The following is a 41,282-nucleotide window of genomic DNA, read 5'->3' on the forward strand; positions in this document are numbered from 1 at the left end:
AGGGGGGAGGGGGGAGGGGGGAGGGGTGCGGCGAGCAATGCCCGGTCTGCTGGTGCGAACACCGCCCGTTTCGGACCGAGTTGCTGTTGCAGGACGGTGATCTGGTGGCGCAGGGCGAGGATCTCGATGTTCTTGATGCGTCGCTTGCCGGGAGCAGCCGCAGCATGGCGAAGGCGTTAGTCACGGTCAGACAGGTCAATCGAAGCAGTACGGTCGTTCATCATGTCGGGCTGCCACGGTGCGATGACGGCTTGAGTGCCTGGGCGGATGAGGTTCTCGACACGCACAACGTCCTGGTTGAGGTGAGCTCCGCGGATGTAATTTCCGGCACGCACACTGTTCGGCGGGCGACTGTCGGCTGCCGCCGTGCTCTGGCTTCTGGTCACTGCGGCGTTGTGGGGACTGCGGGGCTACCTGCGGCGCCTGGCCGGCGGCCGCCCCCGACGGGCGCTTACCTGACACCTCCCGGCGCGCGAGCGGTCAGGCCGACGACTGCTGTACCTGCTGGAGGCGGCCATTGCCGTGAGGTCGATGGCGTCGGACTGAACCGTCACGGCACCGCGTCCGGGAGAACCCTCTGCCCGTCGTGCGCTGGGCCGGCCGGTCGACAGGCATCGACGCCGCCCCTTCGGCTGTCTCACGGCGTCCCGGCCCAAATACGCCAGCAGGGCCTTACCCGGATCAGTACAGATGTCCTGTATCTCGTGAAACTCTCATCTTAAAGATGCTCTGCGGTTCATACTGTCTGTGGCACCACATAGTTCACGATTTCCTCACTTCTTTCGAGGTGTCGTCCTGCAAGCCGCCACCGACCGGAACCCATGACCTCCTTATACGGCTTCGGCCATCAGATGCCCCTGGTCAACTACATGACAGACGAGCGGGCCGTCTTCTACCGACTGACACTGGACGTACTGCTCGAAGAGGAAGCCCGCCTGGGGGTACACCTGCCCACGGCCGAGATCCAAGCGGAGGTGGCCAAGCGTCTCGACCCGGCCCCGGATCTCCTGGCCGGCTTGCCGCCCGTCGATGGACTGCTGGACAGACTCCGAACCTGGGGCAACGTCGACCGCATCTACAACCTGCGGCGCAGCAGCACACCCCAGGAATTCATCCGCAAAGACTTCCTCTACCAGCTCACCCCCGCAGGCGCCCAGGTCCACCGCACCCTGATCGCGATCGACCAAGAGCTCGGTGCGGCCGGAGCACTGCAGTCCACCATGCTGCCGGAAGTCCTCGAAGCGCTGTCCGTCCTGGTGACCGCCGTGGAGAGCACGCCGCCCGACCTGGCCGGCGCCAGCCGCGCCTTCGGCCGACTGGCCGGCGGATTCGCCCAACTCACCGAGAACGCGAAGCTGTTCGTGCAGGGGCTCAACCACTCGCTCGCCGCCGACGACCAACTCGACGTGGAAGCCTTCCTCGCCTACAAGGACGTCGTCGTCGAGTACCTGCAGACCTTCATCCTCGCGCTGAGCCGCAACGGGCCACTGATCTCCAAGTACATTGACCGAGCAGAAGCCGCCGGAATCACCGGCCACCTGCCGTCCATCGCCGCCCTTGACGCCGCCCCGCAGCTCGGCATCGCCAAAGAGGACGTCATCGCCCGCGACGCCCACCACCTCCAGCAGCAATGGGCGGGCGTACGCGGCTGGTTCTTCGAGGGCCCGGACCGCCAACCGATCGCCCGAACCCTGCAGGACCGTGCCTCGGACGCGGTCAACCAGATCCTGCTGACCATCCGCCAGCTCAACGAGCAGCGCTTCAGGCGCGTCGACCGCACCGCCGACCTCGTCGCGCTCGCCGCCTGGTTCGACGACATTGACAACGACGACAGCGGCAGCGACGCGAGCGTGGCGAGCCTGTGGCGCACCGCGTTCGGCATGTACAGCACACGCCACCTTGGCCACGCCCGCCTCCTCGACGCCGACAGCGATGCACAGCCCGAGACCAGCTGGTGGGACAGCCCGCCCGCACCCATCTCCGCCAGCTACCGCGCCGCGGGACCCCGGACCCGGCCCGGCCCCGTACCTCGCATCCGACCCACCCGCCACACCAAGATGCTGCTGGCCGCCGAACTCGGCAAACAGCAGAACCTGGAAGCCACCGCCGAACAAGCACTCGCCGCCCGCGGCCCCATTCTTCTGTCCAAGCTCGGGGAGCTCGACGACGCCGAAGCGGACGTCCTGCTGCGGTGCCTGGACTGCGCGCTGTCCACGCCACCCGACAACGCGGGCGGGCGACGGGCCACCACCAGCGACGGCCGGCTGACCGTCGTCCTGCGCCCCGCCCCGCACGTGCCGACGGCGTCGGTTGCGATGCGCGGAGGGCGCATCCGGATCGCCGACATGGAACTGACCGTCCGCCTGCACGGGGGAGCGGCATGAACCGACTCAGCGGACAGGCCGCCCACGAGCAGAGCACCGTCGTCCGGGCCCTGCTGCAGCAACCCTTGCTGCTGCGTCGCGGCCGCCACACCCACACCCTGGACTTGGCCCGTCGCCACCAGGCCGAACTGCGCGCCTGGTTTGACCACCACCTGGGATGGCGACTGCACATCGAGCGTGACCGCCTGCGCCTGTTCAAAACGCCCGCCTCGACCGATCCCCAAGGCCACCTCGCACCCACAGCTCGCCAATGCGCTCTGTACTGCCTGATCCTGGCCGTGCTGGGGGAGTGCGGCAAACAGACCGTGCTCAGCGAACTCGCCGAGAAGATCACCGCTCTCACCGGGGCGCACGGCCGACTGCGCCGCTTCGACGCCACCCATCATCGCGAGCGCGTCGACCTGGTCGCCATGGTGCGGCTGCTGACCGAACAAGGCGTGCTCGCCACGGTGGGCGGTGAGAGCACCACTACCCGCAGCCAGGAGAAGGAATACATCTCCGGAACCGGCGACGCGCTGTACGACGTGGACCACCGCACCGCCGCCCTGCTGCTGGCCAGTCCCGTACCGCCGGCCCAGGCCGACGGCCCCCAAGCCCTGGCCGACGCCCTCGAGCCCGCGCGCGCCGACACGCTCGACGAAGGGCTACGGCACGCCCTGACGCGCCGCCTGGTCGACGACCCCGCCGTCCACTGGGACGACCTGCCCGCGCAGCAGCGCGACTTCGCCCGGGCCCGCGCCGACGCCCTGATCACCGCCGTGCGGCTGGGCCTGGACACCCGGGTGGAGGTGCGCACCGAAGGCGCCGCCGTGATCGACGACGAACTCTCCGACATCGAGTTCCCCAAGGCCAGCGCAGCCTCATTCGCCACCCTGGCTCTGGCCGACCTGCTGTGCACCCGCATCGACAGCAGCCACCCGCGCCGCCCCTATGTCTCCCACACTCAACTCCACGACCTGGCCGCGCAGCTCAGCGAACAACTCGGCCAGTTGATCCCGAACATCAACGGCCAGCCCATCAGCGCCACACGCGTACTTGATGCCTGCCTGCCCCTTCTCCTCCAGCTGGGTCTTGTCGCACACGCCCCGGGCGGCATCCAGTGCCGCCCGGTACTGGCCCGCTTCCGCGCCCCCGCGGGCCAGGGCCTGCGCCCCGAGGGCGAGGAACTGATGCTCTTTGGCGCACACGACCTGCCGCAGCCGACTACCAGCGAAGAGTCATGACCTCACCCACCGACGGCCCCGAGGCCGACTCCGCCCTTCAGCAGCTCCTCGACAACGAACTCCCCATTCCCGAGCGGCACCGCTTCCAGCCGCTACGCATGGGGCTGATCGGCATCTGGGAGTACGAGGAGCAGGTCTTCTACTTCTACGGCGGACGGCTGATCCTGCGCGGCCACAACGGCAGCGGCAAGACCAAGGCCCTCGAGGTCACCAGCCCCCTGCTGCTCGACGGCATCCTCCACGCCCGCCGCCTGGACCCCTTTGGCAACGCGGCACGCCCCATGCGCGACAACCTGCTCTACGGCGGGCACACCCAGCGCATCAGTTACGTGTGGACCGAGTACGGACGGGTCACCGAGTCCGGCGCGCACGAGTATCTGACCATCGGCATCGGCATGCAGGCGCTGGAGACCAAGAAGACCGGCCTGCGAGACAAGTGGTTCTTCACCACCCCGCAGCGCGTCGGTGTGGACTTCACCGTCTACGGCGCCGACCGCCGCCCCCACAACCAGGCCGAACTCACGACACTCCTGGGCGAAGCACACGTCCACCAATCCGCCAAGGACTACCGCAAGGCGCTGGCCAAGCAACTGTTCGGATTCTCCGCCAGCCGCCTCGCCTCCCTGATCGAGCTCCTGCTGACACTGCGCAGGCCCAAGCTGAGCGAGGACCTGACCACCGCCAAGCTGAGCAAGCTCCTCAAGGACGGGCTGCCGCCAGTCAGCGGACTGCTTCTGGAAGACCTCGCCGGAAAATTCGACGAGCTCGCCCGCGAACGCGAAGACCTACAAGCGCACATCCAGGACAAGCAGCATGTGGATGCGTTCCTGTCCGCCTACGGCCGACTGGCCCGCCGCGTCGTACACCATCAGGCCCACCACCTGGTGACCATCGGCACGGAACGCGCCGCCGCAGCCCATCACCAGCGCACCAAGGAGGACGACCTCACCGGCCTCCGCAAGCGGGGGGCCCAGCACGAGAGGCAGGGACAACAGCTGGGCCTGCGTCTGAAGACCCTCGAGGCGAAAATCATTGAGCTCAACGGCCGCCCCGAGATGGAACAGCACGGACTGATCGGAGCCCTCCAGGACCACAAGGCCCAGACCGAACTGCACCTCGAGCAGGCCACGTCACGGCACACCCGGGCCGCGGACGACCACGCCACCGCCACCGCCGAACACGAGTCGGAACAGAACGCCCTGAAGACCGCCGCCCGTCTGCTGGACGCGGCCGAACAGGACACCGACGCACACGCAGCGGACACCCCACTCGACCCCGTGCACCAAACCCACCGCGGCGACATGCGCACTCGGCCCCAGCACACTCGCCGTACCCTCATGGGCCACGTGCAGGCACGCCAACATCTCCTCGCCCAGGCCACTGACCTCGCCGCCGACGTGACCCAGACCCACGGGCGAGCCGAAGCGGCCCAAGCCGTCTGCACACGGCTGCTCACCCGCCTCGGCGAGGCCAAAGCCGCCTACGACACCCGCGAAGAAGCCCTCCAGCAGCAGATCCGGCAACTGCGCGCCTTCCTCGTGGAGTGGTCCGAACGGTGCCAACAACTGCTCCTGAGCGAAAAACAGTTCGCCGATCTCGTCGGCGCCGTCCCCACCTTCGGTGACGACTCCACGCCAGCCCTGAGCGAACTCGTCGCCGCTCATGCCCAGCACGTCGACACCGCGCTGGCCGACCTGCTCGGCAGGCAAAACGCCCTGCGCTCCGACCTGCAGCGCCGACGCGACGAGGTCAGCGACGAACGTGACCACGTTGCCGCGCAAGAAGACGCCCCACCACCCGACCCGATCACCCCGCGCCGGCCGCGCACACCGGACCTCGACGACGGCGCTCCGCTCTACCGGCTCCTGGAGTTCGCCCCGGGACTGTCGCACCAGCAGCAGGCCGACCTGGAAGCAGCCCTGCTCGCATCGGGCATCCTCGATGCCTGGCTCACCGGCGACGGCCGCGCCCTGGCCGCCGACACACTCGAAACCCTCCTGCCGATCCCGGACCCCGGCCGCCGCCCCCACCGGTCACTGGCCGACGTCCTGTGCCCCGTCGACCACCCCACGGTCCCGGCCCCGGTGACCCAGCACATCCTTGCCTCCATTGCCCTGGACACCCCCGAGAACGCTCACCCAACCAACATCGGCACCGACGGAACCTGGCACATCGGTGCAGTGCGCGGGCGAACCCGGGGAACGACTGCCGTCTACATCGGTGCCACCGCCCGTGCCACAGAACGCCAACGCCGCCTGACAGCCCTCGACCACGAACTCGCCCAACTCGACACCCAACTCGACTCTGCGGACGCCGACATCGCTGACACGCGCCGTCGCCGCGACGACCTGGAAGCCGAACGCACCGACACCCTCCACAAGGACCGCGGCGTCCGCGAGGCCCGGCACGCCCGAGACCGGGAACGCTCCGCACTCGAGCAACTCGACCTGGACATGCGCCAGGCCAACGAAGAGCAGCAGGCCCGACATCACGAGTGGCAACGCGCCCGGCGCACCCTGGACGACTTCGCCCGCCCGCGCGGCATCGAGCCCGACGCGGAGGGCATCCAGCGCGAACAGCAAACCTTGAACCACTACACCGCGAGTCTGACCGAGCTGGCCTACACGGCACAGGAACACCTGCAGCGCACCACGGCCGTCAGCCGCGCCACGAAGCGCCTGGCCACGGCCGAAGGCCAACTCCGCGAACGCGCCGACGAAAAGACCCAAGCGCACACCAACCGCGACAACGCCCAGGAGCGACTCGACGTTCGCCAGCGGCTCGTCGGCGCCGACGTGGACAAGGTTCTGGCCGAACTCAAGGACGCCACCCATCAACGCGACACCACAACCGCCGAACTGGACCGTAACCATGCACAGGGAAAGGACATCTCCAAGAAGATCGGCGCCCTGGAACAGGCCGTCGACGGCGCCCGCCGCGAACACGGCAAGATCGACTCACGTTTCCGGGAGACCGTCGAGGACTACCGCCGCCTGGCAGAACACGGATACCTCGCCCTGGCGGGAGCCAACAGTGTCACCGGGCAGGACGTTGACGCCGTTCACGCGCAGGCCCGCGCCACCCTCGACCAACTGGCGGACGAACCCGGCAGTGAGGCCGCCCGCAACGAAGCCCGCAACGAGGCCGACAAGGAGTTCAGACTCCTGCAGACCGGGCTCGCAGGACCGGACTGGCGGCCACGCGCCCAGTACGACGGCGCTCTCTTCCTGGTCACCCTGCTGCACAACGGACAAAGCCATACCGTGCCTCAGGCACAGGACATCATGGCCAACGAGATCCACAGCAGGCAGGGGTTCCTCGGCGACGAAGAACGTGAGCTGTTCACCGAGGTCCTGCTGGGGCGCCTCGGCGACCACCTGCGCCGCCGCCGCGCGGAGGCGGCCAGCCTCGTCGACCGGATGAACACCCTGCTGCAACAGGTGCCCACCTCCTCCGGACACCTCCTCAAGCTGATCTGGGAGCCGGACCCGAAACAAGACCAAGGGGTCCTGGACGCCCTCAAGGCTCTTGACGGCCAGTCGACCGAGCACCTGGCCGACGGCGCCCGCGAGCAGCTCATCCGCTTCCTCGTCGACCGAGTCGAGGCCGCACGACAGAACGAGTCCAGCGCAGACTGGCGTACCCACCTCAAAGAGGCCCTGGACTACCGCGCCTGGAGCCGCATCCGAATCCGCCACAAGGCCGGGCCCGGCCAAAAGTGGACCGACCAAAGCGACCACAAGCACCACCGAGGGTCCGGCGGCGAGCAGGCTGTCGCGCTGCAACTGCCGCTCTTCGTCGCCGCGGCCGCCCACTACGCAGGCGCCGCCCCCACTGCACCCCGCCCGATCTACCTCGACGAAGCCTTCGCCGGCATCGACGCACCGATGCGTGGCCGCTGCATGGCTCTGCTGACCCAACTCGACCTTGACTTCGTCCTCGCCAGCCACGACGAGTGGGGCTTCCACAAGGAAGTCCCCAAGGTGGCCACCTACCAGCTCTTCCGGCACCAAGGACTCCCCGGTGTCCTCACCACCCCCATCCTGTGGGACGGAGCCAAGCGCCACCCTCTGCCCGATCCCGCCCTGCGCCAAGACGCCGCCGAAGCCGGAATCGACTGGGAAGACGACGAGGACCTACTCGACGAAGAGTACGCAGACCCTGTCGACGAGTCCGCCGACGAGGAAGACATCGATGACGAAGAGACCTGAACTGCCCCAGGCACTGGCGAGCTGGGCCGACAGCCCCGGCGGCAGCGCCTTTTGCGAAGCGGCCCGCCGCCGCATTGCCAACGGCGGCCGCCTCGACCGCAAGATGCCCCTCACTATGACCCCACGACAACGCGCCGACCTCGTCGACCTCTTCGGCTCCAACAGCGTCAGCGCCTCCGCCGTCCACCTCGACCGGGCCAACACCGCCCTGCTCAACGGCGCCCATGCCATGCCCCTGCGACAACTGCTCATCGCGGTGAGCGGCCCTCTGCTCACCAACCGGGGCCAAGCCCGCTACCGCCGCATCGTCAAAAAGGCCAACATCCACCACGCCCGCACCATCCTGGCCGCGCGGATCCGCCCCGTTCCCGAACTGGCCCAGGAGCTGAAACTCCTCACCGGCCTGCCCGACTCCGCCTCATGGCTCCCGCCCCAGGACTCACGCGCCCAGACGCGCACCTGGGCCACCTACGCCATGGCCCTGACAGCCGCAGCCGTATGGTTCCAAGGACGCGCCCGAGTATGGAAGTTCGGCGAGCGCGAACTGTCCGTTCGCGCCCTGGGCGGCAGCAAGCGCTGGACCGAGCCCACCAAGGCGGCTTTCAGCAGCCTCGTCGGCCTACCGTTCTCCGAGGCCGTCTACACCGCCGACACCGGCATCCGCATGCTCGGCCCGGCCAGCTGGAAGCTGCAGAGACTCGTAGCCGACGCCTCCGCCGCCCGCCCCTTCATCGACCTGCCGGGCAGGACGGCTGCCACCGAGGGAACCCTCGACATCCAGGCCGACGGCGTTCTGCTCATCGAGAACCACGAGACCTTTCAGGCTCTGAGCCGCACCAGCGTTCCCGAACAATGGCTATGCATCTGGATGGAAGGCTATGCCTCCGATGCCCTGGCTCTGTTCCTTTCCTTCCTGCCCGACCTTCCGCTGACCGCATGGGGCGACCTCGATCCGCCCGGCATCGACATCATCGTCAACCTCAGCGCCAAGAGCGGCCGTACGATCACTCCCGTCGCGATGAACGAACAGCTATACCAGGCGGGGTACATGCTTGAAGAGGGTGCCGATGCTCTCGATGACTGGCGCCAGCAGGCCGAAAAACAGGCCCGTACGGCGCCTGAGGCGTTCCGCCCCCTGGCCCGAGCCATCGCCCGCAACAACGGTTACCGCTGCGAACAAGAGGGACTGCACGAACAGGTGCTGCCGTACTTGCACAGCTGGTTGAACCAGTACATCGACACACCGCCCTTGGCGCCTTCGGCTTCCGCCACCGGTTCCTGACGGCATGAGTGCGCAGCCCGCGCGGCTCCACCTCGCCGCGGGCGGGCCGGGGATCAGCTGGCCTCCGGCCTGGCCGCGCACTGCCGGGACGTAACCGTGCTCGCCGACGGCGCCTACCTCAACTGCGGCATGGTCACCCCGCACCGCAAACGCCCCCCGACGTGAGCTGCTGCCCGGCGAGGAAGCCGACAACGCCGCGTACCGCACGGTCCGCGCCCGGGTGGAGCACGTGATCGGCCGGATGAAGAACTCCAAGCTCCTCCGCGACTGCCGACAACACGGCGACGGCCTCCACCACGCCGTCCAGGCCGTTGCCCACATGCACACTGGAAGCTGACGCCACGTGAAGCAGTCAAGCAAGGCGATCACCCCACCCGCCACGCTCTGCTGCAGGTTGGAAAAGGCTCAATGTCGACTTGGCTGGAACTGGGTTCACCTCGCGTAGATCCACTCTGGGCAACATGATCGGCTCGCAGGCGGTCCCGAAAGTGCCGCGGTGCGGCCCGACTGCCAAGCACCTGCCTCGCGGCAGGCAGGGATCGTCCTTCGTGCATGTTGCGATCGTGGCAGGGCGAGGCTCTTTACAGCGCTGATGTCGACGTGGTGCCTGCGGCAGGTGAAGAGGCGGCACTTGGCAGTGGCACGTCGCGATCGTAGGCGAGTAAAGCGAAATGCTCTGGCTCCGTAGCCAAGGACATTGTGCACACCAGCAGAGACCTGTTCGTTGAAAGTGCGCCGCATCTGCGCCGTGTGTGCTTCCGACGCGCCCCTGCGTGTCCCAATTTTGCCTGTGGCATGACCTCTTCCGCTCGTATGTTGATCTGTTCGTCTCGGCCCGAGAGCGGACAACGACCCATGCACGGTCGGAGCTAGCAACCCAGTTCAGCCAAGGGGGAGACGTGGACGAACACGTGGGACCTACACGCCGTCGGGCGGTGGAGGTCTGCGCACAACAGTGGTCCGATGAGCTGATCGACTTCGGCCCCTACAACACGCTGCTGCACTTCAAAGACACGAAGCGGGCGACCCTGGACGTCACCTATGCGGCGTCACAGGCGCTGACCTCGCTACTGAGCGGCCGCACGACCCGACTGGCCAGCCTTTTTCCGGCCTCTGATGATCACAAAACAGCGTGGGCGCGAGCGCGTGGTCTCCGCCGCAAGATGGTCGAACTGGCGGAGGAACAAGGCATCGACGCTGGGCGCCTGGCGCTTGGCCTGGTGCGTGTCGAGCCCCCAACAACGCGTGGCAGTCGTCCGCTCGCAGCCCTGCGTGCTCCCCTTCTCCTGCAGCCGCTGACCATTGAACCGCGCACCGCGACGGAGAGCGACTTCGTCCTCGAAGGAGTGAGCGAAGCTGAGATCAACCCGGTTCTGCTCTACGCCCTGAGCCGCCAGTACGGCCTGGATGGTGATCTCGAGGAGCTCTCTGACAAGATCGCGAACGCGGTCGAGGAGTGCGCGGATCCTGGTGACCGTACCCGTTGCGCCTATGCGGTGCTGCAGGCGGCTTGCACCCGTAGCCATCTCAGTGTGGAACTGGAAGAACGTGTGGTGGCCGGCGTCTTCAGCTTCGACCGGCTTCCCATGGTCAACGACCTGGCCCGATCAGTCGACTTGCTGGCGAGCCACCCGGTTGTAGCGGCCCTTGCCAAGGACAAGGAGGCCGAACGTGCTCTGCGTGTGGAGGCAGCCTCTCACGTGCCCTCCAGCGCGGACTCCACCGCACCTCGGTCGGAGTATCTGGTACGGGACGCCAATGGCTCTCAACAGAAGGCTATCAGCGCCGCATTGGCCGGCGCTCACCTCGTCATTGAGGGACCCCCCGGCACGGGGAAGAGTCAGACCATCGCCAACCTGATCGCCGCCGTCGCGGCATTGGGTAAACGGACGCTCTTCGTCGCCGAGAAGCGTGCCGCCATCGAAGCGGTGACCGACAGTCTTGCCGAGGTCGACCTCGATGGACTGGTCTTCGACCTGCATGGCAACAAGCTCAGCCGCCGCCAGACCGCCCAGCAGCTGTACGAGGCCGTGGAGCGCGCCGGAAATGAGCCCCCGCCCCGCCCTGACGGTCTCCACCGAAGTCTTGATGGCCATCGGGAGCAGGCGCTGCGGCACGTCCAGGAGTTTCACCAGCTCCTGGCGCCTTGGGAGATCAGCCCTTACCAACTCATCACGCACCTCATGGTCAGCCCTCGTGACCAGCACACTCGACTGCGGCTACGCGGCGGCGACCTGTACCGCCTCCACGGAGAGCAGCTCCTCCAAACCGAAAGCGACCTGCGCGCCCTTGTGGCCAAGAACGGCCTTCTGGTGCGACGCGGATCCTCCCCCTGGTCTCACCTGCCGGTCCGCTCCGACAACGAACTGCATGCCGTCGTAGCCAGCCTCGACCAACTCACCGGCCGCGCTCTGACAGATGCCCGACGCACCGTCGAGAAGCTCGTGAACGCAGCGGGATTGCGACCGGCCGACGACGTCCATGGATGGCAATCCCTCCTGGCTTTGCTGCACGACGTCACCACCACCCTCAACCGCTTCGAGGCAGCCGCCTTCGACTCCGGCCTGAACGACATGATCGCCGCGACAGCCGACCGCACCTGGCGCAAAGAGCACTCAGTCAAGGTCGGTTGGTGGCAACGTCGAAAGCTGACTGCCAGAGCGCGGGGACTGGCCAAGGACGGCTCTCGTACCCGCCCCTTGTTGCACGCGGCACTCACGGAAGCTGCCGATCAGAAGGCCCGGTGGCAGGAACATGCTGCGACTGACGACAGCAGCCCGTGGGCCGTCCCCGGGCTGTCCTCCGCTGTCGCCTCTTTCACGCAGGTGCGTGATCAGCTGGCTGCGATAGCCCTGTGCGTGCGCTGGGACGGATGGGAGAACACGTCCACCGACGAGGTGGACCGGTTCATCCAGAGACTTGACCAGGACCGCGTGACGCTGTTGCGGATGCCCGAGCTCAACCAGCTCACCGACCGCCTGGAGTCGGCCGGGCTCCGCCACCTTCTGGACGAGCTCGCCGAAGCCGGAACGGCGCCCGACGTCGCTGTCGGAACTCTGAACCACCTCTGGTGGGCCTCTGTCCTGGACGAGGCCCACATGCAACACCCCTACTTGCGCTCCTTCGTCGGAACCGAGCACGATCACACGATCGAGCAGTTCCAACGTCTCGACCGCACCCACCGAGACCTCAACCCGGCTCGCGTCCGATACGAGGTCGCCACCCGCCTGCGAAAAGCCCGCGATAAGTACCCCGACCAGAACACCCTCGTACGCACCCAGGCCCACCGAAAATCCCGACACCTGGCCCTGCGCAGACTGGTTGAAAAGGCGCCGGACGTCCTCATGGCCGCCAAGCCGTGCTGGGCCATGTCCCCACTCGTTGTCAGCCGCGTCCTTCCCGCCACCCGCCTCTTCGACGTCGTCATCTTCGATGAAGCCAGCCAGGTCCTTCCGCACGACGCCATCACGTCCATCATGCGCGCCCGTCAGGTCATCGTCGCCGGCGACCCGCACCAACTCCCCCCGACGACCTTCTTCCAGAAGCTTCTCAGCGGCGCAGACGAAGACTCCGATGACGACGACTCCGGCGACGCCGCACCAGGTGCCTTCGAATCCCTCCTCGACATGCTGTGCAGCCGCCTCCCCGTACACACCCTCAAATGGCACTATCGCAGCCGCGACGAACGACTCATCGCCTTCGCCAACCACACCATCTACAACGACACACTCGTCACCTTTCCGGGCACCACCCAGGCGAGTCCACTACGCCTGGACATCGTCGACGCCCAGGTCCGCCCCGGCCAATCCGGCTCCTCCGACGAAGAAGTACAACGGGTCGTCGACCTCGCTCTGGCACACGCCACCCACACACCGAGCCAGAGCCTCGGAGTCATCACCATGGGACAGCGGCACGCAGACCGGATCGAACTGGGCCTGACTCAAGCTCTGAAAGACCACCCGGACCTGCAGGACTACTTCAGCTCCGGCGTAGGCCCGCGCCGACGCTTCTTCGTCAAGACCATCGAGCAAGTCCAAGGCGATGAACGAGACGCCATCATCCTCAGCATCGGCTACGGGAAAGCCGCCAACGGACGCCTGGCCATGAACTTCGGCCCGCTCAACAACGAGGGCGGAGAGCGCCGCCTCAACGTGGCGATCACCCGCGCCCGCCAGTCGATGACCGTCGTCACCTCCTTCACCCACCACGATTTCGACCCATCCAAACTCCTGGCTACCCGCCACCGCGGGCCCGAAATGCTGCGCGCGTTCCTGGAGTACGCCTCTCACGGAGGAGACCTCCAGCGCACCGGCAGCGCACGCACTGACTGGAACCTCAACGGTTTCGAGCAACAGGTCCTCGCCGCCCTCGAAGCAGCTGACGTCCCGGTCACACCGCAATGGGGCGTGTCCGGGTACCGCATCGACTTCGCGCTCGGCCACCCCACACGGCCCGGACAGATGGTCCTCGCCGTCGAAACCGACGGCGACCGCTACCACCGATCTCCCAGCGCCCGCGACCGCGACCGACTGCGCCAAGAACACCTGCAACGCCTGGGATGGCGCTTCCACCGCATCTGGGCCTCCAGTTGGTTCGCCAACCCAAGCGTCGAACTCGAACGGCTCCTCGACACCTGGCGTGATGCCACAGAGCGGGCCGACTGCGCGCCAACCCCCGATCCGGTCCACAGCGCGCCAGCTCCGCCTCCGGCGGTCGGCCGCGGTGCACGCCCCACCGTGCCGCAAGGGGGACGTACTGGCGACTACAGCGACGCCGACCTGCTCGCCCTGGCCAACTGGCTCCTGAGCGACGGGTACCAGCTCGATCGCGACACCCGAGTCGGTCAGGCCCTCTCCGAACTCGGCTTCAAACGACGCGGTCGTGTGATCACCGAACGTCTCATCCGCGCCTTCGAACAGGCCCAGCATCCGGCAGACAAGGAAGCGTACTGATGAAGAAGCTCGACATCCTGACCCTTGAGCGCGTCGCACGTCTCATCGCCGACATTGACGGCCCCTTCGAGCGACGCGGCTACCAGCTGGAACAACTCCTGCGACGCGCAGCCTGGCCATCACCCCCCGACTACGACGGCTCACCGCGCATCGCGTGGCTCACGGACGTCATGGCCGGTACCGATGACCACGCCGCTGTCAGTCGACTGCTCTGCCGGATCTGTGACCCGCTCGAGTACGACGACGGTGAGTCGTCCGCCGACCTCATCCGCCAAGAGCTGAACCGCCTTCTCGCAGCAGAGCGGGTGGCCGTCACCTACGTCGCCGGGCGCCCTGTCCTAGGAGAGGTCGGCACCGACGGTCACAGCACGCTGTTCTCCGCTCCCGAGGACCTGGAAGAGCGAATCCGTCCCCTTGTCAGCAGCGAGGAGTTCCTGCAACAACTCATGGAGAGGGTCACCGAAACGCAGATCTGCGAGCAGCACGGTGCGTACGGTATGGCGCTCATTGGCATCGGCAGTTTTACGGAAGCTCTACTCCTCGACGTCCTCACGCACAGAGATCCGAGCCTGCAACGGGGCTTTCCTCTAGGGGAGAGGCGCGTTGCCCCTGAACGGGCAAGTTTTGCCCTGCTGCTCGACACGGCTCGTACCCGAGGGTGGATTCAGATGGACGCCCATGACTTCATGGCGATTGTCCGTGAGTACCGAAACTTCGTCCACCTCCGCAAGCAACGAGAACGTGGCGTCATTCCGGACCGAGACACCGTCGGCATGTGCTGGGGGCCAGTGCTCGCGGTGCTCAACGACCTCGAGACCACCCGAGAGCCCACTGCCGTGTGACCACGTCCGTCACACGACGTCGTCAGCTGGTGGTACAGCATCTGCACCCATGTTGACCAGTTAGAACGGTAGTTGGCGCAGCCTTCGGTCGAGGGCTGGTCCGGATCTTGGTCTGGCGGCGCTGGTTCGGATCATGCTGCGGCTGCAGCGCGTGCGAGTGGGACGGGACGGGATAGATGGCTGGCTGCCGGACGCAGGCATCTGGGATCGCAGGTGTGGTGGTGGACCCGCGAGATGGAGCAAGATCGTGCGGGGTCGGAAGTCGTGTCAGGCTGTTGACTCCACGGTGACGGACGAGGGCCTGGGGTGAATCTATCCCGACAGGCTCGTGGCCGGAGCTGTAGTGGGCTGGCCGAGGTCCATCGAGTGCGGGTTGGCTCCGCGCGCAGTGACCGACAGCCGGATCCACGGACCGCGCGTCCCGTGGCGGCCGCCAGGACAAGACGGTAGGAAATGCTCGTGCTTCGGCTGGACCATCCGACCGCCTACACCATCCGGCGGCTGCGCATCGGCGCATCTTTCCCGAGGAGTGCCGCCCGGCTCTCCGCTTTGCAGCCGACGACGATCCCGACGGACTGGTCGAGATGATCGCCTGGGGACGCTCAGCTGTTGGCGCGAGCAGTCGTAATCTCTGTGTCCATGCCACCGCGTCGCAGAGAGATAGTCAGTCCCGGCACTCGGATGAAATTCCGCTCGCTGGCGACGAACTTGACTGTTCGTACGATTGCCGAGGCGTGGCAGAGCGAGTCAGCGGCTCAGGGTGATTTCACGCTTCATGCGGGCGCGCTTGCGTTCAGGTGGGTTCCGGTCGCGGAGCTTCTTGAGCACCACGCTGGCGCCCGTCGGTTTGTGTATCGCGCGAAATGCGTCTGCTTGACCGCCGTCAGCGAACGGTAGTCGTTCGCAGGAATAGTCGTTCCGCTCTCCGCGGGCCAGACGTCGCACCCTGTAGACAACAGTGGACTCGCAGCCCAACGCGAGCTACGAGGGACTCGTCGTGGTGCGGTCAATGGCGCGACACTCCGTCGAGATACTCCTGGACAGGCCCGTACGGTCCGCCTCGGATCCGGTCGTGCAGGCCCTAGAGCGGCACCCACGCCGCCTCCTGGACCTCTCGCGGTGACGCTGCCCGCGGGGCGCCCGACAGCGACCGGCAGGCGACGTACACGATCCGTCGTCTCGTCACCGGATGCAGCCGCTCACCGATGACAGCGACCGGCTTGACCATGACACCGGTCTCTTCCAACGACTCACGCACCGCGGCCTGCTGCGGCGACTCACCTGCGTCGACCTTGCCCGCCGGGAACTGCCAGACGAGATCGCCCTCGGGGACGGCGCGGCGGATCAGTAACACCCGGCCCTGATGCGGGACTACCGCGCCCGCGATCAGCCCATCCATCCGAACCTCAACTCTCCCTCTGAACAATCACAATCACCGCATGCCACGGACCGCGGACGGACATCATGCCGGGCATGAGCGACGAGCAAACCGCACCCACGAAGCGGCCCTGGTGGTTCTGGCCCACGGCCGCAGCCGGAACAGCCGCCTACATCGTGCTCCTCATTTGGGGGCCCTGGTGGATCGAAGGCCACCATCTCCGCGACAAGAACGGTGATTTGGTGACCAGTGCCGGGATCATCATCACCGGGTTCCGCACCATGCTCGTCGCCATCGCAGCCGGCGGACTCACCGCAGCCGGGCTCTACTACACCCGACGGAAGCACCAACTCGAGCGCGAGCAGCTCCAGCACACCCAGCAGCAGTTCGCAGAGAGTCAGCAGCAGTTCGAGACCACCCTCCGAGAGACTCAGAAGCGTGACGCTGAGCAAGCTGAACTCACCCGCGAGGGCCAAGTCTCCGATCGCTACGTAGAGGCGATCAAGCTCCTGGGTTCGGTTAACCTCGCTGAACGGCTCGGCGGGATCTACTCCCTAAAGCGCATCTTGCACGACAGCGCGAAGGATCACGACACGGTAGTGGAAGTGCTGGCCGCATACGTGCGACAACATGCACCAAGCGCTGCAGTCGAGCCCGGCGATAATCCATCGGGCAGGCCAACGACGGACGTGCAGGCCGCACTGACCGCCATCGCCCTCCGGCCGAATCGGGACGAGAATCCCACGATCGATCTATCTGGGGTCGACCTGTCCGGTGCGGTACTTAAGGAAGCCGTACTCGATCTTGTCGACTTCCGAAAAGCTCGTCTCACCAGGGCGGATCTTGAGGATGCGGTAATGCAAGAAGCAGTCCTCGATGGAGCCCACCTGGAACACGCCAACCTATACGGTGCCGTCTTGTGCGGTGCGCGCCTGGCTGACGCCAAGGTGGACTGCGCCAACTTGATGCACGCGGACCTCGGCTATGTAGTCGCCACCAGGGCATCTTTCCGTGGGGCTAGCCTGAACCTGGCGAAACTCGGCGAAGCCGACTTCGGCGCGGTGGACCTAAGGGGGGCAAGCTTCCAGGAAACAGACGTGAAAATGACAAATCTGGGGGGCGCCGACCTCGCTGGCGTGTATGCCATGGCTAAGGGCCAGTTCTACGAAGCGTTCCTGGACGACGAAACCAAGTTCGACCCAGCGATCGCCGAGGATCCAGAAATCGTCGCACGCATTGAGGAATGCCGAGACATGTTCTAAGCGCAATGCCGTGACCCTGTTGGCGATCTTGTGTGGTTAGACGGCCGTGACGCTGCTGGTGTCGCACGGTGTCTGGAAGGGGCTCGTCCGACGCGTGCGCCTCGCAGTGCTTCGTTAGGTTGGGCGTACATGTCTGTTGCGGAGCCCTTTATAGGTATGAGGTTTGGGCAGTTGGAGCGGTTCCGCAGAGTGTTGGCGAAGTTCGTGGCCGATGTGTTCGCATCAGCGCTGCGCAGGGATCAGCGGGGCTGGGGAGAGTGCTATCTGCGCGGATTGATGCTGGACGGGCGGGGCAAGTCGATCCAGCCGATTGCACAGCGGCTGCCGGACGGGACCATGCAGGTCCTGCAGCAGTTCGTGCACCAGTCGCCGTGGGATTGGCTGACCGTGCGATGCCGGATCGCCGAGTTGCCGTGCGTGGAGATCTAGCCCGAGGTGTATTCAGCGGCTCCGCGTACTCTCGGTCGATCCGGTCCCGTACCCAGCGCAGTCGTGCTAGGTCGCTCGGCCTTGCCCCCACCGCTACTCGGGCGGGCCGTACGTCATCCCCAGCGAATGCTCCTCCAGGCTGCGGAACGTCAGTTGGTCGTCCCGGACCTCATTGAGCAGGAAGAGCTCCCGGGTCCGACACTCCTCGCACAGGCTGACGACAGCGAACGGCCAGAGGTCCACCGGAGCCCCGTACGGGGCACTGTCCACGTAGATACGGTCGGGCCGCAGCGGCTGGGTACTCGACCGCTCGAACGGCTCCCAGCTCGGATGGCTGCCCCTCAGCCGGAGCCCGACTATCCGGTACGAGCCCTCGTCGAGGTACTCGCACCGTTCCACCCAGTCCCAGTGCGTCCCAGAGAGCCAGCTGACCGCACTGATCGCCCGCACGACATGCGGTTCCAACCGCTCGACGTCTTCCGCCAATTGGTGGCTGGCGCGGACGCCGTGAGCGTGGTGCGAGGTGTTCCTGAAGTCCTTGATGTGGCCCAGGAGAGCGCGCGCGTTGCCCCGGTCGCGCACGGTGGCGAGCTGCTGGATGCGGGGCGCGATTCCCTCCGCCTCCAGCCGATCGAGGATCCAGAGCCAGGTGCCGAAGGTGGCGCCGGTCCGGAACTGCTTGCGCAGGTTCCGGGAGAAGCCGTTCGAGGCGGCCAGCTCGGTGAGCGCCAGCACGCCCAGCACCCGGGCCAGACCCTCGCCCAGCTTGAGTAGTCCGTCCTTCCGCTCCGCCGGATGCGTGCTGACCCGGTACCGACGGGACAGCGCGGCGACGTGGTATGGAAAGCTCCACTCGGCGCGCGAGATCGGGTCGTCCAGCGGCCGCACGAGTTCGCCGATCAGGCCAGCCTCGTGGGCAGCGGCCCTGATCTCGTTCCGAACCCCCTGGACGTCCCGTTCGCCGCTGCCGAAGACGTTGGGCAGGATTCCCGACATCGTGGTCCGCAGTGCGCGCCGTCCCTCCTGCACGGTCTCCAGGAGACTCTCCACCTCGCTGTCGGTCACCAGGTCGACGGGGACGTGCGTGTCCAGCAGATCGCGAGCGCTGGGGTAGAGACCGTTGTCCTTGCGGGAGTTCAACCACTCGCAGAGCGCCTGGCCGCTGCCACGGAGCGGCTGCAGCACGAAAAGCGAGGTCGCCGCCTCGCCGAACCCCTGCGGTAGCAGGCGCCAGTTCCCCGGCCGTCCGACGAGCATGCCGCCCGAGCACAGGGTCAGCGTCAGCCCATCCTCCGGCGCGTCAGGGAGCTCAACGGCCGAGTCCGCCTCGTGGAGATCTTGGGCGCGCAGGTGCTTGGGCCGGTCGGTGCCGTCCTCCTGCTCCTCGCGGCGCTGCGGCGGGTGAACCCGGGTGGTCTCCAACTGAGCAAGGTTACGCAGCAATTCGAATTCGCCATCGAGTTCCGGCCGGTAGAAGAGCGCGGGTGGGATCTCGCAACCCACCCGCGTTCTGCTGTCGTCGATCCAGGCGTCCGGAGCGGTCGGGTGTACTTCGCGTCGGAGGTGGTCGCTCGGATCCACCTGCAGCGGCAGGTGGACGAACTCGCGCAGCTCGGGATCTGGCTCGTACGCCTCGCCGATCCGCTGCGGCTCTCCGTCGCGATCGCGCACGCCGACGGCCTTGCGGACCGCCGCCTCGAAGACCTTCCCGCGCGGCCAGCTCACGCCGGCCGAGGCGACCGCCCGGCGCAGCGCCGTGACGGCCTCCTGGCCCCTCGTCCACATTGAGCCGACCAGCGGACGCAGGGCGGCCACCAGGGCAGCGGGATCCCGGGTCTTCTGGATCACGCGCGATTCGGCGAGCCGAGTCAGGACCTCCTCGGACAGCTCGTACCGGAGCCGCAGCGGTTGATCGATCGTGACGCGCTGGTACATCAGTTCGTGGGTAGAGACCACGCGGACCCGGTCGTCCGGCTGTTGGGCGGGGTCGGCGGACAAGGCGGCCAGGTAGAGCCCGGTGATCTCGGCGATCTGATCCGACGTAATGTATTTGCGCTTCGAGCCGATGGAGCGACGCATCCGTTGCCACTGGTCCTGAGCGTTCAGCAGCAGCACCTGCCCCCTGCGCTGTGCCGGCTTGCGGTTGCTGAGGATCCACAGGTAGGTGCTGATGCCGGTATTGGGGAAGAGGAAATCGGGCAGCGCGACCACGGCCTCGAGCCAGTCGTTCTCCACGATCCACCGCCGGATGTCCGATTCGCCGGACCCCGCACCCCCGACGTACATCGGGGAGCCGTTGAAGATGACCGCGATTCGGCTGCCGCCCTCGCCCGAGGCGCTCACCGGCTTCATCTTTGCCAGCATGTGCTGCAGGAAGAGCAGTGAGCCGTCGTTAATCCGGGGAAGACCGGCCCCGAAGCGGCCCGCGAAACCGAGCTCCTCATGCTCCGACCGGACCGCGTACTCGCTCTTCTTCCAATTGACGCCGAACGGCGGATTGGCGAGGAGGTAGTCGAAGACGGTTCCCTGGTGCCCGTCCTCGGCGAAGACGTTCCCGAAGGTGATCGTCGAGGCCCAGCGGCCGCTGGTCATCATGGTGGCACGGGAGATTGCCCATGACTCCCGGTTGATCTCCTGGCCGTACAGCGTGACATTCGCCCGCGGGTTCATCGACGCGATGTACGAGGCCGCCTCGGCCAACAGGCCGGCCGTCCCGCAGGCCGGATCCAGGATGGTGCGGAAGGCATGCGGCGTCGTCAGGACGTCCGAGTCGGAGGAGATGAGGAAGCCGGCCATCAAATGGGCGACATCCCGGGGGGTGTAATGCTCACCGCTCACCTCATTGCCGCTCTCCGCGAACCGCCGGACGAGCTCCTCGAAGAGGCTCTCCATGTGGTCGTCGGTGATCGTCTGCCCCAGGTCGATCGAGACGAACTGCGCGACGACGCGGTAGAGGAGTCCGGCCTGGGACAGGCGGGTGACGGTCCGCTCGAACTCGAAGCCGTCCAGCAGCTCCCTGACGTTCTGGGAGTACCCGTCGACATAGGCTAGGAGCAACCGGTCGGCGTTCTCCGGATCGCTGAGCAAGCTTTCCATGGAGAACTGGCTGGAGTTGTAGACGGGCCAACCCGAGGCGGCCGCCAGGCGCTGCTCCCGCTCCTCCTCGCCGACAGTGCGCTCGGCCTCATCGAGCACCGCCTGCCGGCTCGGGGCCAGAAGGCAGTCCAGCCGGCGCAGCACCGTGAACGGCAGGATCACCCGCCCGTACTCGGAAGACTTGAAGTCGCCGCGCAGCAAGTCGGCCACCGACCAGACGAGCTTGGACAGATGCCCGGTGCCGTCACTCATGCTGTCCTCCGCAGGCCGACGCCCTCCATGGGACTGATCATCCTATAGCGGTGGTCAGGCCGGCCCACGAGGAACACGGGACGCCGACATGCCGGTGACGGTACCTGGGGACCTGGGCGTCGCCACCGTCGCCGGTCGGCCCTCGTCAACTGCCGATCAGCCGACCGACATCAGCCGTTGTTCTCTTTCAGCGAAGCCGCTCCACTTGCCCAAACTTCATATCTGCAATGTGCTCCGCACCAGACATGAATGCCAGAAGTGACGAAGTACTGCTCGGTTCACTCCAGTCAGTTCTTCACGTCCGTCGCAGCTGGACGTCGTCGGTTCGGACGTGGGCGGCCCGTCGCGAAGCGAGACGATGAATTGTCTGGCGTGACGCTCGTTTGACGCTTCGAGTTCCCGTACGCGGGACAACGGGCGGACAGACTGCCTCTGACCTGGGCTTTTTGGTGACCCGTCCAGGCCGACACCTTTCAGATGACGCATCGTGTGGAGCGTGTTGCGATACCGGGGTCTGCCATGCAGACGGCCTGATGTGCTGGGCCGCAGTTCACCTGCGAGTGACGCATGAGGCCGCACGCCCGCCGTGTTCATCCTGGTGCGGCGCGAAGGAAGCTGCTCATGGACTGATGTCTTGCGGCGGTGTTTGGTCCGCGACTGGTCCGGGAGATGCCCCTGGAGGTGCCAGACGGGATGGCGTCCCCCCGAATGGTGTAGCGGTGATCTCTGCATAGCCCCTGGTCATGGGACGGCCATCGCGCAACTCTCCGAGTAGCGAAGCTCGTTGAGAGAGGTGACACGATGGCCTTGTCCCAGCATGACTTACTCCGGCTCATGGAGTCACTGCGTACGGCGGACGGAATCGAGTTGGTGCGGGTTCTGGCCCAGCGGATCCTGCAAGAACTCATCGAGGCGGAGGCCACTGCCCAGATCGGGGCCGAGCCGGGAGAGCATGCCGAGACCCGTACCACCTGGCGCAACGGGCACCGCGAGAAGCTGCTGACCACGCAGGCCGGTGATATCGACCTGGCGATCCCCAAGGTGCGGACCGGCACCTTCTTCCCCAGCCTGCTTGAGCGCCGGCGCCGCATCGACCAGGCGCTCTACGCGGTCATCATGGAGGCATATGTGCACGGGGTGTCCACCCGCTCGGTGGACGACCTGGTCAAGGCCCTGGGCGGCGACACCGGGATCTCCAAAAGCGAGGTGTCCAGGATCTGCGCCGACCTGGACGAACAGCTCACCGCCTTCCGCGAACGAACGCTGGACCACGTCCGGTTCCCCTACGTCTATCTGGACGCGACGTACTGCAAGGTGCGGGTCAACCACCAGATCGTCTCCCAGGCCGTGGTCATCGCCACCGGCATCACCAAGGACGGCAACCGCGAGGTGCTGGGCGTCATGGTCGGCGACAACGAGACCGAGGCATTCTGGAGCGAGTTCCTGCGCTCGCTGAGGGCCCGCGGCCTGTCCGGAGTGCGGCTGGTCATCGCCGACCACCACTCCGGCCTGGTCGCCGCGATCCGCAAGATCATGCTTGGCGCTGCCTACCAGCGGTGCAGGGTGCACTTCCTGCGCAACACCTTCGGCGTGATCACGAAGGGCTCCGGGGAAATGGTCGCGGCGACGATCCGCACGATCTTCGCCCAGCCCGACTCCCCAGCCGTCCGCCGGCAGTTGGACGAGGTCGCCGACATGCTCGGCCGCCAGTTTCCCAAGGTCAAAGAGATGCTCCTGGAAGCGAAGGACGACCTCACAGCATTCGCTGTCTTCCCGGCCCAGCACTGGAAGAAGATCCAGTCGACGAACCCGCTGGAACGGATCAACCGCGAGCTCAAGCGCCGCACCGACGTGGTGCAGGTCTTCCCGAACCCGGACTCCCTGCTACGACTGACGACCGCCGTGCTCAACGAGATGCACGACGAATGGATCGCCTTCGGCCGCCGCTACCTCTCCGAGGACAGCATGGACAAGATCTACAACGACGACGAACTACCCGCCGCTACACCATCACAAGGGACATGACCCCGCCGCAACCCCCGCGACCGCTGTCAGGTCCGCTGCATGCCCTTCCTCCAGGGCTGCCTGCACGACACTTGCGGCCGCAAGTGCTCCACGGGCTGCCACCACCGCGACGCCGATCAGCCCACAGACAAGGCCAACTAGGAGCCAGCCGAGGGCTACCGCGGCTGCCGACCAGACGATGAGGGCGGCGCCCAGCAGCACCACAAGAAGCAGCAGGGGCAGCGCCACGGCACGACGGACACAGCGCACCGTGAATGCGTCGGTCCGCGGAGGCTGCCGTCTACGGCGGCCGGTCGCGGCCGGCTGTGTCGGGAACACGCTGTCAGGCATGGGAAACCTCGTCAGTGGGGGAGGAGGCCAAGAGTGCTGAGACGTCAGGTCGCATCAACTCGCCCCCGAGTCGCACACGCCCCATGTCGCAGACGCCATCGGCTTCTCCAACCCTTCCGGTGGCGTGGGATCGAGGGCCGTTGCCGGGCCTCTCTCCACTTCTGGGGGAGCGGGGACGACCGCATACGTGGTCCGGCCGTCGTGCGTGGTGCCCCATCGCTGCGACAAGCACGCGACCAGGAACAGTCCGCGTCCGCTCACGTCGTTGGTGCCGGCGCGTCGGCGGCGGGCCGGGGCCCGACTTCCGTCGGTGACCTCGATGCGGACCTGATGGCTGCCGTACTGCACCCGCAACTTCACAGCCCCAGAGCCGTGCTTGATGGCGTTCGTCACCAGCTCGGAGACGATCAGCCGGGCCTCTTCGACTGTCGGGTCCGGCAGAGCCCACCGCCTCAGCAGCGCCGCCGACGTATCGCGCGCCGCGGCGACGTGAACATCCACCGGCGACATGGCCATCTCGAATGTCCGCGACATCGGCTGTGGCACGTTGCTAACGGCTGTAGGTTCGCCGTCAGCCGTGCCCGGGTGGTGAGGCGTTGCTGCGCGGTACGTGGTCATACCCACATCGCACCGTGGCTTCGCAATGCAGACCAGGGGAAACATCAGGGGGGAAAAGTTTGTCAAGGGGGGAAAGCGAAGGGGGAGTTGGGGCCAAGATTGGAATCCCCCACCGACTGAGGTCACACTCATGCCAGTAGATCCGTTTGCCGAGCTACTCCGTCAGCTGCGCCGTGAGGCGGAGCGATCGCAGGACGAACAGGCAGACGCGATCAACACGGTCTCGGGCAGGGCGACGGTGACCCGCCGAGAGGTCAGTCGGTACGAGAACGGTGAAAACGTCCCTACGAACCACACGCTTGGACACATCGCTGTGGCCTGCGGCGTCCCGGTGGAGTCGATCCTGCGGGAGGCGAAAGCCGCCCGTGCCAGGCGGAGAAGGAGGGGCGATCGTGAAGGGGAGGATCCGGACGACATGAAGCGTCGAACGCTCCTTGGGGGCGCCATCGTCGGGGCGACTGCCGCGGCCGAACCGTGGGGTCGGCTCGCCTATGCGCTCAACAAGGGAGCCAGGATCGACCCCGAGTCCGCGTCCGTGCTCATTGACCACGCAGCTGGATTGCATCTGGACGAACTGAGCGAAAGTGCGCGCAGTCTGCAGAACCGCGTCGAGTCACACCTTGATGCGATCACAGCAGCTCTTCCCCGAGCCGGTGAACACGAGCGAGCGCTGACCATCGCAGCGGGCGAAACCGCGGCTCTCGCCGGATGGGTCGCCTGGGACCTCGGAGAACACGACAAGGCCGCCGCCTACTACCGCGTGACCTCGGAGTGCGCGAAGGAGGCCGGGCACCCGCCTCTGCGCGCCCTTGCGCTTGGATACGCAAGCTATGGCGCGACTTCCCCGGCTGGGGCGCTGGAGATGTTGTCACAGGCGGCACAAGACGTACGCGGGCATGGCAACGCGACTGCTGCGGCTTGGGCTTTGGGACGGTATGCCGAGGAGGCGGCTCAGGCAGGGGATGGTGCCGGCGCTCACCGTGCCTTGGAGAAGGCGAGGTTCGCGTATGACTTCGCGAATCACACGAGCGAGCAGGCGTGGGTTCGCTTCGTGACGCCGTACCGGATGGACTCACTGGCGCTTTCGGTATACGGCGAACTCAAGAGCCAGGAACTAACGGTCACAGCCGACTCTGCGGTCGATCGTCTCGGTGGGGAACTGCCTGACTCTGGAGTGGTGGTTCTCGGGGACCTGGCGTCGGCGCTGCTCCGAGGCGGCGACGTAGACCGCGGGGTCTACGTCGCGCGCCAATTCGCCGCGGCCACGGCGTCAAAGCCCAACACCATGGGGCGTCAGCGAGCGCAGGGCATCGCTGGCTGGCTGCCCGACACGGAGCGCGAACTGGCGGACCACTTGCGGGCGTTCGCCTCGTGAGCCGTCCCGGCGAGCAGGCTCTGTGACGGTGAGGGCGCCGGGTGGCGTGCCCTACTGCGGGTGAGTTTCCTCGACCACCCAGGACAGGTACGCCTCCGATCCTCCGGTCACGGGCAGCGTGATCCACTGGGGGACGTCATACGGATGCTTCTCATGCAGCCACGCCTCCAGCGCCGGCAGTCGGTCCGTTGAAGTCATGTACGAGATGCGCCACTCCTGAGCCGTCTCGACCTTCTCCTTCCACCAGTAGAAGGCGGTGATGGGCGCATCGATATGAACGCCTGCTGCCAACTTGCTCTCGACTGCGCCTCGGGCCAGCGCTTTCGCTTCGTCCTCGTTGGCACTGGTCGTCTGCGCGATCACGATCTCGTGGGGCATGCATCTACCTCTTCGGCTCGGGTACCGCGACCCTACCCAGCCGTCCAGCGCACGCTGAAAGCTGGTCGCTACCGAGATCGGTCAGTATGCAGCGCGCCGTTCAAGGTGGCGCTTCGCTTCGACATCATGGTGAAGGCCCTCTTGTCGTGGAGGCCGTGGTAACAGATTCGTGAGCAGACCCTGGCGGGAGTCTTGGGCTTCAACGGATCCGTGGCAGAACGGCTCCACCCGGCTATCGGCAGACATTCGCCCAGGGCAGACAACAAGTAGCGCCGAAAGACTGGAAGTCTGCGCCCAGACGATGCCAATGTACAACTTACCGAAAACGCCAGGCCAGGTGGTGCTACTGCTAGGCGCGACAAAATTCCCGAACTCGGGCGGCCAAGGGGGCCCGCTAACCGAGAAGTACGTATCGGATATCTCGCTGTTGCAGCGAGGGCGGTCGCGTACTGCCGCAGGGGTCCATCCAAAGTCTTTGAGGGAAGTGCTGAGGGGGCTTCTGGTCTGGAGCGGCAGGGGGAGATCGCGGGTGGATTTTAGGTGACGATCGCCGGTTAGCCAAACCGGCGGAAGCCAGGACCATTGATGAGTGCCCACCTGTCAACGCACGCCCCGCGAACGGTGGGTGCAACCCACTTGTGCCTCGCGGTGAGTTGAACTGCGTGGCGCTGTGGGCGTTCGACGCTCTATCAGTGAATTGGGGAATCGTCATGGCCCGCCCTCCCGCACTCAAACTTGTTGAAGTTCTAGCTGAAATTCGGATGAGCCCGTCAGCCTTCTACCGCATGAGGGCTCGCGGCGACGCGCCCCGAATGGTGAAGCTTCCAAACGGAGAACTCCGGTGCAGGCGCAGTGACCTGGACACCTGGTGGGATGCATGCGAAAAGGATTCAAGTAAGTGGCAATGAGCTACAAAGTTCGCTTCTGGGAGATACGTGAGCGTGTCGACCGTCGTAAGGGATTTGAAGTCCGCTGGACTGTCGACAGCCGCGAGAAGTCGGAGTCCTTCCTCACCAAGGGACTCGCGGAGAGTCGACGCGCCAAGCTGATGACGGCAGCACGTGATGGTGAGCCGTTCGACCCACGGACTGGTCTGCCGGCTTCTGAGCTCCGTGCGTTGAAGCAGCGAACCACTTGGTACGTCCTGGCGCGTGAGTACATCGAGCAGCGGTGGGACAGGACGCCGGGGCCCACGCGCCGCACGCTTGCGGATGCGTTGGCCACCATCACGCCCGCTCTTGTCGAACGGGATGCTGTGCCGAGTGCGCCCCAAGGGCTGCGGCGTGCCCTCTACTCGTGGGCGTTCAACAAGAAGGCTTGGGACTCGGACCCACGTCCGGAGTGGCAGACGGCACTCGAATGGCTGGAGCGAACGTCCCTACCGGTGAGCGAGTTGGAGGACCCTGATCTGCTGCGCCGTGGCCTCGACGCCTTGTGCCGCAAGATAGACGGGAGTTCCGCTGCAGCCAAGACAGCGACGCGCAAGAAGGCTGCCGTCAACGAGGTATTCGGATTTGCAGTGGAGCGGGGGTACTTCGGGCAGAACCCCCTGACCGGCCTTCGATGGCGGGCGCCTGATGTCGCCGACGAAGTGGATCCGGACTGCGTCCCCAACCCCACCCAGGTCGCGCGTTTGCTCGCGGTGGTCAAGGACCTCCCAGGGCGTGGTCCGCACTTGTACGCCTTCTTCGGTTGCATGTACCACGCCGCGATGCGGCCCGCTGAGGTCATGCATCTGCAGAAGTCACAATGTCGGCTCCCGGCTTCCGGCTGGGGCCTGTTGCACCTGAAGGGGGGTGTGGTGCCTGCGGGCAAAGAATGGACCGATGACGGTGCTGTGTACGAGGTCCACTCCTTGAAGCGGAGGGCCGCGAAGGCTACACGTCCGGTCCCGATCCCGCCTGTGCTTGTCGGCATGCTGCGTGAGCACATTGAGCGCTTCGGAGTAGCCCCGGACGGGCGCATCTTCCGTAACGGCGCCGACAACTACATTGACGCAGCAGCGTACGGCATCACCTGGCGGCGGGCGCGCGAGGCAGCACTGACGCTCGATGAGCATGCACTCCAACTTGCCCAGCGCCCCTACGACTTGCGCCACGCGGGCATCTCATTCTGGCTGGCCTCCGGTGTTGATCCGGCCGAGTGCGCTCGCAGGGCATGGCAGAGCATCCAGGTCCTCTTCCGTTTCTACGCCAAGTTCCTGGCCGAGGCGACCCATCACGCGAACAGCCTTATCGAGGACTCGATGCGTCAGTGGGAGACGAGGGCCGCTGCAGAGCGGAAGGCTTAGGAACTCGGACTTGGCCCGGAAATGCCCCGGAACAGCTGGTCGGAGGTGGGATACGGGCGGGAAATTTCGGGAGGAAGCGTGTATCTCGCTCGCGTTGCCGTCGATGACATCGGGACGGCGCCTGACCAAGAAAGGCCAGGTCAGGCGCCGTTTCATGCCCCCTAGAAGAACCCGAGCTTCTGTGCCGAGTAGCTCACCAGAAGGTTCTTCGTCTGCTGGTAGTGGTCCAGCATCATCTTGTGGTTCTCGCGGCCGATGCCCGACTGCTTGTAGCCGCCGAATGCCGCGTGCGCCGGGTACGCGTGGTAGCAGTTGGTCCAGACGCGGCCCGCCTGGATCGAACGGCCTGCCCGGTACGCCGTGTTGATGTCGCGGGTCCACACTCCGGCCCCGAGGCCGTACAGCGTGTCGTTGGCGATTTTGATGGCGTCGTCGTAGTCGGCGAAGGGGGCGACCGAGACGACCGGGCCGAAGATCTCCTCCTGGAAGATCCGCATGCGGTTCTGGCCCTCGAAGATGGTGGGCTGGACGTAGTAGCCGCCCGCCAACTCGCCGTCGTACTCGATGCGTTGGCCGCCCGTGAGGACCTTCGCGCCCTCCTGCTGGCCGATGTCCAGGTACGAGAGGATCTTCTGGAGCTGGTCGTTGGAGGCCTGGGCGCCGATCATCGTGTCGGTGTCCAGGGGGTGGCCGGGCTTGATGGCCTCGGTGCGGGCGATCGCCGCTTCGATGAACTCGCTGTAGTGGCCCTGCTGGATGAGCGCGCGGGACGGGCAGGTGCAGACCTCGCCCTGGTTGAGGGCGAACATCGTGAAGCCCTCGAGGGCCTTGTCGCGGAAGTCGTCGTCCTTGGCCCAGACGTCGTCGAAGAAGATGTTCGGGGACTTGCCGCCGAGTTCGAGGGTGACCGGCTTGATGTTCTCCGAGGCGTACTGCATGATCAGGCGGCCCGTCGTGGTCTCGCCCGTGAACGCGACCTTTGCCACGCGGGAGGACGATGCGAGCGGCTTGCCGGCCTCGACGCCGAAGCCGTTGACGATGTTGACGACGCCTGGCGGGAGCAGGTCCTTGACGAGGTCCAGCCAGACGTGGATCGACGCCGGGGTCTGTTCGGCCGGCTTGATGACCACCGCGTTGCCCGCCGCGAGGGCCGGGGCGAGCTTCCATGTCGCCATCAGGATGGGGAAGTTCCACGGGATGATCTGCGCGACGACGCCGAGCGGCTCGTGGAAGTGGTACGCGACCGTGTCGTCGTCGATTTCGGAGAGGCTGCCCTCCTGTGCGCGGACCGCGCCCGCGAAGTAGCGGAAGTGGTCGATCGCCAGGGGGATGTCGGCGGCCAGGGTCTCGCGGACCGGCTTGCCGTTCTCCCAGCTCTCCGCGACCGCGAGGAGTTCGAGGTTCTGCTCCATGCGGTCGGCGATCTTGAGGAGGATGTCCCCGCGGGCGCCGGGCGCCGTGCGGCCCCAGGAGGGCGCGGCGGCGTGCGCGGCGTCGAGGGCGCGTTCGACGTCCTCGGCCGTGCCGCGCGCGATCTCGGTGAACGGCTGTCCGTTGACGGGGCTCGGGTTCTCGAAGTACTGGCCGCGGGCGGGCGGCGCGTACTCGCCGCCGATGAAGTGGTCGTAGCGGGCCTGGTAGGAGACGACGGAGCCCTGGGTGCCGGGCGCTGCATAGCGGGTCATGGTGGCTGGCCTCCTGTGCGGCTGCCCGCCTTTGGGCAGCGTTCGCAGGGGACGCTAGGAGCGCGGACGTTGCAGTTACGTTGCGTGCGCGCTGCGGGGGCTACGTCGCGTAGGGGCCCGGAGTGCGCAGTTCGTCGTCGAGCGCGGCGAGGCGGGACAGGACCGGCGGGGTCGGGCGGATCGCCGCGAGCGCGCGCCAGGCGTCCAGGTCGTCCTCGCCCCACGGGGCGTGCACCCAGTCGGCGAGCAGGTCGGGGTCGCCGCGGGCGATGAGCGCGGCCCGGAGTTCGTCGGCGAGGCGGTGCCGGATGCGGGCCACGGCGGGCGCCTGCGACGTCGGAAGGAGCGGTCCGCTGTACGCGGATGCCGCCGCCGTGACCGCTCCCGAGGCGAGGCGGCGCTCGACCGTGGTCAGGTCCGAGTCGACCGGGGTCGACAGCCGGTAGGGGCGCGAGCGCAGCACGTCGGGCCCCAGCACCCGGCGCAGCCTGGCCAGTTCGGCGCGGAGCGTCACCGGCGTCACGGACTCGTCCTCGTACAGGAAGCAGAGGAGTTCGTCGCCGGTCAGGCCCTCCGGGTGGCCGGCGAGCAGGACGAGGAGTTCGCTGTGGCGGCGGCTGAGGCGGAGCTTGTGGCCGTCCGGGGTGAGGAGGAGGGCCTCGTCGCGGCCGAGCGCGGTCAGGCGCAGGGCCGGTTCGGTCGTGCGCGGCGGGGCCAGGAGGGCGAGTTGGGTTTCCGCCGCGCGCGCCACCGCCTGATCGAACGCCAGGCTGTGCGGGTGCGCGAGGCGGTCGCCGCCGGTGATGTCGATGGCGCCGAGCAGGCGCCCGGTGCGCGGGTCGTGCACGGGGGCCGCCGCACAGGTCCACGGCTGGACCTTGCGGATGAAGTGCTCGGCCGCGAAGACCTGTACCGGGCGGTCGACGGCGACGGCCGTGCCCGGCGCGTTCGTGCCCATCGCCGACTCCGACCAGCGGGCGCCCGGCACGAAGTTCATCCGCCCCGCCGCCTGCCGCGTACGCGAGTGCCCCTCCACCCACAGCAGCCTGCCGTGCGCGTCGCACACCGCGAGCAGATGCTCGCCGTCCGCGGCGAACGTGCCCATCAGCTCGCGGAACAGCGGCATCACGCGGGCCAGCGGGTGCTCCGCCCGGTAGCTGCCCACGTCGCCTTCGGGCATCTCCACCGACGCCGAGGCGTCCGGGCTGACGTGCGCGCCCGCCGAGCGGCGCCAGGACGCGGCGACGACGGGGCGCACGGGGCGGGCCACGGTGCCCGCCGCGGTGAACCGGTCGTGCGCGCGGCGCAGCGCCCGGACCCGCTCGGACGGATCGGTGCCCGGCTCCAGGGCGACCCACTGTTCGGTCAACGCGGCCTCCAGGCGGGATCCTTCGCGACGGTGCGGTGGCGCGACCATCGTCACCCCGGGGACGCGGGCCGACAAGGAGCGGAACACGGATCGGGCGATTCGGCACATGCCACTCACGCGTGTGGAGACGACCGCGCCCGCCGGGATCAGGAGGCGGCGACCAGCCGCATGTACCGGTCCCAGTCCCAGTAACGCCCGGGATCCGTGTGGTCGGCGCCGGGCACCTCCACGTGGCCGATGATCCGCTCGCGGGTCTTCGGGATGCCGTAACGCGTGCAGATCGACGCGGTCAGCGCCGCCGACTCCCGGTACATCGCCTCGGTGAAGTACTCCGGTTTGTCGACCCACCCCTCGTGTTCGATACCGACGCTGCGCGTGTTGTAGTCCCAGTTCCCCGCGTGCCAGGCGACGTTCTTCTCCCGCACCATCTGCGCGATGTGCCCGTCGGAGGAGCGCACGACGTAGTGCGCGGAGACCTGCTTGGCCGGGTTCTTGAAGATGTTGAGCGTGGTCGCGTAGTCCTCCTGCGTGACGTGCACGATCACGAACTCGACCGGGTACGACAGCGGGCGGCTGGCCACCGTGTAGTTGGACTTGCTCGCCGGAACGGACTCGGCCTTCGGGTAGTCCACCGTCGCCAGTGGCAGGGCGTCTGCCCTGCCCGTGGCCAGCAGTGCGGTGGGCGCCGCGGCGAGCGCGCTGAGTTGGAGCAGCCGGCGGCGGCTCGGGAATGATCCATTTGCTCGGTCCATGTCAATCCTGCCTCTCGGGTCACCGGTGGGGCGGGGCTCAGTGGGGCGGGTGCGGTGCTGTGGGCGTGAGTGAGGTGGGTGAGGTGGGGGGAGCGGGAAGTGGGGAGTTGGGGGATTGAGGGAGTGGGGATTGGGCTGGGTGGGGGAGTGGGGTGGGTGGGGGTCAGAGTTCGGGGCGCGGCAGGGTCGCCGCACTCTCGCGCAGCCGCGTGTGCAGCCCGCGGTGTGTCTCGCGCGGCGGCAGCCATTCCTTGCGAAGTTTGGCGACGCACGTGTAGTTGGTGTCGCAGACGTTCGCCAGCGGTGACTCCACGGTCTGCGTCACGAACTGGTACGCGTCCAACTCGCTGAAGTCGTAGTCCCGTACGAGCCACTGGACCAGGTCGAGCTGGGATATCCGGAAGGCGTCCTCCAGCGGGCGGGCCGAACCCGTCGAGACGATGTGCGTGTCCGACTCGATGCGCGGCCACGGCGTCGCCACGCCCTTGAGCAGTTCCACGATGACGACGGTCCGCATCGCGCACTCCACGGCCACGCCGCAGGTCTCTCCCTCGCCCTGCCGCGCGTGCCCGTCGCCGAGGCTCAGCAGTGCGCCCTCCACGTTCACGCCGAGGTAGCAGGTGACGCCCGCCCGCATCTCCGGCGTGTCCATGTTCCCGCCGTGCGCGTCCGGCACGAGCGCCGAACGGACCTCCAGATTCGCGGGCGCGACGCCGACCGTGCCGTGCATCGGGTCCATCGGCAGATCGGCGGTGAACTCGCTGTCCCGCGCCGCGAACCGGGCGGTGCGGCGCGCCCGGTCGAGCTGCCATATCCAGACGGTCTCGGGGAGCGGCGGCTGCAGCGTCGCGGTCGTGTGCGTGGATGTCAGCGCCCCGAACAGCGGCACCGTCGTGGACGCCGCCCAGTCGCGCGCGGGCTCCACCGACACGAAGTGCACCGCCACGGTGTCGCCCGGCTCGGCACCCTCGATGTGGAACGGACCGGTCTGCGGGTTGAGGAAGGGGAACTCGCAGACCTCCGAGACCAGATCCTTCTCCGAGCGGACCCGGCCCCCGAAGCAGTCCTCCGTGAACAGGTCGAGCGCCGTACCGGGAGCGATGCGCGCGACGGCCGGCGCGCCGCCGAACGTCCAGGCGTACTCGCCGGGCTGCGGCCGGACGGTCAGCATCCGGAGATCGCTCATGAGGACTGCGCTCCGCTCTGTGGGGAGTGGGTGAAGGGCGAAGGGAGGTCGACGATGCCGAGCACCAGCGATATGCCCGCGGCGGAACACGCGTAGACCTGGCCCGGCCCCGATCGCGGCCCGATGTTCTCCATGACGTCCCCCGACACAGGAATCCCCCTTCCCGTGCGCACGCCGCCACCCGTCGGATGGACGGGAGCCCGGCGCCTCGCGTGAATTACGTTACGGGGCCCTCGGGTTGGGGCGGAAGAGGGCACAGAAGATCTGTGGACAACCGGTGCAATGTGAACAACCGCATGTCAGAGGTCCGAACCAGTGGCGCGTGGGGGAGGGGTGTCCAGGCGGCATCCCTCCCGACGGTGGAACCCGACCCGCCGTCGGGCGGCCGAGTGCCCTCCCCTCGGGCGGTCGCTCCGCCGTCAGGCAGTCACCCCGCCGTCAGGCAGCCGCGCCGTGCTCAGACGGCGCTCGTCCTCAGACAGCCGCCGCCCCCATCGGGTCGTCCAGCACCGCCCGCACCACCGAGTGCGCCGCCCCCAGCAGCGGCCCGTCCGAACCGAGGCCCGAGGTGATGACGCCGTCCTCCGGGGACGCCGTGCGGCGGGTCAACTCCCGTTCCAGGGAAGGGAGAAGCCAGGGCGCGAGGTGGGACAGTGCGCCGCCGAGGACCACTGCACGCGGGTCCACGAGGTTGACCGCACCGGTCAGCGCGATGCCGAGCGCGGTGCCCGCCGAGCGCAGCGCCCGGCGCGTCGCGGTGTCACCGTCGCCGGCCCGTTCGGCGAGCAGTGACACCCGGTCGGGCCCCGGCTCGATGCCCGCGGCGCGCAGCACCGCCTCCTCACCCGCGTACTGCTCAAGGCATCCGCGCCCGCCGCACGGGCACGCGGGTCCCTCCGGGCGCACCGGTACATGGCCGAGTTCCCCCGCGAACCCCCGTGTTCCGCGCAGGAGTTGACCGTCGACGACGAGCGCCGCGCCGATGCCGATCTCCGCGGACACGTGGAGGAAGTCGGCGGGGGAGTCCTCGGCGAGCCACAGTTCGGCGAGGGCGCCGAAGTTCGCCTCGTTCTCGACGGTGACCGGCACGTCGCCCGGGAGCAGGGACGCGACATCCGTGTCGTGCCAGTCGAGGTTGGGGGCGCGCACGACGGTCGTGGTGCCACGCGACACCAGGCCCGGCACGGCGATCGCGAGCCCGGCCGGACGCAGCCCGGCGGCCTGCGCCTCGCCGGTCACCTCCCTTACCAGTTCCGTGAGTTCGGCCAGTACGGGCTTCGGTGCGCGCCCCCGGTTGCTCACGCGGCGCCGTGCCCGCGCCCGCACCTCGCCCCGCATGTCCACCGCGCACACCGCGAGATGGTCGACGCCCACCTCGGCGCCGAGCCCGGCAGGGCCCTGACCGCTGACGGCCAGCGCCGAGCCCGGCCGCCCGACACCGCCCGGACGCTGCGGCCCCAGCTCCTCCAGCAACCCCGCCCGGATCAACTCGTCGACAAGCGTGGACACGGCTGCCCGGGTCAGGCCGATGTGCTGCGCCACCGCGGCCCGCGACAGCGGCCCCTCGGCGGCGACCGTGTACATGGTGCGGGACAGGTTGCGGCGGCGCATGGCCTGCTGGGTGTCGGGCGTGCCCGGTCGCGGCCGGTGCAGTGGTGCGGTCATACGCTCATGCTCCCAGGGGCGGTGAGGGTGGGGTCTTCCGGAGGTGTGCCAACGCGTCGGGTGGGCCAACATGTCGGGTGGGCTAACGCGTCGGCTGGGCTGACGCGTCGGCTGGACCAACTCGTCGGGTGAACCGACTCGTCGGCTGGGCTAACGCGTCGGGTAGATCAACTCGTCGGGTGGGCCGACACGTCGGCTGGGCCGACACGCCAGCTGGGCCAGCACGTCGGCTGGGCTGACACGCCAGCTGGGCCAGCACGTCGGCTGGGCTGACACGCCAGCTGGGCTGACACGCCAGCTGGGCCTCACTCGTCGGGAGGCCCCCCGTCGAGTGGCCCCACCCGTCGAGATGCCCACCCGTCGGGAGGGCCCCACGCGCCGAGTGGCCCTCCCTCGTCACTCGCCGAGTGGACCTCACTCGCCGGGAGGCCCCACCCGTCGGCAGGGCCCGCTCGTCGGCAGGGCCCACTCGTCGAGTGGGCCTCACCCGTCAGATGGACCTCACCCGTTCCCGAGAAGCGCCCCGCCCCTGGACCTCACCCGCTCCCGAGAAGCGCCCCCGCCCCCGCAAGCACCCCCGAGATCCGCTCCAGCGTCGCCTCGTCCCTCCGCTCCACCGGATCGAGCAGCGGACCGCGCGCCGTGTCCCAGCGGCGGGCCACCGCCCCCGGGTCCTCGCCGGTCAGCACGCCCGCGGCCTGCGCCGCCGCCCCCAGCGCCACCAGTTCGCCGGCCTCGGGCACCTGTACCGCCCGCCCCGAAAGGCGTCGCACCGTCTCCTGCCAGGCCGTCCCGCGCGCCCCGCCGCCGATGAGGAGCAGGGGAGCCGCGGGGTCGGCGTCCGCGTCGAGCACCCGGTCGAGCGCGCCGAGCAGGGCGTGCACCGCACCGTCGTACGCCGCCTGCAGCAGCTGACCGCCGGTCGTGTCGTGCCGCAGACCCGTCAACAGGCCAGACGCGTCCGGCAGGTTGGGCGTCCGCTCGCCGTCCAGGTAGGGAAGGATCGTCGCCGTGCCTCCCGCCTCGACCGCCTCCCGGTCAAGGCCGAGCAGCGCCGCGATCCGGTCCACCGCGAGCGTGCAGTTCAGCGTGCAGGCCAGGGGCAGCCAGTCGCCGCGCGCGTCCGCGAAACCGGCGACCGTGCCGGAGGGGTCGGCCGGCCGGTTCCGCGACACCGCGTACACCGTGCCCGAAGTGCCGAGGCTCAGCACGGGAGTTCCCGGCAGCAGGCCGAGGCCGAGCGCGGCGGCCGCGTTGTCGCCGGTGCCGGCCGCCACCAACGTGCCCTCCGCGAAGGGGAGTTTGCCGTCCCTCGCGCGCACCGTGCCCGCGACCTCGCCGGGTGCCACCACACGCGGCAGGAGCGCCGGGTCCAGCCCCACGCGCCCGAGCACCTCCTCGTCGTACGCCTCGGTCGACGAGGCCCACCACCCCGTACCGGACGCGTCGCCCCGGTCCGTCGTGCCCTCACCGGTCAGGCGTCCGGTGAGGTAGTCGTGCGGCAGTCGGACCGCGGCCGTGGCGCGCGCCGCCTCCGGCTCGTGCTCGGCCAGCCACGCCCACTTCGACACGGTGAAGGAGGCCGCCGGCACGACGCCGAACCGCTCCGCCCATGCCTTCGCCCCGCCCAGCTCGTCCACGAGGCGGCGGGCCTGCGGCGCGGAGCGCACGTCGTTCCACAGCAGCGCGGGCCGCACCGGCCGTCCCTGCGCGTCGAGCGTCACCAGGCCGTGCTGCTGCCCGCCGACCGACACCGCCGAGGCGCGCCGGGCCGCGTCGCCGCACTGGGCGAGCGCCTCGCGGAGCGCCCGGTACCACTCCTCGGGGTCGCTCTCGCGGCCCGCGCCCGAGGTCACGGTGTGCGGCGCCTGTCCGCTCGCCACGGTCGCGCCCGTCGCGACATCGACGACCAGGACCTTCGTGGACTGCGTGGAACTGTCGACTCCTACGACGAGGGGTCCATCGGCAGCTGACATGCGGCTCTCCTGAAATCTCGGGAAATCTGGGTCTGTGGTGCGGTCGGCTCTTCCCAGCGGCGTTCCCGCATACTAATTTGTAAAGCGCCATGACGAAATAGTTGGCGAGGGAGCCGCAAGATGACGTACCAGCCCACCCCTGACGACAAGTTCACCTTCGGTCTGTGGACCGTCGGCTGGCAGGGCCGCGACCCGTTCGGCGACGCCACCCGTCCGGCGCTCGACCCGGTGGAGTCCGTGCAGCGCCTGTCCGAGCTCGGCGCCCACGGCGTGACCTTCCACGACGACGACCTGATCCCGTTCGGTGCCTCCGAGACCGAGCGCGAATCGCACATCAAGCGCTTCCGGCAGGCCCTCGACGCCACCGGCATGGTCGTCCCGATGGCCACCACGAACCTGTTCACGCACCCGGTCTTCAAGGACGGCGGCTTCACCGCCAACGACCGTGACGTGCGCCGCTACGCCCTGCGCAAGGTCATCCGCAACATCGACCTCGCCGCCGAGCTCGGCGCCGAGACCTATGTCGCGTGGGGCGGCCGCGAGGGCGCCGAGTCCGGCGGCGCCAAGGACGTCCGCGACGCCCTCGACCGTATGAAGGAGGGCTTCGACCTTCTCGCTGATTACGTCATCGAGCAGGGCTACGACCTCAAGTTCGCCATCGAGCCCAAGCCGAACGAGCCGCGCGGCGACATCCTGCTGCCGACCGTCGGCCACGCCCTCGCGTTCATCGAGCGCCTGGAGCGGCCCGAGATGTTCGGCGTGAACCCCGAGGTCGGCCACGAGCAGATGGCGGGCCTCAACTTCTCGCACGGCATCGCCCAGGCACTGTGGGCGGGCAAGCTCTTCCACATCGACCTCAACGGCCAGACCGGCATCAAGTACGACCAGGACCTGCGCTTCGGCGCCGGCGACCTGCGCGCCGCGTTCTGGCTCGTCGACCTGCTGGAGCAGGCCGGCTACGAGGGCCCGCGGCACTTCGACTTCAAGCCGCCGCGGACCGAGGACATCGACGGAGTGTGGGCCTCGGCCGCCGGCTGCATGCGCAACTACCTGATCCTCAAGGACCGGGCCGCCGCCTTCCGCGACGACCCGGAGGTCCAGGCGGCCCTGGCCGCCTCCCGACTCGACGAGCTCGCGCAGCCGACCGCCGCCGACGGCCTGGCCGCGCTGCTCGCCGACAAGAGCGCCTTCGAGGAGTTCGACGTCAACGCCGCCGCCGAGCGCGGCATGGCCTTCGAGCGCCTCGACCAGCTGGCGATGGACCACCTGCTGGGCGTGCGCGCCTGACGCGGCAGGGACAGAAGGGCCGCGACCGGCCGGACGTGCGGCGTCCGGTCGGTCAACTTCCCTGAGGGGCTCGCGCGTGGGGCCCGATGCGGCAATTCTGGAGTGGTGTCCTTACCGCCGATGCCGCCGCAGCCGCCCCCGCCGCCGAACGACGCCCCACCGCCGGGCGGCTTCGGTGCGCCGCCGCCCGACGGGCCGCGCCGCACCGACCGGCGGATGTTCCTGGTGATCGCGACGCTCGTCGCCCTCGTGGTGATCGTGGGTGCCGTCGTCCTCGTGACGACCCGCGACAGTTCCTCCGACGGCGACAAGAAGTCGCCCGACAAGAGCAGCGAACAGGCCACGCGCTCGCCCCGTATCCCGAGCAAGCTGCCGTCCTCGCTGCCCAGCAACCTGCCGAGCGAGCTCCCGAGCGGCCTGCCGAGCGAACTGCCCTCGGAGCTCCCCAGCGAGCTGCCGAGCGAGTTGCCCAGCGAGTTCGGCGGCTGAATCCGCCGGTGCGACGGCCGACAGGTGCGCCTACAGGGCTGTGCTCACAGCACTGTGCTCACAGGACTGCCCTTACAGGGCGCCCTTCGGCAGCTTCACGTGCGTCACCTTCGTCTCGACGCCGCTGTCCACGAGCCGCCCGTCCGCGTCGAACGCCCCGTCGCCGTCGCTCATCCCGAAGTCGTTGTCGTTGATCAGGGCGAGAGTGTCGCGTCCCGCGAGCGCGATGCCCTCGATCTTGTCCGGAACGGCGTCGACCTTGTTCAGGTCCACCACGAGGTGCTTGTCGAGGACAGGAACGCCCCGCGCCGCCGGATCGGCCAGCTGCTCCAGGGACGGGGACGTCGCGTCGTCGTCCCAGCGCCCGCCCAGGATGTCGGCGCCGCGCGTGAGCCGCACCTCCTGAAGGCGGGCCGCCTTGTCGGTGCGCTCCTCGACGAGGAGCCGGTCGCCGCCGACCGCGACCACGGAGGAGATCTTCAACTCGGAGGGGTCGTCCTCCCCGGGGTCCACCACGTCCACCGGGTCGAAGCGGTACGCGTACTCCGCCGTGACAGCCTGGCTCTTCGGTGAGAACCGCAGCAGGCGCGTCGTCCGCGAGGCGTCCCCCGCGTCCGTGTCCGGCAGCGACAGCGGGCTCTGCACCGCCAGCACCAGGTCCCCGCCCGGCAGTTGGGCGAGCCCCTCGAAGCCCCGGTTGGTCTTGCGGTGCAGCAGCACGGACGGCAGCGACTCGACGACCGGGTAGTCGGCGCCCCGCAGGTTCAGGCCCTTCGGCACGTGCCGGGCGAGGACCTGGCCGTCCGCGGAGACATGCACGAGCGAGGGGCCGTACTCGTCGACGAGCCAGAAACTGCCGTCCGCCGCGCGCACGATGCCCTCGGTGTCGAGACCGTTCGGGTTGTACGAGAGCGGGGACCTGGCGTCGTAGGAGTACGGCTTCTCGTCGCGGGCCTCCTGGTTCGACAGGCCGGTGACGGGCTTGCCGGACTTCGTGGTGAGCGGGATCGCGTCGAGGACCTTCACCTGCTCGCCGGTGACGCGGATCTTCACGATGGCCGGGTCGAAACCGGGCACCGGGAACGTGCGGCGCTTCGTGCCGTCGACCTTGATCTGGCCGTTCGGGCCGCGGTCGGTCACCGTCCAGAACTCGCCCTCGCGGCCCGCCGGGTAGAGGTCCGAGCCGATGCCGCCGAGGTCCACGCCACGGTCGTCGTCGACCGTGCCCGGCAGCAGGGTGTTGCTGAATTCGCCGAGGGGCAGGTCGCCGAGCGTCGCGCTGCCGGTGACCTCGGCCGCGCCGGACCCCGTGGGCGCGCCCGTCGCGGCCGGCGCCACCCCGAGTGCCACGAGGGCGGCGAGCGGCACACCCGCGGCGACGGAACGGCCGAGGGCGCGGCGCTTACCGGGGACGAGCGGGGACATGGGGCCTCCTGAGGCGCGGATACGGTGTACAGCGCACACGGTCGGCCCCCGCCCCGAACACGGAGTGACGCCAGGGTGAACAGGGCGGCTCAGGAAGGCGACTTGATCTCCACCGGGAAGGTCAGCCGCATCGACAGCCAGGCGTACACCGGGCCGAGCGCGTTCATGGCGACCACGCACACCCAGGCCGCCCACGGGTTGCCCGCCTCGAAGCCGAACCCGCCGAAGAACGTCGCGAAGTAGCTGGCGAACCCGAAGAACATGCCGGGGATGAGCGAGAAGAACCGGACCCGCCCGGTGTACATCAGCGCGCTGTTCAGGGCGAGGATGCACAGCGCCCCGAACGTGTTCCGGGCCAGCTGGCTCTCCCCGAAGGCCGTGCCCGCGTGGGTCTCCAGAAGCACGATGAGCAGCGCGTACGTGGAACCCACCGGCATCGCGCACCACAGCTTGCGCGCGCCGGCGAGGCTCGGGCCGCCCATCAGGAACATGCCCGCCCACGAAATGAAGATCGCCCAGGGCGGCAGATGCAGTGCGGTCCCGCCCACGAAGGCGGTCGTCGCGGCGAGCACCGATGCCACGATCTCGTGCGGAATCCGCTCCCGGACCACGGGTGTGGCCGGAGCGGTTGTGCTCGTGCCTGTCGTTGCCTCGGCCATGTCAGAGTACCCCGCCCGCGACGAGGGAACCGTCGAGTTCCGCGGAGACCGTCGAACGGGCCACCACCCGCCCCGACTTGACCACCGTGGTGCGCGCGGGCCGGTCCAGGAGCAGAGTGGCGTGCTCGCGGGTGTCCAGGACGACGAGGTCCGCGATCGCGCCCTCGTGCACCCCGTAGTCCGCTTCCGGAATGCCGATCACGCGCGCGGCGTCGTACGTCACCATGCGCAGCACCCGGCGCAGGTCGGCCGGGCCCGACAGGTGGGCGATGCGGGCGAGCAGCAGCGCGGTCTCCAGGACGTCGCCGGTGCCGTACGGGGTGAAGGCGTTGCGGATGTTGTTGGTGGCGCAGGCGGTGAGGATGTTCGCGTCCCAGAGTTCGCGCACGGGGGCCAGGCCCCGGCGCGGCGCCGTGTCGTCGCCGCGGCCGCCCAGGAAGAGATCCGTGGCGGGCAGCGGCA

The 41,282-nt window shown here is 68.0% G+C and carries 26 protein-coding genes and 2 pseudogenes; 15 read left to right on the top strand and 13 right to left on the bottom strand.

Annotation, left to right across the window (positions count from 1 at the left end; translation table 11 throughout):
• The first annotated feature begins 821 nt into the window (after positions 1 to 821).
• From OKJ99_RS38500 to OKJ99_RS38530, 7 genes and pseudogenes are all read left to right on the top strand, one after another.
• Complete coding sequence (locus tag OKJ99_RS38500; protein ID WP_326023077.1) at positions 822 to 2,384, top strand: TIGR02677 family protein; 1,563 nt, start codon at positions 822 to 824, stop codon at positions 2,382 to 2,384.
• Positions 2,381 to 3,607 (top strand): TIGR02678 family protein, encoded by a 1,227-nt coding sequence (locus OKJ99_RS38505; RefSeq protein ID WP_326023078.1) that lies wholly within the window; start codon positions 2,381 to 2,383, stop codon positions 3,605 to 3,607. The genes OKJ99_RS38500 and OKJ99_RS38505 overlap by 4 nt, the downstream gene beginning before the upstream one ends.
• A complete protein-coding gene (locus OKJ99_RS38510) occupies positions 3,604 to 7,818 on the top strand; it encodes a TIGR02680 family protein (protein ID WP_326023079.1) in 4,215 nt (1,404 codons plus the stop codon). The genes OKJ99_RS38505 and OKJ99_RS38510 overlap by 4 nt, the downstream gene beginning before the upstream one ends.
• Positions 7,802 to 9,100, top strand: coding sequence for a Wadjet anti-phage system protein JetD domain-containing protein (locus tag OKJ99_RS38515; protein ID WP_326023080.1), 1,299 nt, complete (start codon positions 7,802 to 7,804; stop codon positions 9,098 to 9,100). Before OKJ99_RS38510 ends, OKJ99_RS38515 begins: the two co-directional genes overlap by 17 nt.
• 12 nt (positions 9,101 to 9,112) lie before the next feature.
• Positions 9,113 to 9,437 (top strand): annotated as a pseudogene (locus tag OKJ99_RS38520) (transposase family protein); the annotation flags it as partial.
• Between the two features lie 562 nt (positions 9,438 to 9,999).
• Positions 10,000 to 14,052 (top strand): AAA domain-containing protein, encoded by a 4,053-nt coding sequence (locus tag OKJ99_RS38525; RefSeq protein WP_326023081.1) that lies wholly within the window; start codon positions 10,000 to 10,002, stop codon positions 14,050 to 14,052.
• Positions 14,052 to 14,894: a hypothetical protein gene (locus OKJ99_RS38530; RefSeq protein ID WP_326023082.1), complete on the top strand. Its 843-nt coding sequence runs from the start codon at positions 14,052 to 14,054 to the stop codon at positions 14,892 to 14,894. The genes OKJ99_RS38525 and OKJ99_RS38530 overlap by 1 nt, the downstream gene beginning before the upstream one ends.
• 1,081 nt (positions 14,895 to 15,975) lie before the next feature.
• Here OKJ99_RS38530 and OKJ99_RS38535 read toward each other — a convergent pair.
• The gene (locus OKJ99_RS38535) at positions 15,976 to 16,293 is read right to left on the bottom strand and encodes an NUDIX hydrolase (RefSeq protein ID WP_326023083.1); all 318 of its coding nucleotides are present in this window, start codon (positions 16,291 to 16,293) and stop codon (positions 15,976 to 15,978) included.
• Positions 16,294 to 16,367: 74 nt separating this feature from the next.
• Between OKJ99_RS38535 and OKJ99_RS38540 the strand changes: the two genes are divergently transcribed.
• Both OKJ99_RS38540 and OKJ99_RS38545 read left to right on the top strand, forming a co-directional pair.
• Positions 16,368 to 17,534 carry a pentapeptide repeat-containing protein gene (locus OKJ99_RS38540; protein WP_326023084.1) on the top strand — a complete coding sequence of 389 codons (1,167 nt, stop codon included), beginning with the start codon at positions 16,368 to 16,370 and terminating at the stop codon, positions 17,532 to 17,534.
• A gap of 156 nt (positions 17,535 to 17,690) precedes the next feature.
• Positions 17,691 to 17,960, top strand: a pseudogene (locus OKJ99_RS38545) (transposase); the annotation flags it as partial.
• Between the two features lie 96 nt (positions 17,961 to 18,056).
• On the opposite strand, the gene OKJ99_RS38550 reads toward OKJ99_RS38545, so the two are convergent.
• The gene (locus OKJ99_RS38550; RefSeq protein ID WP_326023085.1) at positions 18,057 to 21,311 is read right to left on the bottom strand and encodes a type I restriction-modification system subunit M; all 3,255 of its coding nucleotides are present in this window, start codon (positions 21,309 to 21,311) and stop codon (positions 18,057 to 18,059) included.
• An 801-nt stretch (positions 21,312 to 22,112) separates the two neighbouring features.
• Between OKJ99_RS38550 and OKJ99_RS38555 the strand changes: the two genes are divergently transcribed.
• A complete protein-coding gene (locus OKJ99_RS38555) occupies positions 22,113 to 23,336 on the top strand; it encodes an IS256 family transposase (protein WP_326023086.1) in 1,224 nt (407 codons plus the stop codon).
• A 384-nt stretch (positions 23,337 to 23,720) separates the two neighbouring features.
• Here the strand turns inward: OKJ99_RS38555 and OKJ99_RS38560 are convergent, their stop codons facing one another.
• Entirely contained in the window at positions 23,721 to 24,284 is a 564-nt protein-coding gene (locus OKJ99_RS38560) for an ATP-binding protein (protein ID WP_326023087.1), read from the bottom strand.
• A 130-nt stretch (positions 24,285 to 24,414) separates the two neighbouring features.
• On the opposite strand from OKJ99_RS38560, the gene OKJ99_RS38565 reads away from it, so the two are divergent.
• Positions 24,415 to 25,659: a helix-turn-helix transcriptional regulator gene (locus OKJ99_RS38565; protein ID WP_326023088.1), complete on the top strand. Its 1,245-nt coding sequence runs from the start codon at positions 24,415 to 24,417 to the stop codon at positions 25,657 to 25,659.
• 51 nt (positions 25,660 to 25,710) lie between these two features.
• Here OKJ99_RS38565 and cutA read toward each other — a convergent pair whose 3' ends face one another.
• Positions 25,711 to 26,037, bottom strand: a complete 327-nt coding sequence (gene cutA, locus OKJ99_RS38570; protein WP_326023089.1) for a divalent-cation tolerance protein CutA — start codon at positions 26,035 to 26,037, stop codon at positions 25,711 to 25,713.
• A 710-nt stretch (positions 26,038 to 26,747) separates the two neighbouring features.
• Between cutA and OKJ99_RS38575 the strand changes: the two genes are divergently transcribed.
• Together OKJ99_RS38575 and OKJ99_RS38580 are read left to right on the top strand one after the other, a co-directional pair.
• Positions 26,748 to 26,945, top strand: coding sequence for a helix-turn-helix transcriptional regulator (locus tag OKJ99_RS38575; RefSeq protein WP_326023102.1), 198 nt, complete (start codon positions 26,748 to 26,750; stop codon positions 26,943 to 26,945).
• The gene (locus tag OKJ99_RS38580) at positions 26,942 to 28,327 is read left to right on the top strand and encodes a tyrosine-type recombinase/integrase (RefSeq protein ID WP_326023090.1); all 1,386 of its coding nucleotides are present in this window, start codon (positions 26,942 to 26,944) and stop codon (positions 28,325 to 28,327) included. Before OKJ99_RS38575 ends, OKJ99_RS38580 begins: the two co-directional genes overlap by 4 nt.
• 161 nt (positions 28,328 to 28,488) lie before the next feature.
• Here OKJ99_RS38580 and exaC read toward each other — a convergent pair whose 3' ends face one another.
• The 6 genes from exaC to xylB form a co-directional block, all read right to left on the bottom strand.
• Positions 28,489 to 30,012, bottom strand: a complete 1,524-nt coding sequence (gene exaC / locus OKJ99_RS38585) for an acetaldehyde dehydrogenase ExaC (RefSeq protein ID WP_326023091.1) — start codon at positions 30,010 to 30,012, stop codon at positions 28,489 to 28,491.
• Between the two features lie 100 nt (positions 30,013 to 30,112).
• Positions 30,113 to 31,381 carry a GAF domain-containing protein gene (locus tag OKJ99_RS38590; RefSeq protein WP_326023092.1) on the bottom strand — a complete coding sequence of 423 codons (1,269 nt, stop codon included), beginning with the start codon at positions 31,379 to 31,381 and terminating at the stop codon, positions 30,113 to 30,115.
• 146 nt (positions 31,382 to 31,527) lie between these two features.
• Positions 31,528 to 32,133, bottom strand: coding sequence for an N-acetylmuramoyl-L-alanine amidase (locus tag OKJ99_RS38595; RefSeq protein WP_326023093.1), 606 nt, complete (start codon positions 32,131 to 32,133; stop codon positions 31,528 to 31,530).
• Positions 32,134 to 32,296: 163 nt separating this feature from the next.
• Positions 32,297 to 33,319, bottom strand: coding sequence for an acetamidase/formamidase family protein (locus OKJ99_RS38600; RefSeq protein WP_326023094.1), 1,023 nt, complete (start codon positions 33,317 to 33,319; stop codon positions 32,297 to 32,299).
• A gap of 474 nt (positions 33,320 to 33,793) precedes the next feature.
• The gene (locus OKJ99_RS38605; RefSeq protein WP_326023095.1) at positions 33,794 to 34,984 is read right to left on the bottom strand and encodes an ROK family transcriptional regulator; all 1,191 of its coding nucleotides are present in this window, start codon (positions 34,982 to 34,984) and stop codon (positions 33,794 to 33,796) included.
• Between the two features lie 536 nt (positions 34,985 to 35,520).
• Positions 35,521 to 36,960 (bottom strand): xylulokinase, encoded by a 1,440-nt coding sequence (gene xylB, locus OKJ99_RS38610; protein WP_326023096.1) that lies wholly within the window; start codon positions 36,958 to 36,960, stop codon positions 35,521 to 35,523.
• Between the two features lie 120 nt (positions 36,961 to 37,080).
• Between xylB and xylA the strand changes: the two genes are divergently transcribed.
• Positions 37,081 to 38,247, top strand: coding sequence for a xylose isomerase (xylA, locus tag OKJ99_RS38615; protein WP_326023097.1), 1,167 nt, complete (start codon positions 37,081 to 37,083; stop codon positions 38,245 to 38,247).
• Between the two features lie 105 nt (positions 38,248 to 38,352).
• Positions 38,353 to 38,736: a hypothetical protein gene (locus tag OKJ99_RS38620; RefSeq protein WP_326023098.1), complete on the top strand. Its 384-nt coding sequence runs from the start codon at positions 38,353 to 38,355 to the stop codon at positions 38,734 to 38,736.
• 72 nt (positions 38,737 to 38,808) lie between these two features.
• Here the strand turns inward: OKJ99_RS38620 and OKJ99_RS38625 are convergent, their stop codons facing one another.
• The 3 genes from OKJ99_RS38625 to OKJ99_RS38635 form a co-directional block, all read right to left on the bottom strand.
• A complete protein-coding gene (locus tag OKJ99_RS38625; protein WP_326023099.1) occupies positions 38,809 to 40,161 on the bottom strand; it encodes an esterase-like activity of phytase family protein in 1,353 nt (450 codons plus the stop codon).
• 89 nt (positions 40,162 to 40,250) lie between these two features.
• Positions 40,251 to 40,820 (bottom strand): DUF1097 domain-containing protein, encoded by a 570-nt coding sequence (locus OKJ99_RS38630; protein WP_326023100.1) that lies wholly within the window; start codon positions 40,818 to 40,820, stop codon positions 40,251 to 40,253.
• Position 40,821: 1 nt separating this feature from the next.
• The coding region (locus tag OKJ99_RS38635) for an amidohydrolase family protein (protein ID WP_326023101.1) at positions 40,822 to 41,282 on the bottom strand (461 nt) is incomplete at its 5' end.

This window comes from Streptomyces endophyticus (assembly GCF_035798155.1).
Lineage (GTDB): Bacteria > Actinomycetota > Actinomycetes > Streptomycetales > Streptomycetaceae > Streptomyces > Streptomyces endophyticus.

Bases quoted from the DNA above. Each gene is read 5' to 3' on its own strand.
- OKJ99_RS38595 (WP_326023093.1), bottom strand. From the start codon at position 32,133: ATGGACCGAGCAAATGGATCATTCCCGAGCCGCCGCCGGCTGCTCCAA.
- xylA (WP_326023097.1), top strand. From the start codon at position 37,081: ATGACGTACCAGCCCACCCCTGACGACAAGTTCACCTTCGGTCTGTGG.
- OKJ99_RS38600 (WP_326023094.1), bottom strand. From the start codon at position 33,319: ATGAGCGATCTCCGGATGCTGACCGTCCGGCCGCAGCCCGGCGAGTAC.
- OKJ99_RS38500 (WP_326023077.1), top strand. From the start codon at position 822: ATGACCTCCTTATACGGCTTCGGCCATCAGATGCCCCTGGTCAACTAC.
- OKJ99_RS38565 (WP_326023088.1), top strand. From the start codon at position 24,415: ATGCCAGTAGATCCGTTTGCCGAGCTACTCCGTCAGCTGCGCCGTGAG.
- xylB (WP_326023096.1), bottom strand. From the start codon at position 36,960: ATGTCAGCTGCCGATGGACCCCTCGTCGTAGGAGTCGACAGTTCCACG.
- exaC (WP_326023091.1), bottom strand. From the start codon at position 30,012: ATGACCCGCTATGCAGCGCCCGGCACCCAGGGCTCCGTCGTCTCCTAC.
- OKJ99_RS38555 (WP_326023086.1), top strand. From the start codon at position 22,113: ATGGCCTTGTCCCAGCATGACTTACTCCGGCTCATGGAGTCACTGCGT.
- OKJ99_RS38605 (WP_326023095.1), bottom strand. From the start codon at position 34,984: ATGACCGCACCACTGCACCGGCCGCGACCGGGCACGCCCGACACCCAG.
- OKJ99_RS38510 (WP_326023079.1), top strand. From the start codon at position 3,604: ATGACCTCACCCACCGACGGCCCCGAGGCCGACTCCGCCCTTCAGCAG.
- OKJ99_RS38580 (WP_326023090.1), top strand. From the start codon at position 26,942: ATGAGCTACAAAGTTCGCTTCTGGGAGATACGTGAGCGTGTCGACCGT.
- OKJ99_RS38540 (WP_326023084.1), top strand. From the start codon at position 16,368: ATGAGCGACGAGCAAACCGCACCCACGAAGCGGCCCTGGTGGTTCTGG.
- OKJ99_RS38505 (WP_326023078.1), top strand. From the start codon at position 2,381: ATGAACCGACTCAGCGGACAGGCCGCCCACGAGCAGAGCACCGTCGTC.
- OKJ99_RS38630 (WP_326023100.1), bottom strand. From the start codon at position 40,820: ATGGCCGAGGCAACGACAGGCACGAGCACAACCGCTCCGGCCACACCC.
- OKJ99_RS38535 (WP_326023083.1), bottom strand. From the start codon at position 16,293: ATGGATGGGCTGATCGCGGGCGCGGTAGTCCCGCATCAGGGCCGGGTG.
- OKJ99_RS38530 (WP_326023082.1), top strand. From the start codon at position 14,052: ATGAAGAAGCTCGACATCCTGACCCTTGAGCGCGTCGCACGTCTCATC.
- OKJ99_RS38625 (WP_326023099.1), bottom strand. From the start codon at position 40,161: ATGTCCCCGCTCGTCCCCGGTAAGCGCCGCGCCCTCGGCCGTTCCGTC.
- OKJ99_RS38515 (WP_326023080.1), top strand. From the start codon at position 7,802: ATGACGAAGAGACCTGAACTGCCCCAGGCACTGGCGAGCTGGGCCGAC.
- OKJ99_RS38560 (WP_326023087.1), bottom strand. From the start codon at position 24,284: ATGACCACGTACCGCGCAGCAACGCCTCACCACCCGGGCACGGCTGAC.
- cutA (WP_326023089.1), bottom strand. From the start codon at position 26,037: ATGCCCCACGAGATCGTGATCGCGCAGACGACCAGTGCCAACGAGGAC.
- OKJ99_RS38575 (WP_326023102.1), top strand. From the start codon at position 26,748: ATGGCCCGCCCTCCCGCACTCAAACTTGTTGAAGTTCTAGCTGAAATT.
- OKJ99_RS38550 (WP_326023085.1), bottom strand. From the start codon at position 21,311: ATGAGTGACGGCACCGGGCATCTGTCCAAGCTCGTCTGGTCGGTGGCC.